The 56293-nt window shown below is 66.3% G+C and carries 51 protein-coding genes, 1 tRNA gene and 1 pseudogene (1 of these 53 cut by a window edge); 28 read left to right on the top strand and 25 right to left on the bottom strand.

Going from position 1 to position 56293, the window contains the following annotated elements:
* Positions 1-127: 127 nt before the first annotated feature.
* Positions 128-544: pseudogene (locus SMD10_RS06075) on the top strand (UbiA family prenyltransferase); the annotation flags it as partial.
* A gap of 78 nt (positions 545-622) precedes the next feature.
* Here the strand turns inward: SMD10_RS06075 and SMD10_RS06080 are convergent.
* Positions 623-2074 carry a RimK family ATP-grasp domain-containing protein gene (locus SMD10_RS06080; protein WP_331684771.1) on the bottom strand — a complete coding sequence of 484 codons (1452 nt, stop codon included), beginning with the start codon at positions 2072-2074 and terminating at the stop codon, positions 623-625.
* Between the two features lie 56 nt (positions 2075-2130).
* A complete protein-coding gene (locus SMD10_RS06085) occupies positions 2131-3288 on the bottom strand; it encodes a peptidase C39 family protein (RefSeq protein ID WP_331684772.1) in 1158 nt (385 codons plus the stop codon).
* 277 nt (positions 3289-3565) lie between these two features.
* Here SMD10_RS06085 and SMD10_RS06090 point away from each other — a divergent pair, with 277 nt between their 5' ends.
* From SMD10_RS06090 to SMD10_RS06100, 3 genes are all read left to right on the top strand, one after another.
* Positions 3566-4597 carry a 2-hydroxyacid dehydrogenase gene (locus SMD10_RS06090; protein ID WP_331684773.1) on the top strand — a complete coding sequence of 344 codons (1032 nt, stop codon included), beginning with the start codon at positions 3566-3568 and terminating at the stop codon, positions 4595-4597.
* 185 nt (positions 4598-4782) lie between these two features.
* Positions 4783-5769: an iron exporter MbfA gene (mbfA, locus tag SMD10_RS06095; RefSeq protein WP_331684774.1), complete on the top strand. Its 987-nt coding sequence runs from the start codon at positions 4783-4785 to the stop codon at positions 5767-5769.
* Positions 5770-6020: 251 nt separating this feature from the next.
* On the top strand, positions 6021-6971 hold the full coding sequence (locus SMD10_RS06100) for a calcium/sodium antiporter (protein ID WP_331684775.1): 951 nt from the start codon (positions 6021-6023) through the stop codon (positions 6969-6971).
* 129 nt (positions 6972-7100) lie between these two features.
* Here the strand turns inward: SMD10_RS06100 and SMD10_RS06105 are convergent, their stop codons facing one another.
* Entirely contained in the window at positions 7101-7622 is a 522-nt protein-coding gene (locus SMD10_RS06105; RefSeq protein ID WP_331684776.1) for a hypothetical protein, read from the bottom strand.
* A gap of 241 nt (positions 7623-7863) precedes the next feature.
* Between SMD10_RS06105 and SMD10_RS06110 the strand changes: the two genes are divergently transcribed.
* Positions 7864-8754, top strand: a complete 891-nt coding sequence (locus SMD10_RS06110) for a DMT family transporter (RefSeq protein ID WP_331684777.1) — start codon at positions 7864-7866, stop codon at positions 8752-8754.
* 46 nt (positions 8755-8800) lie between these two features.
* Here the strand turns inward: SMD10_RS06110 and SMD10_RS06115 are convergent, their stop codons facing one another.
* Positions 8801-10972 carry a DUF1217 domain-containing protein gene (locus SMD10_RS06115; RefSeq protein ID WP_331684778.1) on the bottom strand — a complete coding sequence of 724 codons (2172 nt, stop codon included), beginning with the start codon at positions 10970-10972 and terminating at the stop codon, positions 8801-8803.
* A gap of 223 nt (positions 10973-11195) precedes the next feature.
* Between SMD10_RS06115 and pyc the strand changes: the two genes are divergently transcribed.
* The 4 genes from pyc (at position 11196) to SMD10_RS06135 (ending at position 17615) form a co-directional block, all read left to right on the top strand.
* Entirely contained in the window at positions 11196-14663 is a 3468-nt protein-coding gene (pyc, locus tag SMD10_RS06120) for a pyruvate carboxylase (protein ID WP_331684779.1), read from the top strand.
* A gap of 177 nt (positions 14664-14840) precedes the next feature.
* Positions 14841-15635: a DeoR/GlpR family DNA-binding transcription regulator gene (locus SMD10_RS06125; protein ID WP_331684780.1), complete on the top strand. Its 795-nt coding sequence runs from the start codon at positions 14841-14843 to the stop codon at positions 15633-15635.
* A gap of 174 nt (positions 15636-15809) precedes the next feature.
* Positions 15810-16988: an MFS transporter gene (locus tag SMD10_RS06130; RefSeq protein ID WP_331684781.1), complete on the top strand. Its 1179-nt coding sequence runs from the start codon at positions 15810-15812 to the stop codon at positions 16986-16988.
* A 201-nt stretch (positions 16989-17189) separates the two neighbouring features.
* Positions 17190-17615, top strand: coding sequence for a L,D-transpeptidase (locus SMD10_RS06135; protein ID WP_331684782.1), 426 nt, complete (start codon positions 17190-17192; stop codon positions 17613-17615).
* A 57-nt stretch (positions 17616-17672) separates the two neighbouring features.
* Here the strand turns inward: SMD10_RS06135 and SMD10_RS06140 are convergent, their stop codons facing one another.
* Together SMD10_RS06140 and SMD10_RS06145 are read right to left on the bottom strand one after the other, a co-directional pair.
* On the bottom strand, positions 17673-17831 hold the full coding sequence (locus SMD10_RS06140) for a DUF3309 family protein (protein WP_331684783.1): 159 nt from the start codon (positions 17829-17831) through the stop codon (positions 17673-17675).
* Positions 17832-18068: 237 nt separating this feature from the next.
* Positions 18069-19415, bottom strand: a complete 1347-nt coding sequence (locus tag SMD10_RS06145) for an anaerobic sulfatase maturase (RefSeq protein WP_331684784.1) — start codon at positions 19413-19415, stop codon at positions 18069-18071.
* Positions 19416-19578: 163 nt separating this feature from the next.
* Here SMD10_RS06145 and gabD point away from each other — a divergent pair, with 163 nt between their 5' ends.
* On the top strand, positions 19579-21030 hold the full coding sequence (gabD, locus tag SMD10_RS06150; RefSeq protein WP_331684785.1) for an NADP-dependent succinate-semialdehyde dehydrogenase: 1452 nt from the start codon (positions 19579-19581) through the stop codon (positions 21028-21030).
* A gap of 125 nt (positions 21031-21155) precedes the next feature.
* Here the strand turns inward: gabD and SMD10_RS06155 are convergent, their stop codons facing one another.
* From SMD10_RS06155 to SMD10_RS06170, 4 genes are all read right to left on the bottom strand, one after another.
* Complete coding sequence (locus SMD10_RS06155) at positions 21156-24269, bottom strand: UvrD-helicase domain-containing protein (protein WP_331684786.1); 3114 nt, start codon at positions 24267-24269, stop codon at positions 21156-21158.
* A 146-nt stretch (positions 24270-24415) separates the two neighbouring features.
* Entirely contained in the window at positions 24416-25300 is an 885-nt protein-coding gene (locus SMD10_RS06160) for a bifunctional helix-turn-helix domain-containing protein/methylated-DNA--[protein]-cysteine S-methyltransferase (RefSeq protein ID WP_331684912.1), read from the bottom strand.
* Positions 25301-25449: 149 nt separating this feature from the next.
* The gene (locus SMD10_RS06165; RefSeq protein ID WP_331684787.1) at positions 25450-25869 is read right to left on the bottom strand and encodes a GNAT family N-acetyltransferase; all 420 of its coding nucleotides are present in this window, start codon (positions 25867-25869) and stop codon (positions 25450-25452) included.
* 52 nt (positions 25870-25921) lie between these two features.
* Positions 25922-26416, bottom strand: coding sequence for a DUF2244 domain-containing protein (locus SMD10_RS06170; protein ID WP_331684788.1), 495 nt, complete (start codon positions 26414-26416; stop codon positions 25922-25924).
* Here SMD10_RS06170 and nth point away from each other — a divergent pair.
* Entirely contained in the window at positions 26415-27263 is an 849-nt protein-coding gene (nth, locus tag SMD10_RS06175) for an endonuclease III (protein ID WP_432757193.1), read from the top strand. The two genes, SMD10_RS06170 and nth, sit on opposite strands and share 2 nt — an antisense overlap.
* Here nth and SMD10_RS06180 read toward each other — a convergent pair.
* On the bottom strand, positions 27208-27969 hold the full coding sequence (locus SMD10_RS06180; RefSeq protein WP_331684790.1) for a sulfate transporter family protein: 762 nt from the start codon (positions 27967-27969) through the stop codon (positions 27208-27210). The genes nth and SMD10_RS06180 overlap by 56 nt on opposite strands.
* A 130-nt stretch (positions 27970-28099) precedes the next feature.
* Here SMD10_RS06180 and SMD10_RS06185 point away from each other — a divergent pair, with 130 nt between their 5' ends.
* On the top strand, positions 28100-29098 hold the full coding sequence (locus SMD10_RS06185) for an adenosine kinase (protein ID WP_331684791.1): 999 nt from the start codon (positions 28100-28102) through the stop codon (positions 29096-29098).
* 50 nt (positions 29099-29148) lie between these two features.
* Entirely contained in the window at positions 29149-29844 is a 696-nt protein-coding gene (locus SMD10_RS06190; protein ID WP_331684792.1) for a glutathione S-transferase family protein, read from the top strand.
* Here the strand turns inward: SMD10_RS06190 and SMD10_RS06195 are convergent.
* From SMD10_RS06195 to SMD10_RS06210, 4 genes are all read right to left on the bottom strand, one after another.
* On the bottom strand, positions 29839-30510 hold the full coding sequence (locus SMD10_RS06195; protein ID WP_331684793.1) for a class I SAM-dependent methyltransferase: 672 nt from the start codon (positions 30508-30510) through the stop codon (positions 29839-29841). The two genes, SMD10_RS06190 and SMD10_RS06195, sit on opposite strands and share 6 nt — an antisense overlap.
* Before the next feature lie 170 nt (positions 30511-30680).
* Entirely contained in the window at positions 30681-30998 is a 318-nt protein-coding gene (locus SMD10_RS06200) for a nucleoside triphosphate pyrophosphohydrolase family protein (RefSeq protein WP_331684794.1), read from the bottom strand.
* 23 nt (positions 30999-31021) lie between these two features.
* The gene (locus SMD10_RS06205) at positions 31022-32554 is read right to left on the bottom strand and encodes a YifB family Mg chelatase-like AAA ATPase (RefSeq protein WP_331684795.1); all 1533 of its coding nucleotides are present in this window, start codon (positions 32552-32554) and stop codon (positions 31022-31024) included.
* Between the two features lie 218 nt (positions 32555-32772).
* Positions 32773-33021, bottom strand: a complete 249-nt coding sequence (locus tag SMD10_RS06210) for an Lrp/AsnC family transcriptional regulator (protein ID WP_331684796.1) — start codon at positions 33019-33021, stop codon at positions 32773-32775.
* 191 nt (positions 33022-33212) lie between these two features.
* Between SMD10_RS06210 and SMD10_RS06215 the strand changes: the two genes are divergently transcribed.
* A complete protein-coding gene (locus SMD10_RS06215) occupies positions 33213-34202 on the top strand; it encodes an Ldh family oxidoreductase (RefSeq protein WP_331684797.1) in 990 nt (329 codons plus the stop codon).
* Between the two features lie 8 nt (positions 34203-34210).
* On the opposite strand, the gene ggt is transcribed toward SMD10_RS06215, so the two are convergent.
* Both ggt and purU read right to left on the bottom strand, forming a co-directional pair.
* Positions 34211-35950, bottom strand: a complete 1740-nt coding sequence (ggt, locus tag SMD10_RS06220) for a gamma-glutamyltransferase (RefSeq protein WP_331684913.1) — start codon at positions 35948-35950, stop codon at positions 34211-34213.
* A gap of 150 nt (positions 35951-36100) precedes the next feature.
* Positions 36101-36955 carry a formyltetrahydrofolate deformylase gene (purU, locus tag SMD10_RS06225; RefSeq protein ID WP_331684798.1) on the bottom strand — a complete coding sequence of 285 codons (855 nt, stop codon included), beginning with the start codon at positions 36953-36955 and terminating at the stop codon, positions 36101-36103.
* A 192-nt stretch (positions 36956-37147) separates the two neighbouring features.
* Here purU and SMD10_RS06230 point away from each other — a divergent pair, with 192 nt between their 5' ends.
* The 3 genes from SMD10_RS06230 to SMD10_RS06240 all read left to right on the top strand — a co-directional run bounded on the left by SMD10_RS06230 (position 37148) and on the right by SMD10_RS06240 (position 40069).
* Positions 37148-38161: a dihydroneopterin aldolase gene (locus SMD10_RS06230; protein WP_331684799.1), complete on the top strand. Its 1014-nt coding sequence runs from the start codon at positions 37148-37150 to the stop codon at positions 38159-38161.
* Between the two features lie 241 nt (positions 38162-38402).
* Positions 38403-39029: an amino acid kinase family protein gene (locus SMD10_RS06235; protein WP_331684800.1), complete on the top strand. Its 627-nt coding sequence runs from the start codon at positions 38403-38405 to the stop codon at positions 39027-39029.
* A gap of 155 nt (positions 39030-39184) precedes the next feature.
* Entirely contained in the window at positions 39185-40069 is an 885-nt protein-coding gene (locus SMD10_RS06240) for a polysaccharide deacetylase family protein (protein WP_331684802.1), read from the top strand.
* Positions 40070-40112: 43 nt separating this feature from the next.
* Here SMD10_RS06240 and SMD10_RS06245 read toward each other — a convergent pair whose 3' ends face one another.
* The gene (locus tag SMD10_RS06245; RefSeq protein WP_331684803.1) at positions 40113-41132 is read right to left on the bottom strand and encodes a hydantoinase/oxoprolinase family protein; all 1020 of its coding nucleotides are present in this window, start codon (positions 41130-41132) and stop codon (positions 40113-40115) included.
* Positions 41133-41430: 298 nt separating this feature from the next.
* On the opposite strand from SMD10_RS06245, the gene SMD10_RS06250 reads away from it, so the two are divergent.
* From SMD10_RS06250 to SMD10_RS06260, 3 genes are read left to right on the top strand one after another with little or no spacing between them, the layout of a single operon-like run.
* Positions 41431-41925, top strand: a complete 495-nt coding sequence (locus SMD10_RS06250) for a YbjN domain-containing protein (RefSeq protein WP_331684805.1) — start codon at positions 41431-41433, stop codon at positions 41923-41925.
* Complete coding sequence (locus tag SMD10_RS06255; RefSeq protein ID WP_331684806.1) at positions 41915-42742, top strand: urease accessory protein UreD; 828 nt, start codon at positions 41915-41917, stop codon at positions 42740-42742. Before SMD10_RS06250 ends, SMD10_RS06255 begins: the two co-directional genes overlap by 11 nt.
* Positions 42743-42766: 24 nt before the next feature.
* Positions 42767-43069: an urease subunit gamma gene (locus SMD10_RS06260; protein WP_331684807.1), complete on the top strand. Its 303-nt coding sequence runs from the start codon at positions 42767-42769 to the stop codon at positions 43067-43069.
* 71 nt (positions 43070-43140) lie between these two features.
* Here the strand turns inward: SMD10_RS06260 and galK are convergent, their stop codons facing one another.
* The 3 genes from galK to SMD10_RS06275 form a co-directional block, all read right to left on the bottom strand.
* Complete coding sequence (gene galK, locus SMD10_RS06265; RefSeq protein WP_331684808.1) at positions 43141-44247, bottom strand: galactokinase; 1107 nt, start codon at positions 44245-44247, stop codon at positions 43141-43143.
* Positions 44248-44515: 268 nt separating this feature from the next.
* Entirely contained in the window at positions 44516-44962 is a 447-nt protein-coding gene (locus SMD10_RS06270; RefSeq protein ID WP_331684809.1) for a hypothetical protein, read from the bottom strand.
* 144 nt (positions 44963-45106) lie between these two features.
* Entirely contained in the window at positions 45107-46021 is a 915-nt protein-coding gene (locus SMD10_RS06275; RefSeq protein WP_331684810.1) for a LysR substrate-binding domain-containing protein, read from the bottom strand.
* Between the two features lie 128 nt (positions 46022-46149).
* Between SMD10_RS06275 and SMD10_RS06280 the strand changes: the two genes are divergently transcribed.
* The 3 genes from SMD10_RS06280 to SMD10_RS06290 all read left to right on the top strand — a co-directional run bounded on the left by SMD10_RS06280 (position 46150) and on the right by SMD10_RS06290 (position 48474).
* Entirely contained in the window at positions 46150-47295 is a 1146-nt protein-coding gene (locus tag SMD10_RS06280) for a DSD1 family PLP-dependent enzyme (RefSeq protein ID WP_331684914.1), read from the top strand.
* Positions 47296-47303: 8 nt separating this feature from the next.
* Positions 47304-47705 (top strand): RidA family protein, encoded by a 402-nt coding sequence (locus tag SMD10_RS06285; RefSeq protein WP_331684811.1) that lies wholly within the window; start codon positions 47304-47306, stop codon positions 47703-47705.
* Positions 47706-47853: 148 nt separating this feature from the next.
* Positions 47854-48474: an HAD family hydrolase gene (locus SMD10_RS06290; RefSeq protein WP_331684812.1), complete on the top strand. Its 621-nt coding sequence runs from the start codon at positions 47854-47856 to the stop codon at positions 48472-48474.
* 222 nt (positions 48475-48696) lie between these two features.
* Here SMD10_RS06290 and rpsA read toward each other — a convergent pair whose 3' ends face one another.
* From rpsA to aroA, 4 genes are all read right to left on the bottom strand, one after another.
* Positions 48697-50421, bottom strand: a complete 1725-nt coding sequence (rpsA, locus tag SMD10_RS06295) for a 30S ribosomal protein S1 (protein WP_331684813.1) — start codon at positions 50419-50421, stop codon at positions 48697-48699.
* 287 nt (positions 50422-50708) lie between these two features.
* Complete coding sequence (gene cmk / locus SMD10_RS06300; protein ID WP_331684814.1) at positions 50709-51338, bottom strand: (d)CMP kinase; 630 nt, start codon at positions 51336-51338, stop codon at positions 50709-50711.
* A complete protein-coding gene (locus SMD10_RS06305) occupies positions 51335-51814 on the bottom strand; it encodes a hypothetical protein (RefSeq protein ID WP_331684815.1) in 480 nt (159 codons plus the stop codon). Before SMD10_RS06305 ends, cmk begins: the two co-directional genes overlap by 4 nt.
* Positions 51811-53172, bottom strand: coding sequence for a 3-phosphoshikimate 1-carboxyvinyltransferase (gene aroA / locus SMD10_RS06310; RefSeq protein ID WP_331684816.1), 1362 nt, complete (start codon positions 53170-53172; stop codon positions 51811-51813). The genes SMD10_RS06305 and aroA overlap by 4 nt, the downstream gene beginning before the upstream one ends.
* 244 nt (positions 53173-53416) lie before the next feature.
* Between aroA and SMD10_RS06315 the strand changes: the two genes are divergently transcribed.
* The 5 genes from SMD10_RS06315 to SMD10_RS06335 form a co-directional block, all read left to right on the top strand.
* Complete coding sequence (locus SMD10_RS06315) at positions 53417-53803, top strand: TIGR02300 family protein (protein ID WP_331684817.1); 387 nt, start codon at positions 53417-53419, stop codon at positions 53801-53803.
* A gap of 199 nt (positions 53804-54002) precedes the next feature.
* A tRNA-Ala gene (locus SMD10_RS06320) sits at positions 54003-54078 on the top strand.
* Between the two features lie 447 nt (positions 54079-54525).
* Entirely contained in the window at positions 54526-54843 is a 318-nt protein-coding gene (locus SMD10_RS06325) for a hypothetical protein (protein WP_331684818.1), read from the top strand.
* Positions 54844-55187: 344 nt separating this feature from the next.
* Positions 55188-56012, top strand: a complete 825-nt coding sequence (locus SMD10_RS06330; protein WP_331684819.1) for a M55 family metallopeptidase — start codon at positions 55188-55190, stop codon at positions 56010-56012.
* An 18-nt stretch (positions 56013-56030) separates the two neighbouring features.
* On the top strand, positions 56031-56293 hold the beginning of the coding sequence (locus tag SMD10_RS06335; RefSeq protein WP_331684820.1) for a P1 family peptidase. It continues 811 nt past the right edge of the window; the window shows 263 of its 1074 coding nt (coding positions 1-263); its start codon is at positions 56031-56033; its stop codon lies beyond the right edge, outside the window.

Consider the following 56293-nt stretch of genomic DNA (forward strand, 5'->3'; position numbering starts at 1 on the left):
GCTCAGCCGGACATATCGCTCGTCAACATCCCAGAACCCCGGCTGCCCGCGCATCTATGCCTCCTGATCCCGTCGAGACCGATGGAATCATGAAACGCCCAGCCACGCGAGGTTTTTCGAGGTGTCCAACTGGGGAATGCTGATGGCCTGGAGCGAGGTCGCCGGCCATGTTCCCGCAGGCGCCGTGCTGATGTGGGCAGGGGCCATCGCGTGGCAGATCGGCTACGATACCGTCTATGCCTATGTCGATATCGGAGACGACCGGCGCCTCGGCCTGAAATCGACGGCCATTCTCTTTGGCGCCCACGGCAAGGCGTGGATCGGCCTGTTCTATGTCCTGACCGCCGCAGCCTGGTCGATCGGGGGCTGGATGCTCGGGATGTCCTCGCTCTATGCCCTGGGCATGCTGGTGATCGTCGGCCATCTGGCATGGCAGACATGGCGGATCGACCTCGAACGGCCGGAGATCAACTACCGCCTGTTCCTGGCGAACATTCTGACCGGGGTGCTTTTGGCCGCCGCCGCCCTTCTCGGCGTCGGATAGGACTCTTCGTCAAATCGCGCTTTGCCCCGATGCCGCAGGCATGGACCCGCGGACGCCCGTATGCCTCTTGGACGTGCCCTACCCCTCCACACGGTCGATGAACCAGCGGGTGAGGCGCGTCCAGACCTCGTCCTTCTCGGCAAAATCCTCGACGCCATGTTCCAGGTTCGGGTTGTCGTTCACCTCGATGACGAAGACGCCGTCGTCGGTCTCCTTCAAGTCGACGCCATAAAGCCCGTCGCCGATACAGCGCGCCGCCTTGAGCCCGGCGTCGAGCACGTGCGGCGGCGCTTCGGCCAGCGTGAAGCCCTTGAAGCCGCCTTCCATCGGCCGCCCGCCGGTTTCGTGATTGATGATCTGCCAATGGCTCTTGGCCATCAGGTACTGGACGGCGAACAGCGGCTGGCCGCCGAGCACGCCGATGCGCCAGTCGAAGCGGGTCGGCATGAACTTCTGGGCGAGCAGCAGGTCGGTGTCCTCCAGCCAGGCTGTGGCCAGACGCTCCAGCCCGGCCATGTCGTCGACCTTCTTGACGCCGCGCGAGAACGAGCCGTCGGGGATCTTCAGCACCATCGGAAAGCCGAGGATATCGGCGGCGCGGGCGAAATCCTCCTTGCCGCCGATCATCACCGAGGGCGGCGTCGCCACGCCGTTGCCCGCCATCAGTTCGTTCAGATAGATCTTGTTGGTGCAACGGATCATCGAGATCGGATCGTCGATCACCGGCATGCCCTCCTGCATGGCCCGGCGCGCGAAGCGGTAGGTGTGGTTGGAGATCGATGTGGTCTCGCGGATGAACAGCGCGTCGAAATTAGCGAGCCGCGGCAGGTCCTTCTTGGTGATCGGCTCGACCTCGACGCTCATCCGCGCGGCGATGCGCGCCCAGTGCTTGAGCGAATCGACCGAGGTCGGCGGCAGTTCCTCCTTCGGATCGTAGAGGGTAGCGAAGGCGTATTTCGCCGGCGTCTTGGCCCGCGCCGCACGCCATTCGCGCGCCGTATAGCGCTCCATGGCGGCGAGAAACAGCTCGTTCTCCTCCGGGCTCAGCTTGCCGAGACCGGCAAAGCCGATCTTGCGGATGTGCGGCGTCTCGCCCCCGTCGAGCGTAATCTCCAGCGCCGGCGCCCGAAACCAGTCGAAGACGAGCTTGGCGAAGCGGTCGAGCCGCGGATCGGCCGAGTGGCCGAAATAGACACGGATGGGCGAGGCGGGCGCGATTCCCTTGGCCGTCGCCTTGGCGAGCGCGACGTCGAGCTCCGGCAAGGCATTCTCGTAGAGCTTCTTTTCCGACAGGTCGATCATCGTCTCGACCGTCGGAATGATGTGGTGGCCGCGCGCCCCGGCGAGCAGCGAGGCGTAGTAGGCCCGGCTCTGATAGGCGTAGGAGCGCGCCAGATTGATGATCTTCGGCCGCTGTCCGCCGAACAGGCCGGGCCGGGCAAGATAGTCCCGGCTGGTCATGATCTTGTGGGGTGTTGCGGCATTGTCGAGATCGGACGCGCGTCCGACGAGAATGACCCATTGTGACATCGGACGGCTCTGCGGGCCCTTTGCTTATCGATGGTCGTTGCGGGGAGGATTCGGGGTCAGTTGGCCGCCGGACGTTTGGCGAGAAAAACGGCCGCTCTGAGGCCGATCTTGCCGAACCGTGCGATGCGGTCGAACGTAGCGTGTGGGATCGGCAGGCTGGCCGCATCGGCGATCGTTTCGCCATGCTCGTCGTCCACCCACGGGTCGTGCACGATGATGTGGCGGCCGTCATCGCCGTGCGCCAGCACCCAGTGCGGCACCTTCTTGCCGAACATTTGGTAGCCCGAGACCAGCACCACCACCGTCCTGCCGGCCGCAATGGCCCGGCGGACGTCGTCCACCGTGAACGGGCGGATCATCACCGGGATGTGGTAGGCTGATGCGCGGGAGCGAAAGTCCTCCTGCGCCAGCGCCATAATCTTCTGCTTTTCGGCGCTGCGCACGCCCTCCAGAAACAGGTCGCCCGGCTCCGAAACGTGGATCTCGGCGTCGAGCCCCGCCTCGTAGGCCGCGACGGCCAGGCCGTAGGGCTCGCAGCCGCCGGGTCCCGACATCATGAAGATCGTCGTCGCCTGACGCCACAGACGGATTTCCAGCATCGGCCCGAGTTCGGTGCCCGTGATGTCGCGGGCGAGCGCCATCATCAGGCAGCAGGGGCCGCAGGTGAAATCCGTCGTCTGCTCGTAATAGGGCACGGTCGATTCGAGCGGCACCGCACCCCGCAGCGTCTTTTCGAAGCGCAGCGCCGGCATGTGATCGGCATAGTAGTCGAGATAGCGGCCGATCGGCCGGTAGCCTTCGCTGCGATAAAGGCCGATGGCGGGAGCGTTGTCCTCGCGCACCTCCAGACGCAGCGCGATCCGATCGCGTTCGAAGGCCTCCGTTTCGGCGGCGGCGAGCAGCCGGCGACCGATACCGCGCCCGCTCGCTTCACGTGAAACAGCGATCGAATAGAGTCGCGCCAGCGCCGTACCGGCCCGCAGGAGCAGCGCCGCGTAGCCCACCAGCACGCCGTCCGCTTCCGCCAGGAGCAGGGCGGCGCTTTTCGACTGCAGCAGGCGGCGGAAGGACCGCCGATTGATCCGATCGGAAACGAAGGCGGCGTTTTCAAGCGCCACCAAGGCGTCGAGATCGGCAATGTCGGCGGCGCGCAATCGCACCTGTGGCGCCGATACGGCGGAGGACCAGTGCCGAGCAGCGGAGGCGGCGGTCATTTTTGGGTCTGACACCTAAGCCATGGCCGGCCCGAGCCGGTCGTCACGAGATCACGCGGGAGAAGAACGAACACGACCTGCGATCTGCGATCAGATCATCCAACCGAAACCTGCTTCGGTTCGCGTGATCCCGACGGAGCGCCGATTCCTGTTCTATACGCCGTCGCCGGACCCGAGGCGAGAGAGAATCTGCCTTGCGCGATACGGGCTTGTTCGCCGGCACCGGACTCTATGTTGGTGCGGGCATCCCCGCATCCTCGCTGACCGGAAAGCCCCCATGAAAGTCGCCGTCTTCAGCACCAAGCCCTATGACCGCCGCTTTCTCGGAGACGCCAATACGGCGCCGCACGACCTGGTCTTTCACGAAGCCAAACTGACGGTCGACAGCGCACCGCTGGCTGCAGGCGCCCAGGCGGTCTGTCCCTTCGTCAACGACGACCTCGGCGCCACCGTGCTCGAACGGTTGGCGGAGGGCGGGACGACGCTTCTGGCGCTGCGTTCGGCCGGCTTCAACAATGTCGATCTGCGCGCCGCCGCCGAGCTCGGACTGACGGTCGCCCGTGTGCCCGCCTATTCGCCCGATTCCATCGCCGAGCACACGCTGGCTCTCATCCTGACGCTCAACCGCAAGATCCACCGCGCCTACAACCGCGTGCGCGAAGGCAACTTCGCGCTTGACGGCCTGCTCGGCTTCAACCTGCGCGGCCGCACCGCCGGCATCGTCGGCACCGGAAAGATCGGCGAGACGGTGGCGACCATCCTGGCGGGTTTCGGCTGCCGGCTCCTGGCCTACGATCCCTTCGTCAATCCGGCCCTGCTGGCGCTCGGCGCCGAATACGTGTCCTGGACCGAGCTCTGCGAATCCTGCGACCTGATCACCCTGCACTGCCCGTTGACGCCGGAAACCCATCATCTGGTCGATGCCGCCGCCGTCGCCCGGATGAAGCCCGGCGTGATGCTGGTCAACACCAGCCGAGGCGGCGTCATCGACACGCCGGCCGTCGTCGACGGGGTCAAGCGCGGCATCATCGGCAACCTCGCGCTCGACGTCTACGAAGAGGAGGCGGATCTGTTCTTCGAGGACCTGTCCAACCGCGCCATCGACGATGACACCTTCGCCCGGCTTCTGACCTTCCCGAACGTGCTGATCACCGGGCATCAGGGCTTTTTCACCGAGGAAGCGATGGCGGCGATCGCCGAGACCACGATCGCCAACATCTCCGCCTTCGAGGCGAACGGTGCGCCCTTGCATCCGGTCGAGGCGGACCGCATCGCACCGCGCCCGTTGCGCGGGCCGCGAAAGCGCTGATCAGCGACCAACGACAGCTATTTCGGGCGTGCCGGCCGGTAGGCCATGCCGATCGACCTGTCCCCTCGGGCCTAAAGCAGCAGCACCATGTCGCATTCCAGCATGCTCGCTCAGGACGTAAAATCACTTGAGGCTGTGACACATCCGGCTATATTGGAACTATTCTAAACTGTTCGAGGAAGCTTTTGTCGCGGCTGCTGTTTTCGGGAATCGGCAAGCGTCGGTTCGAGGATCTCTCGGAGCGCGAGATCCTGGCGCTTGCCATTTCGCGCATGGAAGAGGACAGCCGCATCTACGCCACTTACGCGGAGAGGCTGCGCGGCGACTTTCCGGCCACTGCCGCCGTCTTCGAAGGCATGGCGATCGAGGAGGGGGCGCATGGCCGGCGTCTCGTCGATGCCTATCAGACACGTTTCGGCGACTTCATCCTGCCGATTTCGAGCCATCACGTCGTCGGCTTCTATGAGCGCAAGCCGGTCTGGCTGATCGAGAACCTCGGTCTGGACCGGATCCGGGCCGAGGCTCTGGAGATGGCCCGCACCTCGCGCGACTTCTTCGCCCAGGCCGCGGAGCGGGCCGCCGACGAGGACATCCATCGTCTGCTCGCCGGGCTCGCCAGCGACGAAGGCGGCCATTTCAAGCGCGCCGAGGAACTGGCGGACCGGCATCTGCGCGACGAGCAGCGCAGCCGCGAGGACCTGCACGCCCACCGGCGGCTGATCCTCACCTGGGTGCAGCCCGGCCTCGCCGGCCTGATGGACGGTTCGGTCTCGACGCTCGCCCCGATCTTCGCCACCGCCTTCGCCACGCATGATCCCAAGACCACGCTTCTCGTCGGCCTGTCGGCGGCGGTCGGCGCCGGCATTTCCATGGGCTTCACCGAGGCCGTCCATGACGACGGCAAGCTCTCGGGCCGCGGCTCGCCGATCAAGCGCGGCCTGGCGTCCGGCGTCATGACCGCCATCGGCGGCCTCGGCCATGCCTTGCCCTACCTGATCCCGGCGTTCTGGCCGGCGACGCTGCTGGCCTTCGCCATCGTCTTCCTGGAACTCTGGGCGATCGTCTGGATCCAGAACCGCTACATGAAGACGCCGTTCGCGCGGGCCGCGTTCCAGGTGATCCTGGGGGGCCTGCTGGTGCTCGGCGCCGGCGTCGTCATCGGTGGATCGTAACGCACCGACTTCTTGCGGCGGTACGAGGCCCGCAGGCTCCCCTTGTTCAGGCCCGGCCCGAACTTACCTTAAGCGTCAGAGCAAGCAGAGATCTCCGCGACCATTCCGCCGGAGTTCGCCGCGGTCGCGGCGTCCGGGGTATGGTCGTCTTTGCAGTCCTTTTCGAGGACCGGAAGAAGCCCCGTTTGGCGTCCCCGCCAGACGGCGGCGGGCGGAACGAAGGCTTCGATTCGGCACCGACGGGAACGCCCTTGACCTACATCTTGATCATTGCTGGCCTGGCGCTCCTGACCCTGGGCGGCGAGATGCTGGTTCGCGGCTCCGTCAAGACGGCCGAGGCGTTCGGCGTGTCGCCGCTGCTGATCGGCCTGACGCTGGTCGGTTTCGGCACCTCCACCCCCGAACTGGTCACCAGCCTGCTCGCCGCCTATCGCGAGGCGCCCGGCATCGCCGTCGGCAACGTCATCGGCTCGAACACCGCCAACATTTTGCTGATCCTCGGCGTCACGGCCCTGGTCTCGCCGCTCGCGGTGCCGCCGGCGGCCTTCAAACGCAATATGCTGGCGCTCGGCGGCGCCACGCTCGCCTGTCTCGCCGCGGTGCTGATCGGCGACCTCGAACGCTGGACCGGCGTGGTCTTCGTCGCCATCCTGGCGTTCTATGTCTGGCGCTCCTATCGCGCCGAACGGGTGGACGAGAGCGATCAGCCGCGCCAGGCGCGGGCGCCAGGCGCACGGCGCGCCAAGCTCCTCGCTCTCATGCCGCATCTCGGCCTGACCCTCGTCGGCATCGCGGCAACGGTGATCGGCGCCAAGCTGCTCGTCGACGGCGCCATCGTGCTGGCCGAGATGTTCGGCGTGTCGGATACCGTGATCGGGCTCACCGTGGTGGCGATCGGAACCTCCCTGCCGGAACTCGTGGCCTGCACCATCGCCGCGCTGCGTGGCCATGGCGACGTGGCGCTCGGCAACGTCATCGGCTCCAACATCTACAACACGCTCGGCATTCTCGGGCTGACGGCGATCGTCCATCCGATCACCGTTCCCGTCGAGGTCGCCCATTTCGACATCTGGGTTCTGGTGGGCGCGACGGCATTGCTGATCGGGTTTCTGCGCACCCGTTGGCGGCTGGAGCGCTGGGAAAGCGGCCTTCTCGCGGCCGCCTACTGCTGCTATCTGGCCATCCTGGTTACCACGGCGTAGGCCGCACAGGCCGCTCTGGTTCAGCAGCCGAGCAGCATGCTCGCAGCCGGGCAAACGCTCGGCGCCCGAGTGACGGCAGCAGTGTAACAGCGCGCCCGGATCGAAGCATTCCCGGTTCCTGCCGCCCGCTCAGCCGCGACGATTGTCCTCGATGCCGATCCGCGGATTGGGCGTATAGCCGGGACCGATCGTCAGCGGCTCCTTCGGCATCACCGCGTCGCCGAGTTGCGAGGAGACGGTGAAGTCGTCCTCGTAGAGCACCTCGCCGTCGCCACTCTGGATCAGCCGCACCTCGACCCGGTAGGGCTTGTCCTTCTCGATGCCCTGGAGGGGCGGCGAGCGCAGCGAATAGCGGCGTGTGCGCGGCGTCAGTCGGGTCGACACCAGATGCGGCGGACCGCCCGCCGGATCCTCGAACCGCGCTTCGAGCAGGGAAAGATTGCGCACCGGCTTCAACACGAAGGCGGTAAAGCCGTAATAGGCGTCGGCCACCCGATAGTTGAACATGAAGCCGCTGCCTGCAATCTTCAGATAGGGAGTCTCGGCGGGCGGCGTGCGCGTCATCCAGCCGACGCCGAGCAGGATGGCCAGCACGACGGCAGCAGCCACCACGATCTGCCGCAACGAAACCCGTTCCAGACGAAGAGCCATGGCATCCTCCTTGTTCGAGGAAGTCGTCATGATAGCGCCGGTGCCCGCGCCTGTCGCGCGCATTGTCGGGCAAAATCGGTCGCGCTCGGCGCCGGCCGGCCGCCGGTCAGGACTCAAAACAATTCGTGAGGCGCCCGCGCCTCTTCGGCGTTGCTTTTCTCGGCGTTGCTGCCATACCAGCTTTTGCCTGCCGCGCCGCGACATCCGAGTCGAATGGTGCTCACCTGAAAGACCCCTCCCGATGCAGTTCGGCATCTTCCTGGCGTTCTTCGCCTATTTCAGCTTTTCGTGTTCCGACGGCTCGGTCAAAGCGCTCGGCGAGCATATGTCGATCTTCGAGATCGGCTTCTTCTCCTCGCTCTTCGCGCTCGTGCCGACGCTCTTCACCAAACGGCCGGAAGACAATTGGGGCAATGTCTTCGTGCCCAAGCGTCCGGTGCTGCTTTCGATCCGCATCCTCACCGGCATGGGCAGCAGCATACTCGGCATGTATGCCTTCACCCACCTGCCGCTGGCCGAGGCCTATGCGCTGATCTTTCTCGCGCCCTTCTTCGTCACCGTGCTGTCGCGGCTCGTGCTGAAGGAGCCGATCGGCTGGCGCCGGTGGGCAGCCGTCCTGGCAGGGCTGGGCGGCGTGCTGCTGGTGGTCCGGCCGGGCTTCCGCGAGATCCTGCCTGGCCATCTGGCGGCCACGGGCGTCGCCATGTGCGGCGCGGTCAGCATGATCGTCCTGCGCATCCTCGGGCCGAGCGAGCGCCGCATCACCTTGATCGGCTCGGTGATTCTGGCAAACCTCGTCTTCTATTCGGTGCTGATGATCCCGACCTTCACGGTGCCGACGCTGAACACGGTCCCGCTGCTCATTTTATGCGGTGTGGCGGCCGGTATCGGCAATCTTTGCGTCGTCTTCGCCACCCGCCTGGCGCCGGCCAACCGCGTCGCCCCGGCGCAATACGGCCAGATCATCTGGGCGACGCTGATCGGCGCGGCCGTCTTCGGCGAATATCCCGATCTCATCGCGGTGGCCGGCATGGCGCTGGTCGGCGCCTCGGGCCTCTTCACCTTCATGCGCGAGGAGAAGCGTGTCGGCTGGGCCCGCCGCACGCCGCTGATGCGCATCCGGGGCGGATAAAGCGTCCCAAAATCCGCCAGTGCGCAGCAATCGGACGGATTTCCGATCACAGATAGGCGAGCAGCCCCGAACTCTCTCCGCCGCCCAACAGCGTCAACACGGGCGAGCTCGACGAGGTATCGTTCTTAAGGTCGTACATCGTGGCGAAGCGGGCGATGAAGGCATCAAGCTTCTTCTCGTCCTGGAAATCATCGAAGTCGATCTCCTTTTCCAGGATCTTGGCCTGAAGATCGAGGTCGGCCTGCGACATCTGCTCGGGCAGGCCGAGAGCGGTGCGGACAGCCTCGAAGGTCGCCTTGTCGGCGAGAATGTCGTAGGCGCTGTTCAACGTCGGGGCGATACGCTTGAGATAGAGAGCCAGGCGCGCGCCCTCGCTCTGCTCGCCGGCCTCCAGTTCCAGCGTCTGCTGGAAGAACTTTTCCCGCGTCTTGACGATGTTGCCGCGGGTCTGGGCCTGCGATCCCGTCGGCGTCACCGTGCCGTCCGGTTCGAAATTGAACACCCCGGCGATCTCGGCGAAGCGGCTGTCGAGAGTATAGACATAGCTTCCGCTATCGGAGAGATCGCTGGTCAGCACCCGTTTCATCATCTCCGAACTGACCTTTTCGTTCTCCAGTCCGTAGGCCGTCAGAACGAAGCTCGTCAGCCGATCGTCGGCGACAAACTCGTCGAGACTCGAGATCCGCGACACGGTCTCCAGATAGTAGGTTGCTTCCGCCTTCGCCTCGTTCTTCTTGATTTGCGGGGCACCGGCATCGATCGACGAGGTGTAGCGGGTCGCGAGCGCTTGCTGCTCCTTGGTGGACTGGATCGTCTGCTGCGCCGAGAGCTTGCCGGCCGCGTCGAAGTTGAAGGCCGCGGCGAGGTTCCGGTAGCGGTCGTCGCCCGACCGGTTGGCATAGCTTTTCGGGTCGGACACGTCGCTCGTCAAAATCTTGCGCAGCGTCACGCGCGACACGCTGCCCGGCTCGATGTCGTAGGCCGTCAAGGCGAAGTCGAGCAGGCTGGAATCGTAAAGAAGATCGTTGATGTCGGAGACCTTGCGGATCTTGCCGCGAAAGATCGCCGTATCCAGCTTTTCCTCGGTCTCCGACGCATCGTCGTGATGCTCGCGATAGAGGCCGGTCAGTTCCTCCTTCTCGGCGGCGGTGATCGGTCCGTCGCCGGTGACCGAGCCGTCCGAGGCAAAATCGAACATCGCGGCCATGGCCTTGTAGGCCAGCTTCCGGCTTTTGTCGCTCGTCGACGCCTCGCTCATCCGGTTCACATAGCTTTTCGGATCGTCCAGATCGCTGGTCAGCGCGAGCTGCATGGTCTTGACGCTTTCGAGGTCGGGGTCGAGGCCGAACGCCGTCAGGACGTATTGCGTGAGCTTGGAATCGGCCGCCAGCGCCGTGACGTCGTTGATCGCGTCGATATGCGCCTTGAAATAGTCGGTCTTGTATTGCAGCGCCTGTGCGCTGTCGCCGTTGCCGGTCTTCTCGTTGTACTGGTAGATCGTTTCCTCGATCTGTGCGTCGAGCGCGTCGTCCGTCAGCGTGGCCGTGCCGTCCTCATCGAAGGCGAGAGCCTTGGCGAGATCGAGGAACTTCTGGTTGGCCACGCCCGAGCGATAGGCCGCTTCGTCCGATCGGTCGGCGGTCAGCGCCGACCTGACGTAGGACTTCGACAGATAGGTGGGATCGATGCCATAGGCCTTGAGCGCCACCTCGTAGATGCGCTGGTCTGCGAGAAAATCATCGACGGTCGTGGTCGCGGCAAAGGTCTTCTTGAAATGATTCGTTTCGGCCAGCGTTGACGTCGCTCGGCGAACACGCGCCTCGGAATAGGCCTCGACCGTATCGTTTTCCTGGCTCGCTGATTGGACCTCGACCGTCCCCGACACGCTCCCGTCGGTGTCGAACGCGAAAGCCTTGGCGAAGGTCACGAACTTCTTGTCGACCAGCCGGTTGGCGAAGCTGGCGGAATCCGACAGATCGCTCTCCAGCACCTTGCGCATGAAGCCCTGCTGGTTGATCTGCTCCTCCAACCCATAGGCTTTCATCGCGAAGCTGTAGAGCCGGTAGTTGCCGAGAAACTCGTCGACCGAACTCACCGTGCCGATGTTCTCGGCATAATAGTCGGCTTCCCGCTTGTTCGATGCGTTCGCTTCCAGCCGGGCGAGCGTGCGATCCGGGTCGGCGGTGTACATGCGGTAGGCCAGAAGCGTCGAAAGCATCGGATCGTCTCCTGAAATCGGCTTGCCCGGGGCCGGCGGATGGACTGAATCGCATAAGGCCCTAGCTGAACAACGTTGCGTCAGGCTATCTCGTCCTTCGAATCGGCCGACCGGCGGCCCTCTGCGTCGTCTTCGCGCTTGCGAAAACCACGCACGGGCCGCAATCTGAGGTCGACGACGGGGGCTGGCGCCCGCCGACATCGTGTTTGAGGGAGATCGATCCTTGCCAATCCGCAAGTTGCTTGTTGCCAACCGCTCCGAAATCGCCATTCGCGTCTTTCGCGCGGCCAACGAACTCGGTCTCAAAACCGTGGCGATCTGGGCGGAAGAAGACAAGCTGGCGCTGCACCGCTTCAAAGCGGACGAATCCTACGAGGTCGGCCGCGGGCCGCACCTGGCCAAGCCGCTGGGACCGGTCGAGGCGTATCTGTCGATCGACGAGGTGATCCGCGTCGCCAAGCTGTCGGGCGCCGACGCCATCCATCCCGGCTACGGCCTGCTGTCGGAGAGCCCGGAGTTTTCCCAAGCCTGTGCCGACAACGGCATCGTCTTCATCGGCCCGTCGGCCGAGACCATGCGCAAGCTCGGCAACAAGGTGGCGGCGCGCAATCTGGCGATGGAAATCGGCGTGCCGGTCGTGCCGGCGACACCGCCGCTGCCCGACGATCCGGCCGGGATCGAAAAGGCGGCCGCCGAGATCGGCTACCCGATGATGCTGAAGGCCTCATGGGGAGGTGGCGGCCGCGGCATGCGCGTCGTGCGCTCCGATGCGGATCTCGCGCGCGAGGTGATCGAGGCCAAGCGCGAGGCCAAGGCCGCCTTCGGCAAGGACGAGGTCTATCTGGAGAAGCTGGTGGAGCGCGCCCGCCACGTCGAAGTTCAGATCCTCGGCGACACGTTCGGCACCGTGGTCGACCTGTTCGAGCGCGACTGCTCGATCCAGCGCCGCAACCAGAAGGTCGTGGAGCGCGCCCCCGCCCCCTATCTCGACGACGAGAAGCGGCGGGAAGTGGCGTCCTATGCGCGCAAGATCGCCGAGGCGACCGACTATGTCGGCGCCGGCACGGTCGAGTTCCTGATGGACGCCGACAGCGGCGAGTTCTACTTCATCGAGGTCAATCCGCGCATTCAGGTCGAGCACACGGTGACCGAGGAGGTCACCGGGATCGACATCGTCAAGGCGCAGATCCATCTGCTCGACGGCGCCGCCATCGGCACGCCCGAGTCCGGCGTGCCGCCGCAGGAGGAAATCCGCCTCAACGGCCATGCGCTGCAGTGCCGGATCACCACCCAGGATCCCGAGCACGATTTCATTCCGGATTACGGCCGGATCACCGCCTATCGCGGCGCCACCGGCTTCGGCATCCGCCTCGACGGCGGCACGGCCTATTCGGGCGCGGTGATCACCCGCTTCTACGATCCGCTTCTGGAAAAGGTCACCGCCTGGGCGCCGAGCGCCGAAGAGGCGATCGCGCGCATGGACCGCGCCTTGCGCGAATTCCGCATCAGGGGCGTGGCGACGAACCTTACCTTCCTCGAAGCGATCATCACCCATCCGAAATTCAAGAGCAACGACTACACCACCCGTTTCATCGACGAGACGCCCGAGCTGTTCCGCTCCACGCGGCGGCGCGACCGCGCCACCAAGCTGCTCACCTATCTCGCCGACGTCTCCGTCAACGGCCATCCGGAGACGAAGAACCGGCCGCACCCCAATCCCGACATGGCCCGGCCCGTGCCGCCCGTGTTCGAAGCACCGGTGGCGGAAGGCTCGCGCCAGCGCTTCGACGAGCTCGGACCGGTCGGCTTCGCGGAATGGATGCGCGCGCAGAAGCAGGTCCTGATCACCGACACGACGATGCGCGACGGCCATCAGTCGCTGCTGGCGACGCGCATGCGCACCCATGACATCGCCGCCATCGCCGACGCCTATGCGCGCGCTCTGCCGCAGCTCCTGTCGCTGGAATGTTGGGGCGGGGCCACTTTCGACGTGTCCATGCGCTTCCTGAACGAGGATCCGTGGGAGCGGCTGGCGCTGATCCGCGAACGCGCGCCCAATATCCTGCTTCAGATGCTGCTCAGGGGCTCCAACGGCGTCGGCTATACCAACTATCCCGACAACGTGGTCAAGCAGTTCGTGCGCCAGGCGGCGCGCGGCGGCATCGACCTCTTCCGCGTCTTCGACTGCCTGAACTGGGTCGAGAACATGCGCATCTCGATGGATGCCGTGCTGGAGGAGGACAAGCTCTGCGAGGGCACGTTCTGCTACACCGCCGATCTGCTCGACGCGGCGCGTCCGAAATACGATCTCAAATACTATATCGGGCTCGCCAAGGAACTGGAGGCCGCCGGTGCCCACGTGCTTGGCGTCAAGGACATGGCCGGCGTCATGAAGCCGGCGGCCGCGCGTGTCCTGTTCAAGGCGCTGCGCGAGGAGACCGGCCTTCCGATCCACTTCCACACGCACGATACCTCCGGCATCGGCGGGGCGACCATCCTGGCCGCCGTCGAGGCCGGCGTGGATGCCGTGGACGCGGCGATGGACGCGTTCTCGGGCGCCACCTCGCAGCCTTGCCTGGGCTCGATCGTCGAGGCACTGCAGGACACCGACCGGGCGCCGGACCTCTCGGCCGCCGCGATCCGGCGCATCTCGTTCTACTGGGAGGCGGTGCGCAACCAGTACGCCGCGTTCGAGAGCGACCTCAAGGGGCCGGCCTCCGAGGTCTATCTGCACGAAATGCCCGGCGGCCAGTTCACCAATCTCAAGGAGCAGGCCCGGTCGCTGGGCCTGGAGACGCGCTGGCATCAGGTCGCCCAGACCTATGCCGACGTCAACCAGATGTTCGGCGACATCGTCAAGGTGACGCCGTCCTCCAAGGTGGTGGGCGACATGGCGCTCCTGATGGTGAGCCAGGACCTGACGGTCGCCGACGTGCTCAACCCGACCAAGGACGTCGCCTTCCCCGATTCGGTGGTGGCGATGATGCGCGGCGACCTCGGCCAGCCGCCTTCGGGATGGCCAAAGGACATCCAGGCCAAGGTGCTGAAGGGCCAGCCGGCGTCGACCGCCCGGCCCGGTTCGCTGATTCCGGCGGAGGATCTCGACGCCAAGCGCAAGGAACTGCAGGAGAAGATCGACCGTGAGCCGACCGATCAGGAGTTCGCGGCCTATCTCATGTACCCCAAGGTCTTCATCGACTTCGTCGCGACCCAGGAGATGTACGGGCCGGTCTCCATCCTGCCGACGCCGAACTATTTCTACGGCATCGAGCAGGACGAGGAGGTCCAGGTCGAGCTGGAGCGCGGCAAGACCATGATCGTGCGCTGCACCGGCATCACCGACATGGACGAAGAGGGCATGCGCGGCGTGATCTTCGAGCTCAACGGCCAGCCGCGCCGCATCAAGGTGCCCGATCGCGCACACGGCGCGGCCGGCGCCGGCGTCAAGCTCAAGGCCGACCCGACCAACCCGCTCCATGTCGGCGCGCCGATGCCCGGCGTGATCTCGGCGCTGGGCGTGTCGCCGGGCCAGAGCGTCAAGTCGGGTGACGTCATCTGCTCGATCGAGGCGATGAAGATGGAGACCGCGCTGCACGCCGAGCGAGACGGCGTGATCGAGGAGGTGCACGTGAAGATCGGCGCGCAGATCGACGCCAAGGATCTGATCGCGGTCTACGCCGCGGACGCATAACAGCGCTCTGCCCCGACTTTATGGAAAGGCGGCCCCCTGAGGTCGCCTTTTTTATGCCGATGCCAGCAACTGCCGAACGCCAGATGGCTCGGCGTTCGCCGCGCAAACCAGGCCGGCCTATACAATCCGCCATGCACGTTCTTGCATGATTTCACCGAATCATGCATTATTGTCGGCATGATCGAAGCATCGACCCTGCTCGCGGACGAGCGCCGCGACGCCATCCGCCTCCGGCTCCAGGCCGGCGAGCCGGTGCGCGCCGCCGACCTCGCCGTCTTGTTCGCGGTATCGGAGGACACGGTGCGCCGCGATCTTCGCGAGATGGCGTCCAACGGCGAGTGTCGCCGCGTCTATGGCGGAGCGCTGCCGCTGTCGCCGGCGGCCGGACCGTTGACGACGCGCCGCCTGGAAGCGCCCGAGCGCAAGCAGAGACTGGCCGCCGCACTGGTGCCGCTGATCCCCGATGGGGCGACGATCTTCATCGATGCCGGCTCGACCAATCTCGCGATAGCCGCGGCGCTCGTGTCGGATCGGATCCGTGCAGTCGTGACGAACGCGCCGGCGGTGGCCACGGCGCTTGCCGATCGCGGCCTGCAGGACATCGTGATGATCGGCGGCCGCCTCGACCCGGTCAATGGATCGTGTGTCGGCGCGCGCACGCTGACGGAAATCGATCGGCTCAACCCCGACGTCTATCTGCTCGGCGGCTGCGGCGTCGATCATGTCGCCGGCATCACCGTGTTTTCGTCGGAAGAAGCTGAGATCCGACGCGTTCTCGCGCACCGCAGCCGCATGATCCTCACCGCTGCGATCAACGACAAGCTGGGGACCGCCGCGCCGTTCGCCGTTCTGCCGCCGGATGGGCTCGAAGCCGTGGTGATCGAGCGCGACGCGGACATCGAGCAGGAGCGCGGCTTCGCCCGGCAGGGCGTGCGCGTGATAAGGGCTGGCGACGAGGTCGCGCAGTGGTAGGAATGGGTCCCGACGCGCGCGAATATCATGCGCCTGGCAGGAACCGTGTGCACGCTTCTCGGCCCGCTATCGGCATCAAGGCGGCATTCAGGCGTTGCGGGACATAGGAAAGACGGGTCCATCATGGAACAGTCGCTTCGGCCTCGCGGCGGCACACTATCGGTCGCGTCTCGCATGCCCATCGAGCGCGTTGCGGTGTCATCGGCCTTCCTCGCCAACGGCTTCTACGTGGGAAGCTGGGCGCCGCAGATTCCGCTGCTCGCCGACCGGCTCGACATCAGCAACGCCGTGCTGGGTCTCGTCGTTCTCGTGTTCGGCCTGGGCGCGGTCGGCACCATGCCGATCGTCGGCGCCCTGATCGCGCGCCTTGGATCGCGCCGCATCATGATCGGGACCGGCGTTCTGCTCGCCATCGCTCTGCCCATCCTGGCCTGGGCGCCGACGCTGGCATGGGCGTTCCCCGCGGGCCTCTTCGCCGGCGGAATGACCGGCAGCATGGACGTCGCCATGAATGCCAATGCCGTAGCGCTGGAACGGCGGTTGCCGTTCGCCATCATGTCGTCCTGCCACGGTTTCTGGAGCCTGGGCGGGCTCTTGGGCGCAGCCGTCGGCGGGATCGGGATCGCGACGCTGGGCGGCGAGGGGCACGCGCTCGCCGTCGGCGCGCTCATATTGGCGACCATCGTCCTGTTGGTTCCCCGAGCGCTCGAGGATCGGCGCGAGACCCCGAAACCGGCAACGGACGAGGAACCGCATCACGAGACCGAGGCCGCAAACGCGCCGCTCTCATTAAGCCGGTCGCTGCTGATGGTCGTGGCGATCGGCATCTTTGCGCTGTGCGCGATGATTCCGGAGGGCGCAGTGCTCGATTGGGGGGCGATCTATCTGCGCGACGATCTCGGCGCCGGGGTCGCCATCTCCGGCTTCGGCTTCGCCGCCTTCTCGCTCACCATGGCGGCTTTCCGCTTCGCCGGGGACGGATTGCGCGATCGCTTCGGCGCCGTCAGGACGACGCAGCTGTCGGCCCTCGCCGCCGCGCTGGGACTGTGCACGGCGGCTCTGTCGGGTTCGGTCGTCGCCGCCTGCTTCGGCTTCGCCGTAATGGGCATCGGCATCGCCAACATGGTCCCGATCGCCTTCTCGGCCGCCGGCAACGTGCCGGGCCTGCGTCCCGGCATCGGTCTCAGCATCGTTTCGACGCTCGGCTATTCGGGCATTCTGCTGGCGCCCTCGGCGATCGGCTTCATGGCCGAGCGGGTCGGATTTCCGCCGATCTTCTTGACGCTCTCGATCCTGCTTCTCGCGGCTTTCGCGAGCGCCCGCCTGCTGAAGATCGCCGACCGGCCGCAATGATCATCGGCCGCGAAGCATACGCAAACGCTGGATACCCGCGCCCGTCCTGCCGTTCATATCCGGCAGGCGCCGCCAAGCGCGCGACGCGGTTACGATAATGTTAACGAAAGATTAGGCTAACCGGTTTTCTCGGCCTCCGAACTGTGTCAGAAATTCGCTAAGGATGCGGCGAAAAACTGTTTCTTGAAGGAGCCGGTCTTCGTGCGAATCCTTGGTTTTTGCGTTGCCTGTCTTTTGGCCCTCGCCACCTTTGGCGGCCGAGCCGAAGCAGGCGTCATCGCCCGCATCGATCTTTCCCAGCAGCGCATGCAGGTCTATCAGGATGGCAAGCTGGCCTATACCTGGTCGGTCTCCACCGCGCGCAGCGGCTATCGTACGCCGGTCGGCACCTACAAGCCCTATCGCATGCACAAGATGTGGTATTCGCGGAAATACCACATGTCGCCGATGCCCTATTCGATCTTCTTTCTGGGCGGCTATGCCATCCACGGCACCGATGCGATTCGCAACCTCGGCCACCCCGCTTCGCACGGCTGCATCCGGCTTCACCCGGACAATGCGAGAAAGCTCTTCAGCCTGGTCAAGCAGAGTGGGGCCGCCCACACCGAGATCGTCATCACACGCTGAAAGGTGCCCGTTCCGCCAGGAACCGGCACCTTCTTGGATTCGGCCGCCGGGTCGTCGCTAGATTCGGCCGAGCAACAGCAGGATCAGGATGACGACGAGAATGACGCCGAGAATTCCGGAGGGACCATAACCCCATCCGCGCGAATAGGGCCATGACGGTACGGCGCCGATCAGCAGGATGATGATGATGATAAGGAGGATGGTGCCGAGAGACATGGCAGGTTTCCCTTGAACGCGGAACGGAATTGTTTGGCACAAGAACACTTAGCCGGGCGGGAAGTTCCCTGAGCGTTCGGCCCGATCCATCATTTGCCAAGTCTGCACCACAAATCCGCCCACACATCGTCAAGCACCGGCAAGAAACCGAAGCCATTCGTGGCGGCTCCATTTCCGGAAAGTCGCACTCGGCAGCGCCCGCGCCCTCCGCGCCCTTCTTTGCCGAGCGAGGCCGTCTTAGGACGGACGCCCGCAGCAGGCCTTGTACTTGCGACCCGACCCGCACGGGCAGGGATCGTTGCGGCCGATCTTCGAGGCCGTGGCGACCGCCGAGCCGCGCAGCGCGCCCTGGCGGCGCAACGCCATGATGTCGGCGGCCGGCCGGCCGGCCCGCACGAGATCGGCCATCGTGCGCATGGCAGGGCCGGCATGCTTGTGGAACCGGGTCATCGACCGGCAGAAATAGTTGAGTCCGCTCTCGCCCTCGGCGGTGACGAGGAACCGGTGCTTGGGGCAGCCACCGTTGCAGGTGAACCGGATTTCGCACTCCCGGCACTGGCGGGGAAGCGAATCGCGCTTGTCCTTGCCGAAGCTGACCTGCTCGGGCAGCGCCGCCAGAACGCCGACCGGCGTGTCCATGACGTTGCCGAGCCGATACTCCGGATAGACATAGTGGTCGCAGGCGTAGAGGTCGCCATTGTGCTCGATCGCGAGCCCTTGGCCGCAGGTTTCCGCGAACCAGCACAGGCCGGCCGGCTGGCCCAGCCACAGACCGAGCTGAACGTCGAAGAACTGGACGAAGACCCTGCCCACGTCGCGCTCGATCCATTCGTCGAAGACGCCGCACAGGAAATCGCCATAGGTGCGCGGCAGGACGCTCCACGGCGTCACCTTGTATTCGACGCCGTCCTCGTCGATCTGCGGCGCAGCGGCCAGCGTCGCGCCATCGGCGGTCCGCTCGACGATCGGAATGAACTGCATGAAGGTCGAGCCGATCTCCTTCAGGAAGCGATAGATTCGGCGCGGCTCGGTGGCGTTGTTGCGATGGATGACGGTCAACGTGTTGAAGTCGACGCCATGGCGCTTCAGCGTCTCGAGCCCCGCCATCACCTTGGCGTGGCTCGCCCGCTTGGCCCGGTCGACACGGTAGCGGTCATGCAGGTCGGCCGGTCCGTCGATCGAAATGCCGATCAGGAACTCGTGCGCCTTGAGAAATTCCGCCCATTCGTCGTCGATCAGCGTGCCGTTGGTCTGCAACGCATTGCGGATGGTCTTGCCGGGCGGCGCATAGCGGGCTTCCAGCTCGACGATGCGGCGGAAATAGTCGACCCCTAGCATGGTCGGCTCGCCGCCCTGCCAGTTGAACCAGATCTCCGGCATCGGCTGGGTCGCCTGGGCCGCGATATAGTCCCGGATATAGGTCTCCAGCACCTCGTCCGGCATGCCGAACTTCTTGGTGCCCGGATAGAGCCGCTCCTTTTCCAGATAATAGCAGTAGGTGCAGTCGAGATTGCAGCGCGGCCCGATCGGCTTCGCCATGACCTGGAAGGGCACCGCTGAGTTTTCGGGCATGATATCGGGCACGGATCGCAATCCTCCTCGGCCGAAGCTCTAGGACCTTTCCGGACGGCTGTGCAAGCCTTCCTCACCGGCTCGGTATCGGCATGACCGCCCAACGCCCTAGATGACGGCGCTGAAGAGAAGAACGAGGGCTGGCGGCGGCAAGGCCCGCAGCCGGTGGAGTGACATGAATCTGAAAGACCCCAGCCTGTTCCGGCAGGCAGCCCTGGTCGCCGGCGAGTGGATCGAAGCCGATGGCGACGGCGTCGCCGTGGACAATCCGGCGACCGGCGAGACGATCGGCCGCGTGCCGCGCCTCGGCGCCGAGGAAACACGACGGGCCATCGAGGCGGCGCGCCTTGCCCAGCCCGAATGGGCGGCGCGCACCGCCAAAGAGCGCGCCGGCGTGCTCAAGCGCTGGTATGAGCTTCTGATGGAAAACCAGGAGGATCTCAGTCTCCTCCTGACGCTCGAACAGGGCAAGCCGCTTGCCGAGGCCAAGGGCGAGATCGCCTACGGCGCGAGCTTCATCGAGTGGTTCGCCGAAGAGGCGCGCCGCATCTATGGCGACGTCATCCCCGGTCATCAGCCCGACAAGCGGATTATGGTGCTGAAGCAGCCCGTCGGCGTGGTCGCCGCCATCACGCCGTGGAACTTCCCCAACGCGATGATCACCCGCAAGGCCGGACCGGCGCTCGCCGCCGGCTGCGCCATGGTGCTCAAACCCGCCTCGCAGACGCCGTTTTCGGCGCTGGCGCTCGCCGTGCTCGGCGAGCGGGCCGGCCTGCCCAAGGGCTTGTTCAGTGTCCTGACGGGATCGTCGAGCGAGATCGGCGGGGAGATGACGGCCAATCCGACGGTGCGCAAGCTCACCTTCACCGGCTCCACCGAGACCGGCGCCAAGCTGATGGCGCAATGCGCTCCGACCATCAAGAAGCTGTCGCTGGAACTCGGCGGCAATGCGCCCTTCATCGTCTTCGACGACGCCGATCTCGATGCCGCGGTGGAAGGCGCGATCATCGCCAAGTTCCGCAACAATGGCCAGACCTGCGTCTGCGCCAACCGCATTTACGTGCAGGCCGGCGTCTACGACGCCTTCGCCGAAAAACTCGCCGCCGCAGTTGCCGAAATGAAGACGGGCAACGGGCTCGACGAGGGCGTGAAGCTCGGGCCGCTGATCGACGACAAGGCGGTCGACAAAGTCGAGGAGCACGTCGCCGACGCCCGGGCCAAGGGCGCCAAGGTCGCGCTCGGCGGCCACAAGCATTCCCTCGGCGGCCATTTCTTCGAAACCACGATCCTCACCGAGGTGACGAAGGAGATGATGGTGGCGCGCGAGGAGACGTTCGGCCCGGTGGCGCCGCTCTTCCGCTTCGAGGACGAGGCTGACGTCGTCGCCAAGGCCAACGACACCGAATTCGGCCTCGCCTCCTATTTCTACGCCAAGGATCTCGCCCGCGTCTGGCGGGTCGCCGAAGCGCTGGAATACGGCATGGTCGGCGTCAACACCGGCCTCGTCTCGACGGCCGAGGCGCCGTTTGGCGGGGTCAAGTCGTCGGGGCTCGGCCGCGAGGGCTCGAAGTACGGCATCGATGAGTTCGTCGAGATGAAATATGTCTGCCTCGGCGGCATCGGCTGACCGCGAGGCAGAGGTCTACGAGGCAATGCCGTCTCCAAACCCCGTCATTCTCGGCCTCCGGGCCGAGAATCCAGTCTCAGCCGGGAGGATGATGCGCCGGAAAGGGTGCGGTTCCCGCGGCGCGCTCAGAACAGATTGTACTGCCTGGGTTTGTCCGGTCGCCGCAGCTCGGCGGCTTCGGCGATCAGTGCCTGTGGTAGCTCCCCCAGGAACCGCGAGGCCGGCAGCAGGCACGGCTTGCCGTACCGGAAGCGTTGGCGCGCTCGGCTGAGGATCAGCCGGTCCTTGGCGCGAGTCATGGCAACGTAGAAGAGGCGCCGCTCTTCGGCCTCGGCCGCGGCATCCTCGCCATTCGCCCCGTCCTGCCCGTCGTCGGGAAAGGCGAAGGGCATCAGCCCGTCTTCCAGACCGGTGACGAAGACCACCGGGAATTCGAGCCCCTTGGCCGCATGCATGGTCAAAAGCGAGACCCGGTCCGCTCGCGGATCGAAGAAATCCGCCTCGGTGGCAAGCGCCGCCGCTTCGCGAAAGGCGGCTTCGTCCGCGGCGCCTCCTGCCAGGCCCGAAAGCCAGTCACGCGCCTCCGCAAGTACGGCCGGATCCATGCCCTCCTGCTGCCGCGCGGTTTCGAAAGCCGCCGTCAGCCGCGCCGGGAGAGGCTGCCCGCCCGCCTCTTCATCCTGCGCGTCCAGGGCCGACAGGACGGCCACCACACCCGCATGGTCGGCGATTGCGGCCGGACGGCTCTTCTTGAACGGGATGCCGGCGCGGTCGAACGCCTCTCGCAAAACCTGCGCCTGTCCGTCCGTGCGATAGAGCACGGCGATATCGGCAAAGGCCAAAGGCGCGGTGGCGCGGCGCTCTCCAGCGCCCTCCGCATGCGCCGCGAGCATGTCGTGACCGCCCATCAGATCGGCGATGCTCGACGCCACGAACGCCGCTTCGGTCTCGGCGCTGCCGGCCACCTGCAACGTCATGGGTTCGCCCCTAGAGCGCATCGCCACGCCCTCGTCCGAACGGCCGACGAGCGCCGCCGATGCGGCGACGATCATGCCGCTGGAGCGATAGTTGCGCGATAGACGAACCGTCGTCGCGGCCGGAAAATCGTTGGCAAAGCGGTCGAAGCACGTCGCGTCGGCGCCACGGAAACCGTAGATCGCCTGGTCCGGATCGCCGATGACGCAGAGATTGCCGTCTCGTCCGGCCAGAAGCCGCAGCAGGCGATACTGCATTTCGTCGACGTCCTGGAACTCGTCGGCCGAGAGGAAGCGAAAGCGGCAGCGCCATTTGGCCAGGCTTGCGAGATCGGACTCGAACAGTGCGACCGGAAGCGCCACCAGATCGTCGAAATCGACCGTGCCCGTCTCCCGGCCGAGCCGCGTTAGGACGTCCCAGGCCAGCTTCACCTCATGATCGGGCCTCGTGCCCGTACGCTTGGCGATCGACGCCGCCTTCATCAGGCGCGCCGCCTGCGTCTCGCCGATCGTCATCGCCTCGGCCAGCATCGTTCGCTGCTCGGCTTCGACGGCAACGCGCAGATCGGCCGGGAGGCCGAGGGCCGCGCCGTCCTCGCGCAAGATGGCGAGACCCAGGGAGTGGAAGCTCTCGACCGTGCAGCCGGCGGCACCCAGGGCACGCAGCCGAGCCTTCAGCTCCCCCGTCGCACGCCGGGTGAAGGTGATCGCGAGGCAGGCTTCCGCCGGCACCCCGCACTCCGTTACCAGATGGGCAATCCGGTGGGTGAGCATGCGCGTCTTGCCCGAGCCGGGACCAGCAAGCACCATCACCGGACCGTTGATCCGTGCCGCCGCCTCCGCCTGATCAACGTCGAGGGCTCCGAGCACGCCCGGGCGATTGGAATTGGCGGGTTTCGCGACCGTCTCGCCGGCAAGCGCTGGAGCCGGCTCTTCGATCGGGTTTGCCGTCCGGCGCTGCCGTTTCGGCCGGCGTGCGATCGGCGCCTCGAACAGGAGGTCGCCGCCCCGTTCCCGCCGCAGCTCGTCCTCCTCGAACAGGCGGATCACGCCGTATTCGCCGTCGTAGCCTGGCTGGCGGATCACCTGACCGGCGCGCAGCCGCGTCACCGCCTCCCCCAGCAGCGGATCGGCGCGCGCGATCTCGTCCACTGGCGTCTCGCCCAAGAGCTGCAACTCGGTCCCGAGAACCGCGCCAACCCGGTCATAGGCCTGGCGGACGGCTTTCGAGGCAACGCCGGAGCCGACGATTTCGGAGAGAATCTCCGGCAGCGGCACGAAGCTTTCCACCGCACCCGCCGTTGCCGGCGCCACGGCCTCGTCGCGATCGGCGAGCATCTCGACGCGGTGCGCAACGCCCACGGTGACGGGCTTGCCGCAGACCGGACAGCGCCCGCCCAGCGCGATCGTTTCCTTGGGATCGAGCCGCGTCTCGCAAGCCCGATGCCCGTCCATGTGATACTTGCCCTCCTCGGGGAAGAACTCGACCGTGCCGTGATAGCCCTCGCCGGTCTCGAGCGCCCGCCGGATGGCGCGATAGTCCGGTTCGCACGTGAAGCGGGTCGCCTCGCGGCCGAGCTTGCCCGGCGAATGGGCATCGGAGTTCGAGGTCAGCCGGTACCGGTCGAGGGAGGAGACCCGCCAGTTCATCTCCGGATCGGAGGAGAGGCCCGTTTCCACCGCGAAGATGTGATCGGCGAGGTCGCCATAGCACTCGGCAATCGAATCGAACCCGGACTGCGAGCCAAGCGCCGCAAACCACGGCGTCCAGATGTGGGCCGGCACGAAATAGGAGTCGTCACCCGACTCCAGCGCAATCTCCAGGAGGTCGCGCGAATCCAGGCCGAGGATCGGTCGTCCGTCGGACGCGATGTTGCCGATACGCGCCAGGCTCGCCGCCAGCCGGTCGGACACCTCGAAATCGGCGACATAGATCAGATGGTGGACCTTCCGGGTCTTCTCACCCTTTTTGTAGATGGTCGAAATCTCGGTCGACAGCATGAAGCGCACCGGGGCGCGGCAGGCCGGCGGCAGCGTCTCGAAGACCTCGTCCTCGATTTCCGGTTTCAAGCGGAACAGGCCGGTGCCGTCAGCCACCAGCTTGTCCTTGATCTCGGCGAGCCAAGCCGGATGCACGCAGTCGCCGGTGCCCACCACGCCGATGCCCTTGCGGGCCGCCCACCAGGCGAGATGTTCCAGGTCGAGATCGCGGCTGGTTGCCCGCGAATATTTCGAGTGGACATGAAGGTCGGCGTAGAAGGCCATGGCGGAACTCCGGCGCTGGCCGCAAGGCGCGGACCACCGATTGTGGTCCCGCACCTGCGGCAAGGCCAAGGCTGCACCGAGCTTTTCCACCGAATTCCGGCCCGATCCGGGCCGGATTGTCGGGCGGGTCGATGACCGACCCCGGCTCAGTCGCGGGCCAGCAGCCCCGCCTCCCAGCCGAGCATCGCGCGCTTGCGCGACAGGCCCCAGTGGTAGCCGGTGAGCGCGCCGGACTTGCCGATGACACGGTGGCACGGCACGACGAAGGACAACGGGTTTCGCCCGATAGCCGCGCCGACCGCCCGCGCCGCCTTCGGCGCGCCGATGGTCTTGGCGATGTCGGAATAGGTCGTCGCACCGCCGACCGGGATCGACAGAAGCGCTTCCCATACCCGCACTTCGAAGTCGGTGCCGATCATCACCACGCGCAGCGGCCGGTCGGCCTGCCATTCCGTCGGATGGAAGACGCGGGCGGCCAGCGCATGCACGCCGACATCGTCGCGCGTCAGCCGCGCCCTGGGCCAGCGATGGGCCATGTCGGCCAGCGCCGCCTCCTCGCCTTCCGGCGTGGGCTCGGCGAAAGCCAGCCCGGCGAGGCCGCGCGGCGTCCACATCAGCAGCGCCCGGCCGAAGGGCGAATCGTGAAAGCCGTAGATCATCTCGACCCCGTCGCCCTTCACCTTGTGCTCGCCCGGCGACATCGCCTCGTGTCGGACGAACAGATCGTGCAGCCGCGACGGCCCGGACAGGCCGACCTCCAGCGCCGCATCGAGCAGAGAGGCGCCTTCGGCGAGCAGCCGCCGGGCATGGTCGATGGTGATCGCCTGGAGAAACGCCTTCGGCGTCAGCCCGGCCCAGCGGCGGAACGTGGCGGTCAGCTCGTCGGCGTCCATGCGCAAAGCTTCGGCGATCTCGCCCATGGAGGGCTGGCCGCGATATTCGGTGGAGATGAACTCGATCGCCCGGCGCACGACCTCGTAGTCGGACCCATGGGGCCTTATGCAGGGGGCCTGCTCCAGGACGCGCGGCATCGGGCAGATCGGCATGGACAGCGGCTCGGCGCTCAGGTTCAGCATAGCGTCATCCTCTCATTGTCAGGCTAAGAGAGCACGCCCGCCAGCGGGCAGCCACCCGATTTTCTGAAATCCGAGCACGTCATCGTCCCGACCAGATGAAACGATCACGAAATCCGCCGGAAAAAGACCATCTCGGGATCGCCCTCGTCCAGATTGTCGATCGTGCCGCTCGGGCGAAAGCCGGCGTCAAACAGCAGGTGCTGCATGGGCCGATTGGACGAATTGGTCGAGGCAAAGAGCTTGGGCTCCCGGCAGATGTCCTTGAAATGCTCGACCAGCGCTCTGCCGACACCACGGCGCCGAAAGGGCTCACCGACCATCACCATTTCGATGAAGCCGTTGCCGAAGAACCGATCGTTCAGAACGCCATAGCCGGCGACTGCGCCGTCGATCTCCGCGATCGTGCATTCACCGGTCTCGACCCATGCCATGATGTTGGCCCGCCGCTTGGCGCTTTCGGCGGCGATCGGATCGATTGCAATCAAGGCATCACGATCGGCGGGGGTGGCGACGCGCAGTTTCATGCCGGCACATTGGACGCAAGCGCCCGAGCGAAAAAGCCATAAAATGCGCGGGTCAGGCGCCCTTTGCGGTGGCCAACGCCCGGCCGAAGGCCGTGGCGAAGCTTTCACGATCGTCGGGATTGAGGAAGGCGCCGATATCGGTCGAGCGTCCTTGGCCGGAGACGGCCATCCGGGTGATCCCGATCTCCGAATGCCGGTTGACCAGGAACCGCGCCCAGAACGGATTGTAGTGGGCCTCGCGCACCTGACCCTTGGCCGAGATCTTGCGGATCGACAGCTGCGAGCGGGAAACCGCCACCTCTTCACGCGCCGCCGCCGCCCGGTAATTGGCACGGAAGGCCAGCCAGATCAGGAATGCATCGAGGCCGAAGAAGCCCACGATCGGCCAGGCGCCCTGGAGGACGAAGAGCAGGCCGCAGCCCAGACTGACGAGGCCGACCCCCAGCATCATGATGGTAAAGCCGCGCCGGCCGAGCGAGCGATAGGGAACCAACAGGGCCTGGAAGATCGGCTCGTCGGCCGAAACCGCGCCAGCCGGCGCAAGCATGCTTTCCCTGTCCTTCATCGCCGTCGCCCGCTATAGACACCCAATGTCCGAGAAGCTGCCCAAGTCGGCTGCCGCGTCCACGAGAAGGCAGCTCGCCGCCAAAGAAAATATCGCAAAAGTCAATGCGGTCAAACGCCGCATTCCCTATTCAAGGGCGCAGATTGCGGAAATGTTCCGCCGCTTTGCGGAGCAGCGCCCGGAGCCGAAGCCGGAACTGGAGCACACCAATCCGTTCACGCTGCTCGTGGCCGTGGTGCTCTCGGCACAGGCAACCGACGCCGGCGTCAACAAGGCGACGAAGGAGCTCTTCCGCATCGCCGACAGCCCGCAGAAAATGCTGGCGCTCGGCGAAGACGCCGTGCGCGACCACATCCGCTCGATCGGGCTCTATCGCAACAAAGCGAAGAACGTGATCGCGCTGAGCCGGGCCCTTGTCGACGAGCATGGCGGACAGGTGCCCTCGACGCGCGAGGCGCTGCAGGCCTTGCCCGGCGTCGGCCGCAAGACCGCCAACGTCGTCCTCAACGCCGCCTTCGGCCAGCCGACACTTGCCGTCGACACCCATATCTTTCGGCTCGGCAACCGGCTGAAGATCGCGCCCGGCAAGACGCCCGACGAGGTCGAGGCGCGGCTGATGACGGTCGTGCCGGAGGACGCGCTGCTCCATGCGCATCACTGGCTGATCCTGCACGGGCGCTACGTGTGCAAGGCGCGGCGGCCGGAGTGCGGCATCTGCATCATCGCCGACCTGTGCAAGGCCGACGAAAAGACCAACGCCATCCCGGCGCCGATCACTCCGATCGCGCCGCGGCCGCCCGGACTGCAGGGATCGGCGTCGCCGGCCTGAGCGGCAGCCCGCCCTCGCGCTGCGCGATCCTCTGATGCAGGTGCACCATCAGCGCGGCGGCAAAGAGCGGGGTCAGCAGGTTAAGGATCGGAACGGCGAGGAATGCCGCGATCACCAGACCGCTCAGGAACACGGTCGTGCCGTAGCGGTGCCGGAGCGCCTTGGCGTCCTCTTCGCCGCGATAGCGCAGCGCCGCAAACTCGAAATATTCGCGGCCGAGCAGGTAGCCGTTGACCGCGAAGAAGGCGATGAGATTGACCCCCGGCACCAAAAGCAGCGCAAAGGCGATCAGGTTGCCGAGGATGACGACGCCCAGAAAGCGCACGGACAGGCCGATGCTGGGCAGGAGCGGCATCGACCGGCCCGGCGGCGCACCCGGATAGGTCCGCTCGACTTCCTCCGCCACGTCATCGAGGAACAGGCCCGCGATCAGTGCGCTGATCGGCGCGATCAGGAAGGCGAGCAGGATCGCCAGCAGCAATCCGGCCGCCCAGCCCGCGAAGGTTTCGGCGTTCTCCAGCCAGGCCGGCATATCCGGCGCGAAGCTCGAAAAGAACGGAATGGCGAAGGTTTCGAACAGGAAGCTGATCGCAAACCACAAGGCGAAGAGCACCGCGAGCGTCAGCCCGAGCGACTTCCACAAGGCCGAGCGGAAGGGCGGCGAAAACAGATCCCGAATGGCGAGCCGGGCGGCGGCGAAGATCATCGTGGCTATCCTCTCGATAGGAAAGGAAATAGGCAGCCGCGATCTGGATCGCAACGCACCCGCGTCGCGCGCGACTGGTCAGCGCGGCGCTTTTCGGTCTATGGAACAGAAAGCCGCTGAAGGAGCTCCGATGACCGACTACGACGTGCTGACGATCGGCAATGCCATCGTCGACATCATTGCCCAGACCGACGACGCCTTTCTGGAACGCGAGGCCGTGGCCAAGGGTGCCATGACCCTAATCGATACGGACCGTGCCCTGCATCTCTACGAGCATATGGGCCCGGCCATCGAGACCTCCGGCGGCAGCGCCGGCAACACGGTGGCCGGTCTTGTCAGCCTCGGCGGCACTGGCGCCTATATCGGCAAGGTTTCCTCCGACCAGCTGGGCGCCATTTTCACCCACGACATCCGCTCTCTCGGCGTTCGCTTCGACACCACGCCGCTGCTGGGCGATCCGCCCACGGCGCGCTCGATGATCCTGGTGACGCCGGACGGCCAGCGCTCGATGTCGACCTATCTCGGCGCCTGCGTGGAGCTGGGTCCGGACGACATCGACGACGCGCTCGTGGCCGCCGCCAAGGTCACCTATTTCGAGGGCTATCTGTGGGATCCGCCGCGCGCCAAGGACGCGATCCGCAAGGCGGCCGATATCGCCCACGCCAACGGCCGCGAAGTAGCGATGACGCTGTCGGACTCGTTCTGCGTCGACCGCTATCGCGCCGAATTCCTGGAGCTGATGCGCACCGGCACCGTCGACATCGTCTTTGCCAACGAGGCAGAAGCCAAGGCGCTCTACGAGGTCGACGACATCGACGCGGCAATCGACCGCCTCGCCCGGGACACCAAGCGCTTCGCCGCCGTCACCCGCTCGGAAAGGGGCTGCGTCATCGTCGAAGGCGACGAGCGCGTGGCCGTGCCGGCGACCGCGATCGCCGAAGTGGTCGACACCACCGGCGCCGGCGATCTGTTCGCTTCGGGCATGTTGCGCGGGTACACCGCCGGGCTCGACCGTGAGAAGAGCGCGCAGCTCGGCGCGGCGGCCGCCGGCCACATCATCGAGCAGATCGGCCCGCGTCCGCAGCGTCCGTTGAAGGACCTGCCGGAGGTCAAGGCGATCCTGGGCTGATCGGCAGCCTGTCGCATTCAGGCGCGCCGCGCCGGCCGGAGGAAGGCTTTATGTACCAACTCTTCATCGCCAACAAGAACTACTCGTCCTGGTCGCTGCGGCCCTGGGTGCTGATGAAGGCACTGGGCATCGAGTTCGAGGAGCGCCTCGTACCGTTCGAAGCAGAGAACTTCGAGCGCTATCGACACTTCTCGCCGAACGGACTGGTGCCCTGCCTGCACGACGGCGAGATCCGGGTCTGGGACTCGTTTGCGATCGTCGAATATCTCGCCGAGCGTCACCCCGGCGTCTGGCCCTCCGACGCGCCGGCCCGCGCCTTTGCCCGATCGGCCGCCGCCGAGATGCACGCCGGCTATGGAACGCTGAGGGCCATCTGCACCATGAATTGCGGGGTGCGGGCACGACCCAAGGAGATGACACCGGCTTTGCAGCGCGACATCGCGCGCTTCTGCGAAGTCTGGACGGAGGGCTTGCAGCGATTCGGCGGGCCATTCCTCGCTGGCTCTGATTTTACCGCCGTCGACGCCTTCTTCGCGCCCGTGGCCTATCGCGTCCAGACCTACGGCCTGGAATTGCCGCCGGAAGCAGCGGCTTATGCGGAACGGCTGCGGCAATTTCCGGCGATGCGCGAATGGTACGAGGCGGCGATGGCCGAGCCCTGGCGCGAGCCGGGACACGAGGCCGAAATCGCCGCCGTCGCCACCATCATCGCCGACGAGCGCCAGGCCGTGCCGGCATCGTCATAGGGCCTGCGGCGCGCCCGCAGCCCGTGCAGCGGGCGCGAGAGGTCCCTTTCGCGCCAGCCAGACGCGATGGACCTGCGTTCCCGGCTCGTCGAACCGATCCCACTCGACCGAGAGACCACACGCCCCCATCAAGGCGCGATAGTCGCTGCCGGCAAAACTCGCATAGGAAAAGTCGACACCGAACATCTGACCGATCACTGTCGAATGGCCCGGGCCGGTGGTCAGCAGTAACAGGCCGCCCGGCCGCAGCCATTCGGCGAAGCGGCGCAGCATTCGCTCCTGCTCGACATGGTCGAGGTAAAAGAAGCTATCCCAGGCGATGATGGCGTCGAACGGCTCGTCCGGCCGATAGTCGAGCATGTCGCTCAGCACCGTTCGCGCCGACGGGTAGCGCCGTCCGAAGAGTGCCAGCATGGGCGCGGAGCCGTCCAGCGCGGTGATCTCGACGCCCGCCTCGACCATCGACGTCAGGCCGGCGTGGCCCGTGCCGCAGCCGCAGTCGAGCAGTTTCGCGCCGGGCGCCAGCCTGCCGGCCAATGCCTCGAAGAACGGCAATTCCCAGCGCTTGAGGCGCCGGGCGGCCTCGAAGCGGGGCGCGATGCTGTCGTAGCCTGCAATGTTCGGTATCATCGTCACGATGCCACCATGGTGGGTGCCTTCAGACATCAATGGTTCCGTTCAACCGGCTTTTCGCCATGTCGCTGTCATTGCGATCGACTGGAGCATCGGAGCAAAAAGGATCCCGTTCCTGACAAATCCAATGCGACGCCACAATTTCCCTAAACGCTCGATCCCGGCTTTTCACTCCGCCGCTCCAGGTTCGGATCGGCGAGACCTCATTCGCTGCCATCGAGATCGGGCCTGAACCGCCATTTCCGTTCGATCGCGGACGACAGATCAAGGCCATTCCGATCGGCAAACAGCAGGACGTGACCGAGCAGATCCGCGGTCTCGTCAGCCAGCGCCTGTCGAAGTTGACCCTCGGCCAGCCCGCGTCGGCGGCCACGTCCGCTCAGCGCATTCCAGACCTGGGTCAATTCGCCGATTTCTTCGTGCATCTTGAGAACGAACCAATCGGCGTCGCGCCGCAGATCGTTCTTCGCGGCGTAGCTCGCCGACGCCGTCTCGAACTGATGCCTCAGCCTGTCCAACATGCGGGCTCGCTCCTGTTTTCCGCTTAGGCCGCCGCCTGCAGCCGCTCTCCGGCTGCGCGGTAGGAGATCGCTTCGGCCAGATGCAGCCGACCGACGGTCTCGGCACCGTCGAGATCGGCGAGCGTGCGCGCCACCTTGAGAATCCGATGATAGGCCCGCGCGGAAAACTTCATCTGCTCGGCCGCGTCGCGCAGGAGCCGGGTCCCGGCATCGTCCGGCGCCGCCGCTGTCTCGACCAGCGCCGCCGAACACTGGGCATTCACCGTCGCCGGCGACAGGCCCATCGCTTCATAGCGCTGCGACTGAAGCGCGCGCGCACGCTCCACCCGCGCCTTGACCACCGCCGAACTTTCCGCCTGCGCAGGCCGGATCAGATCGCTGGCCGTCACGGCGGGCACGTCGACGCGCAGGTCGATGCGGTCCATCAGAGGCCCTGAGATGCGCGCCTGATACTCGGCTGCGCAACGCGGGCCGCGGGCGCAGGTGTGGCCCGGTTCGCCCGCCATGCCGCAACGGCAAGGGTTCATGGCCGCCACCAACTGGATCGAGGCCGGATAGGTCACCCGGTGATTGGCGCGGGCAATCACACATTCTCCAGTCTCCAACGGCTGGCGCAGCGAATCGAGCACGACGGGCGAGAATTCCGGGAACTCGTCGAGGAAGAGCACGCCGCGATGGGCGAGCGACATCTCGCCCGGCCGGGCACGAAGCCCCCCGCCGACCATGGCCGCCATCGAGGCCGAATGATGCGGCGCCCGGAAGGGTCGGCGGTCGGACAGCTTGCCGTCGCCGATCTCGCCGGCCACCGAGGCGATCATCGACACTTCCAGGAGTTCGCGCGGCGTCAGCGCCGGCAGGATCGAGGGCAGGCGCTGCGCCAGCATCGACTTGCCGGAGCCCGGCGGGCCGACCATCAGCAGATTGTGGCCGCCCGCAGCCGCGATCTCCAGCGCCCGCTTGGCCACGGTCTGGCCCTTGATGTCGGCCAGATCGGGCAGGCCGACGGCCGACGAGCGAATGGCCGGCTCGGGGCGCGCGATGACCTGTGTCCCGCGAAAATGGTTGGCGATCTGGATCAGGCTGCGCGCGGCGACGATCGGCATTTCGCTATCCGCCCAGGCGGCTTCGGAACCGCAATCGGCCGGACAGATCAGCCCGCAATCGGCGGCGTTGGCCGCCATCGCAGCCGGCAGCACGCCCGCCACCGGGGCGATCATGCCGTCCAGCGACAATTCGCCGAGCACCACGAAGCCCTGCAGCGCGTCCGATGGAATCGCGCCGAGCGCCGCCATCAGGCCGAGCGCGATCGGCAGGTCGAAATGGCTACCCTCCTTGGGCAAGTCCGCGGGAGCGAGATTGACCGTGACCTTCTTCGGCGGCATGGCCAAGCCGGAGGCGTGGAGCGCCGCCTGCACGCGATCCCGGCTCTCGGCCACGGCCTTGTCCGGCAGGCCGACGATCTGCATGCCCATCTTGCCCGGCGCGACCATCACCTGGACGTCGACAGGAACCGCGTCCACGCCGTGAAAGGCAACCGTTCGGGCTCGAGCCACCATGTCCACGCTCCCTTTGGCGGTCCACCACGACCGATGTTCCAAGAAGCGTAACTTAGGATCGAGGATAAAACAAGAACATTAAAGGAACAAAGCCGGCCAATTGGCTTAAGCTCTGCAACCAGCACGATTTTCGTCAATGACGCCGGCCGGTCTGGAGCGGATTCCGGCGGGCGGCACCGACGTGAACCACTCCCGAGCCGCAGCCGGGAACCCTGCGATCAGGTTCGGCCGAAGGCCTTGAAGGCGACGAGCGTGAACGTGTCGGCCACTCCGTCCATCGGCTGCAGTCTCTCGGTGACGAAGCGGCCGATGTCCTGCCCGTCGTCCAGGTAGAACTTGGCGATCAGGTCGTAATGGCCCGAAGTGGAATAGACCTCGGAGATTTCCTCGACGGTTTCGACCAGAGTGTCGGCGACCTGATAGGCCTGTCCGGGCCGGCATTTGAACTGAACGAAGATCGGCTTCATCGACGGTTTCCTCGCGTTGATGGTGCGCCGGCGTGCGGGCCACCGGATCACGGTTGCAGGCCGGGCAAAAAAGCTGGGCGCAGGTTTGAAGCGGCGCGGCGCGGCCGTCAACCGTCTGCGGATGTTTGTGCTAAGGCTCGCAACACGCGACATCTCGCGCGCTGCTCCCGCCCATTCGAAAGGATCCCTCCATGAGACTATCGCTGGCCGATGCCGAGGCGCTCGTCGGCGCGGCGCTGGAGCGTGTCGGCACGGCGCCGGCCGCCGCCCGATCCGTCGCGGCGGCCCTGGTCAACGCCGAGGCCGCCGGCCAGTCCGGCCACGGGCTGCGCCGTGTGGTGATCTATGCCGCCCAGGTGTCGGCGGGCAAGGTGGATGGCCGCGCCGGTCCGAGCTTTGAGCGGATCGCGCCGGGCGTGCTGCGGATCGACGCCCATTACGGCTTCGCCTACCCGGCGCTCGACCTCGCCGTTGGCGAACTGCCGGCGCTGGTGCGCGAACAGGGCGTGGCGGTCGCCGCGATCCGGCGGTCGCATCATGCCGGCGTCCTGGGGTTGACGGTCGAACGGTTCGCCCAGGTCGGCCTCGTGGCGCTGATGGTGGCGAACGCCCCGGCCGCCATGGCGCCCTGGGGCGGTCGCCTGCCGCTGTTCGGCACCAACCCGCTCGCCTTCGCCGCGCCGGTGGCGCACGGCGACCCGGTGGTGGTCGACCTCTCGCTCTCCAAGGTGGCGCGCGGCAAGGTCATGGCGGCGCGGCAGAAGGGCGTGCCGATCCCCGAGGGCTGGGCCTTCGACAGGGACGGCAATCCCACCACCGATCCCGACGCGGCGATCGCCGGCACGATGGCGCCGATGGGCGACGCCAAGGGTGCGGCCCTGGCGCTGATGGTCGAAATGCTCGCGGCCGGGGTGACCGGCGCGCAATTCGGATTCGAAGCCGACTCGCTGCTCGACGCCGAAGGATCGGCGCCGGCGCTTGGCCATCTAATCCTGGCACTCGACCCCGAGCGGATCGGCGGACCGGGCGCGGTCGAGCGTCTGGCCGCGATGGCGGCGGCCGTCGCCGCCCAGGAGGGCGCGCGCATCCCCGGACGCCGCGGCCAGGAGCTTCGGCGCCAGGCGGAGACGCAGGGAATCGACATCGAGGACGACGTGCTGGCGACGATCCGGGGTCTCTAGCGGCCCGGTCAGTCGCCGATCGCGACGCCCTCGCGCCTCGGATCGGCACCGCCCTCCAGGCCGCCGGCCGTAATGACGATGCCGTGCAGGCCGGAATCAAGATCTGTGACATTGGTCTCGAACCCGGCCTCCGCCAGCGGCCCGGCGAGATCCTCGGCGCTGGTGCCGGCCTCCAGGTCGAATGGGCCGAAGCGGTTGACCAGATGCGGCAGCGAGACCGCCTCCTGCACGTCCATGTTCCAGTCGATGAGCGCGATCAGCGCCTCGGCGACATAGCCGATGATGCGGCTGCCGCCGGGCGAGCCGATGGCGATCCATGGCTTGCCGTCCTTCATCACGATGGTCGGCGACATGGAGGAGCGCGGCCGCTTGCCCGGCTCCACGCGGTTGGCGACGGGCCGTCCGTCCTCCTGCGTGGCGAAGGAGAAGTCGGTCAGCTCGTTGTTCAAGAGAAAGCCGTTCGTCATCAGCCGCGAGCCGAAGCCGTTTTCGATCGTCGTGGTGATGGAGACGACATTGCCGTCGGCATCGACGATCGAGAAGTGGCTGGTGCAGGGCAGTTCCAACGCCTGGTCGTCGCCCCACAGCATGGCGTGGTCCCAGGGCGGTGTGCCGGCGACGACCTCGTCCTCGGCGAGCGCCGCGTCGCCGCCGATAAGCTTCGCCCGTTCGGCGATATAGGCCTTGTCGGTCAGCCCTTTCAGCGGCATGGGCACGAAATCGATGTCGGCCATGTAGCGGCCCCGGTCGGCAAAGGCGAGGCGCGAGGCGTCGCCGATCAGCCGCCAAGCCTCGGCGCTCTCGGCTCCCATCGCACCGATGTCATAAGGCTCGATCAGGCCGAGGATCTGGCCGACGGTCAGCGCACCGGAGGAGGGCGGCCCCATGCCGCAGACCTCCGCTTCGCGATAGTCGACGCAGACCGGCTCGCGCTCGACCACCTGATAGGAAGCAAGATCGGCGAGCGACAGCCTGCCGGGATTGTCCCCAGCGCCATGAACCGTATCGACGATCGCCTGAGCGATCGGCCCTTCGTAGAAGGCCTCGGCGCCATCCGTGGCGATCGCCTTCAGCGTGTCGGCGTAGGCCTGGTTCTTCAGCAGATGGCCGACCGGCAGCGGCTGGCCGTCCAAGAAGAAATAGGCGCTCGGTCCGTCGTAGGTCTTCAGGCGCTCGCCGTCCTCGACGATCAGATCGTGCAGGCGCGGCGACACCTCGAAGCCCTTTTCGGCCAGCTCGATCGCCGGCTGGACCACCCGGCGCCAGGCCAATTGCCCGTAGCGGGCATGGGTCTCGGCCATCAGCTTCAGCGTGCCCGGCGTGCCGACCGATCGGCCCCCGACGACGGCGTCGTAGAACTCCAGAGGCTCGCCGGAAGCATCCTGAAACAGTTGCGGCGTGGCGTCGCGCGGCGCCGTCTCGCGCCCGTCGAAGGTGGTGAGCCGCCCCTCCTCGGCATCGTAATAGACCAGGAAGGAGCCGCCGCCGAGGCCGGAGGATTGCGGCTCGACCAGACCGAGGACGAGCTGGACGGTCACCATGGCGTCGATGGCGTTGCCACCGTCGCGCAGGATGGCGAGTCCCGCCTCCGCAGCGAGCGGATTGGCGGCGGCGACCATCTGCCGCTCGGCCTTGGCGAGGGTCCGCTCCGCGGCGCCCGACGCGCTTTCGGGCTGAACCGCATCGGCCGCCTGCTGTGCCCAGGCCGGTGCAGCAACAAGCCAGAGCGCCGTGGCGGCCCCAGCCATGACGGCGTGAATTCCGCCCCTTGTGTGGTCGGTGCCCTTGAATGCCCGCAGCCACGTCATCTGCGCATCCTCCCTTGTCGGAAAAGCGCAGGCTAGGCGATCGGAGCGCAACCGGGAAGAGGCAATGCGCTCACCGCGCCGATGGCAGGCTCAGCCGAACACCACGGTCTTGCGACCGTTGAGCATGACGCGGCTCTCCAGATGCAGCTTCACGGCGCGGGCCAGCACGCGAGCCTCGACATCCCGCCCGGCCGCCACGAGATCGCTCGCGCTCATGGCATGGGTGACGCGCTCGGTTTCCTGCTCGATGATCGGGCCCTCGTCGAGATCGGCGGTGACGTAGTGCGCCGTCGCGCCGATCAGCTTGACGCCGCGTTCGTGCGCCTGGTGATAGGGCCGAGCGCCCTTGAAGCTCGGCAGGAACGAGTGGTGGATGTTGATGACCCGCCCGAACAGGCGGTTCGACAGGTCGTCGGACAGCACCTGCATGTAGCGCGCCAGCACCACCAGATCGGCACTCTCGGCCGTCACCAGATCGAGAAGCCGCGCCTCCTGGTCCTTCTTGGTCGCGGGCGCGACCGGCCAATGCTCGAACCGCAGGCCGTGCGCCTGCGCGACGGGACGCGCCGCCTCGTGGTTGGAGACGATGGCGACGACATCGGCCCTGAGCCAACCGACGCGGATCTGGTAGAGCAGATGCTCCAGCGCGTGGTCGAACTTCGACACCATGACGACGATTCGCGGTCGCCGGTCCTGGTCGACGAGCGCCGTCTTCATATCGAAACGCGCTACGGCAGATTGCAGTTCGCGCTCGATGTCTTCGCGCTTCAGCGCTTCGGGCGCCATGAAGGCGATGCGCATGAAGAAGCGATCTGTCTGGCGGTCCCAGAACTGGCTCGACTCGGCGATGTTGCCGCCGAGCGACGCGAGAACCGTGGTCACCGCGGCCACGATGCCGGGCCGGTCGACACAGGACAGGGTGAGGATGAAGTTTCTGGTGCTCAAGACCTGGAGCCCTCGCTTACGGTTGAGGCTGTCTGTCATGGTGGCGCGGCGGCACGCAAGCGGAAAACATGCAGGATGCCGTCGCACAATGCTTGGCGGTAGCCCGCCGACCGGCCATAATCGACGCCAAGCCGTTCGCGGTCGCCGAGACTTGGTCCAGGCGCCTCCGTTTCACGTGAAATCCAAGGATGCATGACCGAGCTCTTCGTCACCGTCCATAATTCAGCGGAGGCCGCCGACGCTTTGACGGCGGGCGCGCAGGGCATCTGGTTGCGAAACCTGCCGGACGGAGAGGCCGAGCCCGGCGTGCTGGCGGCGATCGTCGCCGACATCGGTCGTGGCCGGCTCTGGCTCTCGACCGAGCGCATGGCCGACGCCGGCGAAGGCCGCAAAGCCGACGCTTCGGTCGTCGATGTCGGGCCGGGAGCGGCCACGTCCCACGACCTGATCCGGTCGCTGGCCGATTCGCAGGGTCCGGGCGCGATCGCCCGGTTGCCGGTGGTCACCGAGCCCGATTGGGCCATCCTTCGGGCGTTGCGCGAGGCCGGTTTTGCCGGAGCCCTTCTGGACACGGCAGACGAGCAGCGACTTCTGTCGGTCCTGCCGATATCCGCCTTGGCCGCCTTCGTCGAAACCTGCCGAAGCGTCGGCCTCACAAGCGGGCTTGCCGGCGGACTGGAGCCGCCGGACGTGCCGCGCTTCCTGGCCCTGGCGCCCGACGTCATTGCCTTTTCCGGCCACTGGGCCGGCCAGCCGGCGAACCCCTTCGAGCCTGAGGCACTGGCGACGATGCGTCGCCTTGTGCGCCGCAATGAAGTCGATTTTAGTCGCGCCGCAAGCGACGGGGCGACGGACCGGGTGTTCGTGCGCGACCATGTCGTGGATATGCGGGTCGGTGCCTATGGCTTTGAAGAAAAGGCCGCGCAGAAAGTTCGCTTTTCGGTCGAGGCGGACGTCTTCCGGCCCTCCCGGATGCCGTCGGCCATGGAGGACGTCTTCTCCTACGACGTCATCACCGACGGGATTCGCGTTCTGGCCGCACGGGCGCACACGGCCTTGGTGGAGACGCTCGCGGAGGACCTCGCGGCGCTCGTGCTCACCGACCCGCGCGTCGAGGGAGTGACCGTTCGTGTCGAAAAGCTGGAACTCGGTCCCGCCGCGGTCGGCGTCGAAATCCGCCGAACCCGGACCGATCGGCTCGGATGAAAGGTCTTCGAACCGCCATGGCCGCAAAGAACCTCGAACACACAGTCGAGATGATGGTTTTTTCGAAACCGATGACGGGTTAGGCTGTCCTCACCCTTCTTGCCAGGCGGAGCGGGTTCGGTCAGAACTTCACGCAGCGTTTCACCCCGGCGCGAAGTCTCCACCGCTTGGCCGGGCGGCGTTGCGAAGTCGAGCGCGCATGCCGATCGCCCCAAATCCATGAGAATGACGGTCAGTGTCGATGGAAGATGTGTTGGTGATGAAGTTCGGCGGCAGCGCAACGGTCTTGCGCGACCTGGCGCGCTGGATCGAGGCGATCGAGCGGGTTTCGGTGCCGGCGATCCTGGTGCCGGGAGGCGGGCCGTTCGCAGACGCCGTCCGGCACAACAAGTACAAGATGGGCTATAGCGAGGAAGCTGCCCACCAGATGGCGATCCTGGCCATGGAGCAGTTCGGCCACGCGCTCGTCAGCCTCGGTCGGCGCATGGTTCCGGCCAACTCGGAAGACTCGTTCGCGAGTGCCATCGCCGGCGGCTCGATCCCGGTCTGGATGCCCTACGAGATGCTGTCACAGCATCCCGATATCGAAAAAAGCTGGTCTGTCACCGCCGACGCGCTTTCGGCCTGGCTGGCGGCCCGACTCGGCTGTCGTCAGGTGCTTTTGATCAAGCAATTGCCGGTGCCGGAAAACAGCACGCTGGACGCGCTGCGCGGCGCCGAGATCATCGACGAGGCGTTCATGCGCATGCTGGCGCCCGAGACGGAGGTGTATATCGCCGGCCCGTTCGATCTGTCCGGCGCAGGCCGGCGCTTCGCGGAAGGGATTTTGCCGGGGCGCCCGATCGCTCGCGGCCCCAACTACTCGTGAATCGACGTCGCCGACAGGACCTTTTCTGCGGCGCGGAGCGAACAAGAGCTCATGCACGTCACCCGACGTGCCGATCGCTCTGATACAGCTTTTGGTAGCATTTCGTTAACCTTAACAAATTCATAGTGACCGGGCTCGAATCAGGAGGCTTGGTCATGCCGTTCGCTCGCACCATCCTTGCCGTCGCGTTGAGCGCGATGGCTATCGCCGGCTGTGCGCGTCATCCCCTCTTGCAGTCGGCAAACCGCGCCGCCGAGGAGAACGACGTGCCGCTTCTGGCCTTCACGGGATCCGATATCGCAGGCGCCCGGCGCATCGCCGGACCCTATTTCGGCGACCGCCGAACGGCACTGACCGGCCGAACGATCGTCGTCGACGACATCGAGGACATTGCGCTTCAAGACCACGAGGTCGTCCTCACCTTCGACGACGGTCCGATGCCCGGCAAGACCCCGAAGATTCTCGATGCCCTGGACGCGCACGGCGTGAAGGCGACATTTCTGATGGTCGGAGAAATGGCGCGCTACCATCCCGATCTCGTCCGCCAGGTGGCCGCGCACGGCCACACGATCGGCACCCATACCGAACATCATGCCAATCTCGCCGCGATGAGCCTGGAGCGGTCGATGCAGGAGATCGAACAGGGGCGGAAAAGCGTCGCCGCCGCCCTGGTTCCGCTTCGTGCCCAGCCGGCCCCATTCTTCCGGTTTCCCTATCTCGCCGACACGCCGGCGCTCCGGCGAACCCTGGCGGCCAAGGGCGTCGTCGTGATCGATCCCGACATCGATTCCAAGGATTACTTCGTCAGCAGTCCTGCGGCGGTCAAGGAGCGGGCCCTGGCGCGCCTGGAGGCCAAAGGCCGCGGCGTCATCCTGATGCACGACATTCATCAGCGCACGGCCGCGATGCTGCCTGCCTTTCTCGATGCGCTTCAGGCGCGCGGCTACAAGGTGGTGACCCTGGTCCCCGGCGCCCCCCTCGATCCGCGGCGCCTGCTCCTGTCCGCACGCCGATCCGGCAGCGAGGCGGCTGGAAGCTAGGTTTCGGCCAGGTCCCTCCATTTCGAAAGGGTGTCGATCCGGATCAGGCCTTGTCGCCCAACAGCGTGACCGCGACGGCGGGAGCCGCCAGACAGACCGCGTCACGCAGCTCGGCCGAGCAGTCCATCAAGTCGCCGAAATCGACGATGCCGCGCTCCAGCCGCGCTGCCAGACGGCGCAGCACCGGCCGGCCGACGCCGGCCACCACGATCGGCGCGTCCTTGCTCACGTCGCATCTCGACAGGACCAGGAGCACCGCATCGTGGATATGGCGGAGCTGAGCCTCGGCGAAGGCAGCGGCCAGCGACATCCAGGCCGTGTCCGAAGCGTCGCCGACATCCATGCCGATCATGCGGGCAAGCCGGGCGCGCGAGGCCTCGATCGCTTCGAGCGCCTCGTCGGCATCCCGATCCTCGTCGACCTCGAAAGACCCCAGCAGCCGCTGGACATCTTCCATGGTGGCAAAGCCCTCGGCCAGCACGGGCGTCGGCCGGCCGCCGAAGGGCACGGTATCGGCGACCGCCATCAGCGGCGTGCGCATGTAGCCTTGAGGCACGAGTTCGCCCGAGACCAGCCGTTCCGTCTCCGTATAGCCGGCCGCCCGGAGGCTCCCTTCGGCAATCGGCACGATGTCAGTGTTCGACGACCCCATGTCGATGAAGAGAGCGGCTTCCATCGCCTCGGCGGCCAGGTTGGCGCTGGCGTGCCAGCTGGCGGAGGCGATGTCCTCGCCCTGATCGCCGATCGAACGGCCGGTGATCCAACCCGAGCGCCCGGCATAGAGATACAAATTGTCGCCCAGGCGGGTATGCAGCACCTGGCTCAGCCGCTCCACCCCCTCCTTGCGGTCGGAAAAGCTGTCCGCCGTCTCGCCGGTCATCGTCACCGTATGGCGGTCGACGGCGCCGGCATCCTCCAAAATCGCTTCGAGTGCCTCCTCCAGCGGCGTCAGATCCCGGCCCACGGGGGTCGGCTTCTGCCAGATCTTCACGACGCGGCCATCATTGGCGAGCGCCGCTCTCACATGCGCCCCGCCGACATCCCATCCCAACGTTCTCGCCATCGTCCTTACCGACTTGCATGGCCGTGCGATCGCACCGATCGACTGACCGAATGACGGCGACTATACGGAAATTGAACTTCTCTGTCGCGACCGGGTGTATCGATCTGGAATCGACGATCCGAAGCGGGGCGGCGGCGTCGCTCGCGCGAATGGATCCGAGCCGAACCGAAGCTTATCGCAGCGGATGCCGGGCATCCGATACGGTCCCAATCTTTTCAAATCACGGCTTGGTTCTAGGTTTCCTCATGCCGGCCATGGTGGCCGCCGCGCCCGACGCCCGATGCACAGGAGTGATGCTATGCGCACCGTGCTGACCTTGCCTTTGTTGCTGATGCTCGCCGGGCCGCTCGACGCGGCGGATCTGATCCAGACCGCCGACCTCGACCAGATCGCCAACATGGCGCGCGGCTATGGCTCCGCGACCGTGACCAGCGGCGAGGACGCCTATGTGCGGGGCCGGATCGACGGCACTCTCTACGCCATCTTTCCGGAAGACTGCGACGACGGCGCGTGCAAGAGCGTGCGCTTCTACGCCGCGTGGAGCGACGTCTCGGTCGACCCGGAGACGATCAATGCCTGGAATCGGGAACGCCGCTTCAGCAAGGCCTATATCGACGAAGCCGGCGATCCGGTCCTGGAGATGGACGTCAATCTGCGCTACGGCGTCACCATCGCCAGTTTCGACGACTCGCTGGACTGGTGGTCGATCGGCCTGGGCGCCTTCGTGACCGAGGTCCTGGCGTCCGAGGGCAACAGCGATCAAGGCGACGACGTGCATCTGCTTGACCTCTAGCGCGCTGAAAGATCCCCTAGCAGAGCCGCTGCAGCGGGCCCGGGGCACCGCGCGGGCGGCGGTTCGTCTCGTTGGGGAAACCACCCGGATCGACAGGCTGTATCAGGCCGGCTGCCTGAAACTGCGTTTCCCGCGCCTGCCTCAGGCCGCTGCCGAGGCGGTGCTGATCAACACCTCCGGCGGACTGACCGGCGGCGACCGCCTGAACCAGGCGTTCGAGGCGGCCGAAGGCACCAGCCTCGCCATCACGACGCAGGCCTGCGAGCGCGTCTATCGCGCCGCGGCCGACCGCGCCGAGGTCGCCACCACGGCTTCGGTCGCGTCGAACGCCTCCCTTGCCTGGCTGCCGCAGGAAACCATCCTGTTCGACGGCGGTCGCCTCGCGCGCAAATTGGAGGTCCACTGCGCCGGTTCGAGCCGGCTTCTCCTGGTCGAAAGCATCATCCTGGGCCGCGAGACCATGGGCGAAGTGGTCCGTTCCGGCCTCATCGCGGATCGTTGGCGGATCACGAGGGACGGCCGCCTCGTCTTTGCCGACGACCTTCGGCTCGAAGGCGATATCGCATCGCTGGCGGCGCGGGGCGCGACATTGGCTGGCGCGCGAGCCTTCGCGACGGTGCTCTATCAGGACGACGGCGGCGCCGAGAGGCTCGACGAGATCCGCGCCGTCGTCGGAGAGGCCGGCGCCGCCAGCGCCTTTTCCGGCCTGATCGTGGTCCGGCTGACTGCCGCGAGCGGCTTTCGGCTGCGAAAGAGGCTCATGCCGCTGCTTTCGACCCTGGCGAAGGACGCCCTTCCACGGGTATGGTCGAGCTGAGCTGAAACCGAAGGATCGACCGCCATGCAGCTGACGCCCCGCGAAAAGGACAAACTTCTCGTCGCCATGGCGGCCGAGGTGGCGCGCAAGCGGCTCGCGCGCGGCGTCAAGCTCAACCATCCCGAGGCCATCGCCCTAATCACCGATTTCGTCGTCGAGGGCGCGCGAGACGGACGTCCCGTCGCCGACCTGATGGAGGCCGGCGCCCATGTGATCGGCCGCGATCAGGTCATGGAGGGCATCGCCGAGATGATCCACGACGTCCAGGTGGAAGCGACCTTTCCCGACGGCACCAAGCTCGTCACCGTGCACGAACCGATCCGGTAGCGCCCGACGCGGCTCGATCGGCTCGTCGCACGCGGCGGCCGGGCGGGCAATCTGTCCGGGTCGCGAAGCCCTTACGCTTCGACCGGCCCGACGCCCGGACCGGCGATCGAGGCGAAAACCTGCGGGGCGATGCCCGTGGCCGCCTGATAGCGCTCCGTCAGCCTAGACGCGAAGGCGTCCACCGCGTCGGCCGCAACCAGGCTGACCGTGCAGCCGCCGAACCCGCCGCCGGTCATGCGCGAGCCATAGACGCCCGGTTCGCCGAGCGCCAGGTCGACCATAATGTCGATTTCCCTGCAGCTGATCTCGTAGTCGTCGCGCATCGAGACGTGCGACTGCTTCATCAATTCGCCGAACGCCGCGGCATTGCCGGCGCCGAGGGCCTCGGCGGCCGCCAGAACCCGGGCGTTCTCGGTGACGACATGACGGCACCGCCGATAGGTGAGCTCGGGCAGGAGGTCGCGATGCGTCTCCAGCATCGCCTCCGTCACGTCGCGCAGCGCGGAAATGCCGCCGAGCGCCGGCTTCAGGAGCTCGACGCCGCGCTCGCATTCCTGACGGCGCAGATTGTATTCGCCGGTCGAATGCTGGTGGTGGACCATGGAGTTGCAGATCACCACCCGCGCCTCGTCCGGCAGCGGCACTGGCCGATAGTCGAGGCTGCGACAGTCGATCAGCAGCGCGTGGCCGGCCTCGCCGCAGCATGAGATGAACTGATCCATGATACCGCAGCGCGTGCCGACGAACTCGTTTTCCGCCTTCTGGCAGAGCTGCGCCAGCCGCGGCAATGCGATCGACTGGCCGGAGGCCTGAAGCAGCGCGTAGCCGACCGAGACCTCGAGCGCGGCGGACGAACTCAGACCCGAACCCGTCGGCACGGTGCTGTCGATCGAAAGATCGCCGCCGGCGAGACGATAGCCCTCCCGCTCCAGCATGATGGCGACGCCGCGAACGTAGTCGGTCCAGTCGTGACGGGGTTGCGGATCGGCTTCGTCGAGATCGAACGAGAAGGATGCGCCGCCCATCGCCGTTTCGACCTGGACCTGCCGATCGGCCCGCTTGTCGATGGCGACCGTCGTCGCCAGGTCCAGCGCCACCGGCAGAACGAACCCGTCATTGTAGTCGGTGTGCTCGCCGATCAGATTGACGCGGCCAGGAGCGAAATAGGAATGGCTCATAGGGGTCTCGGCAATGAATGGAATGCGGCGGCGGGCGCTCGCGACAATGGCGGGGACCGGGAAAGCCGGCCAAACGGACGGTTGGCGGCGTATCGCCCTCCGCGGCACGCCAGGCACGGCAACAGATCGCACGGATGTGGGCCAATCGCCAAGCGGATGCAACACGAATTGTAACGGCCGCCGGCGTCTTGCGCTGTTTTGCCGTACTCGCCGGCTTTCTGCCGAACGAGGTAGGGAACACCGCGCCGGAGCTTTCAGCCAAGCGGCTTCAGGAGGAGGAAGCAACCTCCGCAGCCGCCGACATTGCCGTGTCGATCAGGGCGTTGGCGATCGTCATGCGCCGATTTGCGATGTCCCGTAGGCCTGGGCCGACACGGTCGGGATGGTTGGTGGCCGCGAACTGGCGACGCAGCCGGCGCAACTCACCGATCGAAAGCCGGTCGAGCGGTCCGAGTTCGAGGGCGATCTGATCCGGGTCGGTGCTCGGCGGTGCGGGCTCGGCCCACGGGCGGCCGTTGTTGGCATAGTCCTGGCGAGCCGTCTGCGGGCCGGCCGGAATCGGGCCGGGCTGCAGGCCGCTCAACGCCTGAAAGAAGCTGTCGGACGGCCGCCGGAAAAGAGCATCGTCGGCCACCTCTTCACATCCCGAATGCCAGACCTGTTCGAGGATGTCCCCGAAGTCCAGACCACCGAGCCTCTCTTGACGCAGAACCATCGAACCGGCCGCCGTTGACAACGGCTTCGAGCATGCCCGAGCGTGGTGAATCCTGGGTTAAAGCTGACCTGAGGCTGGATCGAAACTGGATTTTCCCGCCCTATCGATGACTGGAGAGGCGTCAGCGCGAACGCCAGCAGCGCCTCAGCGCCAGGGAACCGGGTTCAGGGCATTCGCGAGAGCGTCGAGAAATCGGCCGGTCCGCGCCGCCCGTGCCTGGTGCCCGGATCCGAGGAGCGCGATGACCGGTGCATCCGGCAGCGGATGATCCCGAAGAATCCTGACCAGCCGCCCGGCCCGCAGATCGTCTGCCACATCCCATTCGGAGCGGACGATGATGCCGCGGCCGGCGAGCGCCCAGGTTCGCACGACCTCGCCATCATTGCTCGCCAGATGCGGTTGAATCCGAATTCTGACGTCCGGCCCACCGCCCAGCGTCCCGAACCGCCACAAGGTCACGTCCTCGTCGTTCTCACGCAGGGCGATGCAGGAGTGGGCCTGCAGATCCTGCGGAGCCACGGGCGTGCCGAACGCCTTCAGATAGGATGGTGCCGCGCAGACCAGGCGGGCGTTGCTCGCAAGGGTGCGCATGATGAGGCTCGGCGTGGCGTTTCGCGGCTCGTCGACCTGAACCGCCAGATCCCAGCTGCTCGACGGGACGCCGGCAAGGCGGTCCGACAACGTCAGATCGATTTTGACGTGCGGATGCTCCTCTTGGAAGGACGCCGCGATGGGCGCGACGTACCGGCGCCCGAAGCCGAGCGGCGCGATGATGCGCAAATGCCCCGTCACCTGACCCCGGCGTTCCGCGAGCGCCTCGTCCAACTCGCTCAGCGCGATCAGAACGGCGCGTCCGCGCTCGGCAAGCAGCTCCCCCTCATCGGTCAGCGTCGGCCGGCGTCCCTTCCGATCGATCAGGTGCGTGCCCAGGCGGCCTTCGAGCGCATGCAGCCGCTGGGTCACCGCCGGCGCCGAGACGTTAAGCGCGCGTGCCGCCGCCGCCAGGGACGAGGCGTTGGCGACGGCGATGAAGAAGCGAAGATCGTCCGGCGAGAGCATTAAGTTTGACCTTAATGCACCAATTAGCAATCGTTAATGGTCAATCGACCCATGCGGTGTTTTTCTGCGGGCAATCGACAGAAAGGATCGCCGTGGCCTCCTCCGCCTTGAAGCCCGCCAACCAGCCGATGTCCGCGGCGCTGGATTCGGATGCCGTCCAGACGCCCTGCCTGCTTCTCGATGAAGGCCGGGTTCGCGCCAACGTCGAAGCCATGCGGTCGCGTCTGAGGCGTCTCGGCGTGTCCTTCCGCCCGCATCTCAAAACCGCCAAATCGATCGACGTCGCACGCATCGCCATGGAGACGCCGCGGGGACCGGCAATGGTCTCCACCCTCAAGGAAGCCGAATATTTTGCCGAGGGCGGCGTGGTCGACATGGTCTACGGCGTCGGCATCGCACCGGGCAAGCTCGACCGCGTATCGACCCTTCGCTCGCGCGGCGTCGATCTTGCCATCGTCCTCGACAGCGTCGAACAGGCCGACGCCGTCGCCGCGCATAGTGTCCGCTCCGGCGACGCGCTTGCCGTCTTCATCGAGGTCGATGCCGACGGCCACCGCTCCGGTGTCGGCGCCGATGATGCGGACACGCTCCTGGCGATCGGCCATCGCCTGCTCGCAGGCGGGGCGGAGTTGCGCGGTGTCCTCGTCCATGCCGGAGAGAGCTACGCGCTGGATGACCCCGAAGACATCGCCGCGGCCGCCGAACACGAGCGCCTGGCGGCGGTGACCGCCGCACAGACGCTTCGGTCGGCAGGGCTATCTTGCCCGGTCGTCAGCGTCGGATCGACGCCGACAGCGCGGTATGCGCGCGATCTGACCGGCGTGACCGAGGTTCGTGCCGGCGTCTTCATGGTCGGCGACCTCTATCAAGCTGGTGTCGGCGCGGTCGCGATCGACGACATCGCGCTGTCGGTTCTCGCCACCGTCATAGGCCATCAGCGGGCCAAGGGTTGGATCATCGTCGACGGCGGCTGGATGGCGATGTCACGCGACCGTGGCACGGCCAAGCAGGCGATCGATCAGGGCTACGGTCTGGTCTGTGACCTGGCCGGCCGTCCCTATCCGGACCTCATCCTCGCCGATACCAGCCAGGAGCACGGCATCGTCGCCGTGCGGCCGGGCTCGCAAGCCGTCCTGCCCGAACTGCCGGTGGGCGCGCGTGTCCGGATCCTGCCGAACCACGCCTGCGCCACGGCGGCTCAGCACAACCGATACCACGTGCTCGATGGCGACGGCCGGATCCATGCGGTCTGGCCACGGATCAACGGATGGTGAGATCGACGATGACAGATGGGATCGAACGGATCGGCACGCCGGACGCGCCGGCTCCCGCGGGGCACTATTCCCAGGCAACGGCCTGGCGCGACCTCGTCTTCGTCTCCGGGCAGCTTCCGTCGCTGCCGGACGGGACCCGGTTGGCCGACAAACCGTTCGAGGATCAGGCCCGGCAGGCGCTGGCCAATGTCTTCGCCATTCTAAAGGCCGCCGGCAGCGGGCCCGAGCATGTCCTGCGGGTCACCGCCTATATCGTCGGCGTCGAGAACTGGCCCGCCTTCAACGCGACCTATGCGGCGGCTTTCGGCGATGCGAGGCCGGCTCGGACGATCGTTCCCGTTCCCGAGCTCCACTTCGGCTGTCAGGTCGAACTCGAAGCGATCGCCGTTCGCGGTCGCGGCGAAGGCTGAGGCGAAGGACACCGCCTCGCCGACCGGGGCTCTTTCCTTTGGGCTGTGGCTTTGTCCAGGGTGCGGGACGCCTCCGTACTCGGCCTCACCCGGCCCTTGTCCGTGGCCGCACGGGGCGACCACACATCCATCGATCGCGGAGGACTTCATGAACACGCCGAAAGCTGTCGTCTTCGACCTGCTCACCGCCCTGCTCGACAGTTGGTCGGTTTGGAACGCGGCCGCCGGGAGCGACGAGGACGGCCGCCGCTGGCGCGCCCGTTACCTCGAACTGACCTATGGCTGTGGCGCTTACCGGCCCTATGAAACGCTCGTGGCCGAGGCGGCACGGGACGCTGGCCTTCGACCCGATGCCCCGGCTGCACTGCGTGAAAGCTGGAATACGCTCCAGCCCTGGCCCGAAGCGCCTGGAACGCTCCGCCGACTGAAGGCGCACGGCCTCCTGCTGGGTGTGGCCACCAACTGTTCGATCGAACTGGGTCGCCAGGCGGCAGCCCGCTGTGGCGTTCCCTTCGATGCCGTCGTCACGTCGGAAGAGGCCGGCTACTACAAGCCGCGACCCGAGCCCTATCGGGCGGTTCTCGCCGCCCTGGGGGTCGGACCCGAAGAGACCGTCTTCGTCGCGGGAAGCAGCGCCGACGTGCCCGGTGCCGCAAACGTCGGCATGCGGGTCGTATGGCATAACCGGGTGGGGCTCCCGGCGCGGGGAGGACCGGCGCCACTTCGCGAAGGCCGCAGCCTCGACGCGGCGTTGGAGGGAATCGTTTGATCGCGGCGCACGGTCGCCGGGGTTGAAGATATCCCGCCGCCTTGCCTCTGATGCCCTGAGCCGCGCCTTTGAAAGCCTACGGTTCCGAACCTCCATCCCCGAGGGCCCCGGAGGAAATCCTGCCGGGTGCGGGGGCGCTCCACGAATCGAAAAGCCCGCGGAACAGCTGTCCCGCGGGCTTTCTTATCGAACGACCGGCCCGAATGATGGGCCGGACGGATCCTATTCGGCGTCGTCCTGGCGGCCCCGCAGCGCGGCGCCCAGGATGTCGCCCAGCGAAGCGCCGGCGTCGGTCGAGCCGTACTGCTGCACGGCCTCCTTCTCCTCGGCGATCTGCAGCGCCTTGATGGAGACGCCGATGCGGTGCGCCTTCTTGTCGAACTGGGTGACGCGCGCGTCCACCTTCTGACCGACGGAGAAGCGCTCGGGGCGCTGTTCGTCGCGGTCGCGGGCGAGATCGGCGCGGCGGATGAAGCTCGTGAGATCCGTGTCGGCGATGTTGACCTCGAGGCCACCATCCTTGATCGCGGTCACCTCGCAGGTGACGACCGAGCCACGACGGATTTCGCCGCCCTCGGCCGCATTGACGAACGGATCGCCCGCCACCTGCTTCATGCCGAGCGAGATGCGCTCCTTGTCGACGTCGACGTCGAGCACCTGGGCCTTGACGAGGTCGCCCTTGTTGAACTCCTCGATCACCTGCTCGCCCGGACGGTTCCAGTCGAGGTCGGAAAGATGGACCATGCCGTCCACGTCGCCTTCGAGACCGATGAACAGGCCGAATTCGGTCTTGTTCTTGACCTCGCCCTCGATGACGGTGCCAACAGGATGCGCGTCGCGGAAGGCTTCCCACGGGTTCTGCAGGGTTTGCTTGAGACCCAGCGAGATGCGGCGCTTGACCGGATCGACCTCGAGCACGACCACCTCGACCTCCTGGGAGGTCGACAGGATCTTACCCGGATGGACGTTCTTCTTGGTCCAGCTCATCTCCGAGACGTGGATCAGGCCCTCGATGCCCGGCTCCAGCTCGACGAACGCACCGTAGTCGGTGATGTTGGTGACGCGGCCGGTGACCTTGACGCCCATCGGGTACTTGACGCCGATGCCGTCCCAAGGATCCGCCTCGAGCTGCTTCATGCCCAGCGAGATGCGGTGCGTTTCCTGGTTGATGCGGACGATCTGCACTTTCACCGTCTGGCCGATCTGCAGGATCTCGGTCGGATGGTTGACGCGGCGCCACGCCATGTCGGTCACGTGCAGCAGGCCGTCGATGCCGCCGAGGTCGACGAACGCACCGTAATCGGTAATGTTCTTGACCACGCCCTCGACCACCTGACCCTCTTCGAGGTTCTGGACGATCTCGGAACGCTGCTCGGCCCGGCTCTCTTCGAGGACGGTACGGCGGGACACGACGATGTTGCCGCGGCGCTTGTCCATCTTGAGGATCTGGAACGGCTGCGGCGTGTTCATCAGCGGCGTCACGTCGCGGATCGGACGGATGTCGACCTGGCTGCGCGGCAGGAAGGCCACGGCGCCGTCGAGATCGACGGTGAAGCCACCCTTGACCTGGTTGAAGATCTGACCCTCGACCTTCTCACCGGCGTTGAACTTCTCTTCGAGCTTGACCCAGCTCTCCTCGCGGCGCGCCTTGTCGCGCGACAGCACGGCCTCACCCAGCGCATTCTCGATGCGCTCGACATAGATCTCGACGGTGTCGCCGACGTTCAGCTCGCCATCCTTGCCCTTGGCGCCGAATTCCTTCAGCGGCACCCGGCCCTCGACCTTCAGACCGGCGTCAATGACGGCCATGTCCTTCTCGATGGCGACAACCGTTCCCTTGACGACGGAGCCCTCGGCAACGTCATGGTCCTGGAACGACGCCTCGAGCATCGCCGCGAAATCTTCGCGCGAAGGACTGGCGTCGCGCGATTGCGTTACATTCGACATTCTTTCTCCTTGGATGTCCGGCCGCTTCGGCCGGACTGCGCCAAACTTGGGTTCGTGTTCATCGACGCATCGCGGGCGATCCAGCCCGCGGGCCGTGACGGCTCAAGCGGGCGCGAAAGGGGTTTGGCTTCAGCCTCGGCCTCTCGTTTGGCGCGGCGGACCGGCCGGATGCAGGGTTACAACTCCTCATCGAACATGGGGACGGTCGCTTTCGACAGCCACATCTCCATGCCAGAAAAGGGCGCGCCCTGATGCCAGGACCGCCCTCATGCCTCATTTTTCCTCGGCTAGCGACGATCGATCAGGTCGCAGGCCGCACGAAACGCAGCTTCTATATCCATTTCGCTGGTATCGAGCAAGTGCGCATCGGCCGCGGGCTTGAGCGGCGAGTCGGCGCGGCCCATGTCGCGCTCGTCGCGACGCCGCAAGTCCGCCAGCACGTCGTCCAGGCTGGCGTCGCCGCCGGCCGCGGCGATTTCGGCGTGGCGGCGAGTGGCCCGAGCCTCTGCGCTCGCCGTCACATAGAGCTTCACCGAGGCGTCCGGCAGCACCACCGTGCCGATGTCACGGCCATCGAGCACCGCGCCGCGGCCGGTCCCGGCAAACTGCCTTTGCGCCTCGACCAGAGCGCTCCGCACTCCCGGCATCACCGCCACCTTGGAGGCTGCCTCGCCGATGAGGTGATCCGAGAGCACCCGGGGATCGAGGGCCGCCAGATCCAGCACCCGCGCCGCACGCACCGCCGCCGCCTCGTCGTCCAGCGAGGCGCCGGCGTCGAGCAGCGCCTTGGCCACGGCCCGATAGGTCAGTCCGGTGTCGAGATGATCGAGATCGTAAGCCGCAGCGATGCGCCGGGCGAGCGTTCCCTTGCCCGATGCGGCGGGTCCGTCGATGGCGATGGTGAGCGGTTGGGTCATGATGCTGTCTCGGTTGGTGGCTCGCCCGGCTTCGGCTCCTTGGCAGGCTCGATGTCTATGATGCCCATGCCGTCGAGCACAAGCGCAATGACCAGGCCGACATTGCCCATGACGAAGGGGACCGACACGAAGAACAGGGCGAGCAGCACGGCGCCACCGGCCAGAACCAGCCAGATCAGAACGTCGGCGAGCCCATGACCGGTGTAGAAGTCGATCTGCTGGTCCGACGCGCTGAAGACCGGCTGCCAATTCTGCAGGAAGGCCATGGTCATCGCGGCGGCCACGACACCCGCCGAAACCAGCGCCAACGCGATTTCGACGGCACGACTTCGTCCGGCGATCAGCCTGCGCTTGACCTTGGCGGCCTTACGGATGGCATAGACGACGGCCAGCGGGGTGAACAGAAGGAGCGCCACGCCGAGGGGACTGAAGAGAAGCCGGAACCCAAAGACCGCCGTGGCAAAAAACGCACTCATCCCCTCGCGTTCGGCCGTTCGAGATGGACGCCCAGGCCGCGCATGAGCGGTTCGAACTGTGGGAAGCTGGTGGCGATCATGCGGCTGTCGTCGACCGTCACGGCACGCTCGGTGGCCATGCCGAGGACGAGAAAGCTCATGGCGATGCGATGGTCGAGATGGGTTTCCACCAGTCCGCCGCCCAGCCCCTTGCCGTCGGGGCGCCCCGTCACCTTGAGCCAGTCGCGGCCCGCTTCATGCGCGACGCCGTTCGCGGCAAGGCCGGCCGCCACGGCCGCCAGGCGATCCGACTCCTTGACCCGAAGCTCTTCGAGACCCTGCATCAGCGTCTCCCCCTCGGCGAAGGCCGCGGCCACCGCCAACACGGGATATTCGTCGATCATCGACGGAGCCCGCTCCGGCGGAACGGCCACACCCTTCAGCGACGAGTGCCGCACGCGCAGATCGGCAACCTCCTCGCCGCCGGCCATCCGCCGGTTGCCGATCTCGATCGAGGCGCCCATCTCCAGCAGCGTTTCGATCAGTCCGGTACGCGTCTGGTTCATCAGCGCGTTTTCGATGGTCACGTCGGAACCCGGCACCACGAGCGCGGCGACCAGCGGAAAAGCGGCCGAGGACGGGTCGCCCGGCACGACGAAATCGGCGACGCCGATCAGCGCGCCCTGGCCGGTGAGGCGAATGTGGCGCGCGCCTTCGGCGTCGATTTCGACCTCGATCTCGGCGCCGAAACCTTCCAGCATCCGCTCGGTGTGGTCGCGTGTCGGCACCGGCTCGACCACCGTCGTGACACCCGGCGCATTCAGACCGGCGAGCAGGACGGCCGACTTCACCTGCGCCGACGGCATCGGCACCCGGTAGGTGATCGGCGCGGCGACGCGCGGTCCGTGGATCGACAGCGGCATCCGATCGCCCGAGCGCGCGACGACCTGGCAGCCCATCAGCCGCAGGGGATCGAGCACCCGGCCCATCGGCCGTTTCGACAGAGAGGCGTCGCCGATGAAGGTAGCCCCGAAATCATAGGTGCCGACGAGGCCCATGGTCAGCCGCGAACCGGTGCCCGCATTGCCGAAGTCGAGCGGCGCTTCCGGTTCGAGCAGGCAGCCATTGCCGACACCATCGACGACGAACGCTTCGCCGTCGCGCCGAATCACCGCGCCCATGGCCCGCATGGCGGCGCCGGTCGCCAGCACGTCCTCGCCCTCGAGCAGGCCGGTGATGCAAGTCCGGCCCGCAGCGAGGCCGCCGAACAACAGCGCGCGATGGGAGATCGACTTGTCGCCGGGCACCCGCGCAATGCCGTTGAGCGCGCCTGCCCGGCGCGCGCGAATCGGCGTCGGTGCCGAAAGCTCTCGCGTCATGATTTCTCCTGCTCTGTGCCGGGCGGCCACCGGAAAGCCGGGTCGACGCGGGTGTCGTCGGCGCTCCATAGCGGCGCCGTTTCCGGCGTAATCGGCGCGCGTTCGTTATCATGCGGAAACGCCCTTCGTCACGCTTTGCCGAAAAGCCTGCTCTGCGGCTTTGACAAGGCCATGGTGAATCCGTATGGGACCAACCGATTTTAAAGGTGTTGGCCGCAGACCAGCATCCCACGACGAGGCGACGATGGCGAAACCTGAACTCGGCACAAAGCGCATCTGCCCGGAAACCGGACGCAAATTCTACGATCTGAACAAGGATCCGATCGTGTCCCCCTATACCGGGGTCTCCTATCCCCGATCCTATTTCGAGAGCGAAAGCAGTCGGCCCGACGCCGAGGAAGAAGAGGCCGAGGCCGACGTCGTCGAGGCGGCGGAGACCCCGAACACGGTTTCGCTGTCGGATGTCGAGGACGAAGAGAGCGCGGCGGAAGACGACAACCTGCCCGATATCGACGACGACGACGATGATTCCGATGCCGGCGACACCAGCGACGACGCCTTCCTGGAGGAAGACGAGGATGACGACGACATGTCGGACATCATCGGCAGTCGCGACGAGGATGAAGACTGAGGCACCGCGTGACACCGCCGCTTCGGCCGGCGGCGTCCTGCGAGGCCGCACGGCGGAGGAATTTCTGAGCGCCGCCGCTTTTTCACCAAATGCCGCTTGATCTTGGCCGGCGGCTTCAGTAATGAACCGCCGTTACCACGAGGCCGCGCCCAAACGGCCTTTTGACGACAGCGAGACGGCTCTGCCGATCTTGCCGGATGGGGCCATAGCTCAGTTGGGAGAGCGCTTGAATGGCATTCAAGAGGTCAGGGGTTCGACTCCCCTTGGCTCCACCATTTTCCTGCTAGACTTCTGATATCGATCGAGGGTCCCGCAAGCCGGGACCTTGGGCTCTGTCTGGGCCGGTGGCCGCTGCCCGAAGCGGGCTGGAGATCGACGCGCCGCTGGGGCGACATTTATCGCCCAACCGCTCTGTAGGAGACGGTGCGGATCGGTGCACTGCGCCGAACCTGACGACGTTGCATCCTCGACTGCCTAATCGCTCCTTCGAGCCGACGCGCAGCACTCGGTCGGCAGCCCTACGAACGCGCCCGACCTTATCTCGCTGCGGCAGGAGCCGTCGCGACAGCACTGCGTGAGTTCCATCGGCCAGTGTCCCGATCCCGGAACAGGCTGTTCGCGAAATCAATCTAGCGCCGCGGCATCCAGCAAACCACATCTAGCCCATCACGAGACAGACGTAAAAACGTCGTCATAAATAGTTGAATGAAGGAAATATCAAAATGAAAATTGCTGCTATTGTCGCCGCCGGCGCTCTTATTGCCACGGGTACTTCGGCCGTTTCGGCTGCCAGCTTGTTCCACCCCGGTTCTTCGAACGGATATACGCTGGTGAACGTGCCACATTCGGCCGCCTCTGACGACGACGACCTGCTCAATACGACTGGGGTCTTCAGCGCCCGCCCGACCGCGGCCGCTCTCCAGAAGACGATCGCCGCCAATCCCGGACTGGAACAGGCTCTGCGCTCGCAGGGCGTCGATCCCAGCGGCCTCGAAGCGATCAGCGTTCTTCCGGGCCACGTCGTTGCCTACACGAACTGATCGCATCGACGTCCTATCATTGCAGATCGACGAAAGGGCCCGGCGGATCGTCCGTCGGGCCCTTTCGACATGGGACCGACTCGATCTCTCGTCGTGAGATGCCTCGGCGAACAGATGCGGCTCTCACATCAAGCCATCGATCCAGTCACTGACGGGCCAGCGCCGATATCGGAAAATCGACGCCGTATGGCGTCACCAGCAACGGAGAGACCTGACCGACCCGGCGCGGCTCGCCGTTAGGGCATTGCAAAAGGGGCTCCAGATCGTTTGCCGACTGTCGAATGCTGGCCTAATACTGGGGGCCCACCCTGCTCAATCCCCCTGACACCGTCGCGAGGCCTGCCATGAAGATCTTCATTTCTGTCGATATCGAGGGGGTCGCCGGCGTCAGCGAAGGCTTGCAGGGCTCCCGTGGCAACCCCGAATACGAGACCGCCCGCCGGCTGATGACGGCCGAGGCCAGCGCCGCCGTGGCCGGCGCCTTCGCCGGTGGCGCCAACACCGTGCTGATTGCCGACTCGCACGGACAGATGCGCAACATCCTGGCGGACGAGCTCGATCCGCGCGCTCGTCTCGTCGCCGGCAAGCCGCGGCCCCTGTCGATGGCGCAGGGTCTCGACGAGACCTATGACGGGGTGGTCCTCATCGGCTATCACGCCGGTGCCGACGGCTACGGCACGCTGTCCCACACGATCAGCGGGCTCGCCTTCCGTCGCATCGAGATCAACGGCGTCTACACCAACGAAACGACGCTTTATGCCGGCTATGCCGCCGAACTCGGCGTACCCCTCCTGGCGGTGAGCGGCGACGATCGTCTTGCCGACGAGGTCGCCGAGCAGTTTCCAGCCGCCCGGCGCATCGTCGTCAAGCAGGCGCTGGGCGCCAGCGCCACCGACAGCCTGTCGCCGCAGGCCTCGCGCCAATTGATCGAGGCCGAGGTCGCCGCCGCCGTCAAGGGTGCCGCGACCGCCCCGGTGGAAATCCTCTCCAAGCCGCCGCTGACCGTCTCGGTGCTGTTCCAGCATCAGATCCAGGCTGACGCGGTGGCGCTTCTACCGTTCATCACGCGCCGCGGACCCCGCGCCATCGAGTTCACGCTCGGCTCGCACCGCGAGGTGATCGGCACTCTGAGCGCGCTGGCACTGATTGGCAGTGCGGTTCTGCGCTGATCGGGCAAGCGAACGATCATGTCCAATTCCCGCTGCCGCCTGCGCGCCCTCGGCATCGCTCCCGGTGCATTCAAGCCCGGTCCTCAGAACGCCATTACCGATGTCGAGGGCGTGGCGGTCGGCCATGTGACGCTCGTCGAGGGCGACCGCATCCGCACCGGCGCCACCGCCATCCGGCCGCACTCCGGCAACCTGTTTCGCGACAAGGTGCCGGCGGCGCTGCACGTGTTCAACGGCTACGGCAAGTTTGCCGGCGCCACCCAGATCGAAGAGCTGGGCGA

Origin of the sequence: Consotaella aegiceratis, assembly GCF_036541425.1 — a bacterium.
Taxonomy (GTDB): Bacteria; Pseudomonadota; Alphaproteobacteria; order Rhizobiales; family Rhizobiaceae; genus Consotaella; species Consotaella aegiceratis.

Bases quoted from the DNA above. Each gene is read 5' to 3' on its own strand.
- rpsA (WP_331684813.1), bottom strand. From the start codon at position 50,421: ATGTCGAATGTAACGCAATCGCGCGACGCCAGTCCTTCGCGCGAAGAT.
- SMD10_RS06325 (WP_331684818.1), top strand. From the start codon at position 54,526: ATGAAAATTGCTGCTATTGTCGCCGCCGGCGCTCTTATTGCCACGGGT.
- SMD10_RS06180 (WP_331684790.1), bottom strand. From the start codon at position 27,969: ATGATCTTCGCCGCCGCCCGGCTCGCCATTCGGGATCTGTTTTCGCCG.
- SMD10_RS06260 (WP_331684807.1), top strand. From the start codon at position 42,767: ATGCAGCTGACGCCCCGCGAAAAGGACAAACTTCTCGTCGCCATGGCG.
- SMD10_RS06285 (WP_331684811.1), top strand. From the start codon at position 47,304: ATGACAGATGGGATCGAACGGATCGGCACGCCGGACGCGCCGGCTCCC.
- ggt (WP_331684913.1), bottom strand. From the start codon at position 35,950: ATGGCTGGGGCCGCCACGGCGCTCTGGCTTGTTGCTGCACCGGCCTGG.
- SMD10_RS06090 (WP_331684773.1), top strand. From the start codon at position 3,566: ATGAAAGTCGCCGTCTTCAGCACCAAGCCCTATGACCGCCGCTTTCTC.
- SMD10_RS06115 (WP_331684778.1), bottom strand. From the start codon at position 10,972: ATGCTTTCGACGCTTCTGGCCTACCGCATGTACACCGCCGACCCGGAT.
- SMD10_RS06170 (WP_331684788.1), bottom strand. From the start codon at position 26,416: ATGCTTGCGCCGGCTGGCGCGGTTTCGGCCGACGAGCCGATCTTCCAG.
- galK (WP_331684808.1), bottom strand. From the start codon at position 44,247: ATGAGCCATTCCTATTTCGCTCCTGGCCGCGTCAATCTGATCGGCGAG.
- SMD10_RS06165 (WP_331684787.1), bottom strand. From the start codon at position 25,869: ATGAAACTGCGCGTCGCCACCCCCGCCGATCGTGATGCCTTGATTGCA.
- SMD10_RS06080 (WP_331684771.1), bottom strand. From the start codon at position 2,074: ATGTCACAATGGGTCATTCTCGTCGGACGCGCGTCCGATCTCGACAAT.
- SMD10_RS06130 (WP_331684781.1), top strand. From the start codon at position 15,810: ATGCCCATCGAGCGCGTTGCGGTGTCATCGGCCTTCCTCGCCAACGGC.
- SMD10_RS06105 (WP_331684776.1), bottom strand. From the start codon at position 7,622: ATGGCTCTTCGTCTGGAACGGGTTTCGTTGCGGCAGATCGTGGTGGCT.
- SMD10_RS06205 (WP_331684795.1), bottom strand. From the start codon at position 32,554: ATGGTGGCTCGAGCCCGAACGGTTGCCTTTCACGGCGTGGACGCGGTT.
- nth (WP_432757193.1), top strand. From the start codon at position 26,415: ATGCTTTCCCTGTCCTTCATCGCCGTCGCCCGCTATAGACACCCAATG.
- SMD10_RS06275 (WP_331684810.1), bottom strand. From the start codon at position 46,021: ATGCTCTCGCCGGACGATCTTCGCTTCTTCATCGCCGTCGCCAACGCC.
- SMD10_RS06235 (WP_331684800.1), top strand. From the start codon at position 38,403: ATGGAAGATGTGTTGGTGATGAAGTTCGGCGGCAGCGCAACGGTCTTG.
- SMD10_RS06280 (WP_331684914.1), top strand. From the start codon at position 46,150: ATGTCCGCGGCGCTGGATTCGGATGCCGTCCAGACGCCCTGCCTGCTT.
- SMD10_RS06160 (WP_331684912.1), bottom strand. From the start codon at position 25,300: ATGCCGCGCGTCCTGGAGCAGGCCCCCTGCATAAGGCCCCATGGGTCC.
- SMD10_RS06185 (WP_331684791.1), top strand. From the start codon at position 28,100: ATGACCGACTACGACGTGCTGACGATCGGCAATGCCATCGTCGACATC.
- SMD10_RS06290 (WP_331684812.1), top strand. From the start codon at position 47,854: ATGAACACGCCGAAAGCTGTCGTCTTCGACCTGCTCACCGCCCTGCTC.
- aroA (WP_331684816.1), bottom strand. From the start codon at position 53,172: ATGACGCGAGAGCTTTCGGCACCGACGCCGATTCGCGCGCGCCGGGCA.
- SMD10_RS06195 (WP_331684793.1), bottom strand. From the start codon at position 30,510: ATGTCTGAAGGCACCCACCATGGTGGCATCGTGACGATGATACCGAAC.
- SMD10_RS06085 (WP_331684772.1), bottom strand. From the start codon at position 3,288: ATGACCGCCGCCTCCGCTGCTCGGCACTGGTCCTCCGCCGTATCGGCG.
- SMD10_RS06305 (WP_331684815.1), bottom strand. From the start codon at position 51,814: ATGAGTGCGTTTTTTGCCACGGCGGTCTTTGGGTTCCGGCTTCTCTTC.
- SMD10_RS06200 (WP_331684794.1), bottom strand. From the start codon at position 30,998: ATGTTGGACAGGCTGAGGCATCAGTTCGAGACGGCGTCGGCGAGCTAC.
- cmk (WP_331684814.1), bottom strand. From the start codon at position 51,338: ATGACCCAACCGCTCACCATCGCCATCGACGGACCCGCCGCATCGGGC.
- SMD10_RS06155 (WP_331684786.1), bottom strand. From the start codon at position 24,269: ATGGCCTTCTACGCCGACCTTCATGTCCACTCGAAATATTCGCGGGCA.
- SMD10_RS06315 (WP_331684817.1), top strand. From the start codon at position 53,417: ATGGCGAAACCTGAACTCGGCACAAAGCGCATCTGCCCGGAAACCGGA.
- SMD10_RS06245 (WP_331684803.1), bottom strand. From the start codon at position 41,132: ATGGCGAGAACGTTGGGATGGGATGTCGGCGGGGCGCATGTGAGAGCG.
- SMD10_RS06270 (WP_331684809.1), bottom strand. From the start codon at position 44,962: ATGGTTCTGCGTCAAGAGAGGCTCGGTGGTCTGGACTTCGGGGACATC.
- SMD10_RS06330 (WP_331684819.1), top strand. From the start codon at position 55,188: ATGAAGATCTTCATTTCTGTCGATATCGAGGGGGTCGCCGGCGTCAGC.
- SMD10_RS06210 (WP_331684796.1), bottom strand. From the start codon at position 33,021: ATGAAGCCGATCTTCGTTCAGTTCAAATGCCGGCCCGGACAGGCCTAT.
- SMD10_RS06250 (WP_331684805.1), top strand. From the start codon at position 41,431: ATGCGCACCGTGCTGACCTTGCCTTTGTTGCTGATGCTCGCCGGGCCG.
- SMD10_RS06230 (WP_331684799.1), top strand. From the start codon at position 37,148: ATGACCGAGCTCTTCGTCACCGTCCATAATTCAGCGGAGGCCGCCGAC.
- SMD10_RS06140 (WP_331684783.1), bottom strand. From the start codon at position 17,831: ATGTCTCTCGGCACCATCCTCCTTATCATCATCATCATCCTGCTGATC.
- SMD10_RS06190 (WP_331684792.1), top strand. From the start codon at position 29,149: ATGTACCAACTCTTCATCGCCAACAAGAACTACTCGTCCTGGTCGCTG.
- SMD10_RS06215 (WP_331684797.1), top strand. From the start codon at position 33,213: ATGAGACTATCGCTGGCCGATGCCGAGGCGCTCGTCGGCGCGGCGCTG.
- gabD (WP_331684785.1), top strand. From the start codon at position 19,579: ATGAATCTGAAAGACCCCAGCCTGTTCCGGCAGGCAGCCCTGGTCGCC.
- SMD10_RS06125 (WP_331684780.1), top strand. From the start codon at position 14,841: ATGATCGAAGCATCGACCCTGCTCGCGGACGAGCGCCGCGACGCCATC.
- SMD10_RS06240 (WP_331684802.1), top strand. From the start codon at position 39,185: ATGCCGTTCGCTCGCACCATCCTTGCCGTCGCGTTGAGCGCGATGGCT.
- SMD10_RS06110 (WP_331684777.1), top strand. From the start codon at position 7,864: ATGCAGTTCGGCATCTTCCTGGCGTTCTTCGCCTATTTCAGCTTTTCG.